Source organism: Cohnella terricola (assembly GCF_007786475.1).
Taxonomy (GTDB): Bacteria; Bacillota; Bacilli; order Paenibacillales; family Paenibacillaceae; genus Cohnella; species Cohnella terricola.
In genome coordinates this window covers 353,415-411,085 of the sequence record NZ_VNJJ01000004.1, presented here as the reverse complement: position 1 = coordinate 411,085, position 57,671 = coordinate 353,415, and the positions used below count along the sequence as shown (strand labels likewise).

Here is a 57,671-nt window from a genome sequence, read left to right as displayed (position 1 = left end):
TCTCCCGGTTCGGGGCGGGCACCGTGCCGTTCGTCGTGTTCAACACGACCGGTTGGGAACGGGACGGGACGGTCGAGGTCGAATTGGATTTGGCGCGGATTTACTTCCGCGAAGGCGTCGCCATGAACGAGATGATTAGCCGGATGCGCGAGTTGGATGTCTCCGGGCGCGCGCTCGTGGACGCGGAAGGCGACTTTATTCCGCATACGATGGAGGATCTGGGGCTGCAATTCGGCTACGATCTGCCGAATGACAAGTTCCGCCAGCCTTACTGGGCACGCAGGGTGAAGCTGACGTTCGAAGCGACCCGCGTGCCGGCACTTGGGTTAAAGGCGTATGCCTCGATCTCCGATGCGGAAGGGACGATAGCCCGCTTGCAAGAGCAGGGCGCCTCGCTTATCGCCGGAGACCGCGTGCTCGAGAACGAGCATCTGCGAGTCGATATCGCGGACGACGGTTCGCTGACGGTGACGAATAAAGCGGACGGAAGCGTCTACCGCGACCTGCTCGTGTACGAGGATACGGGCGATATCGGCAACGAATATATGTATAAGCAGCCGGACGGGGAAGAGCCGCTGACGACCAAAGGCTTGGAAGCGGAAATCTCGGTGCTCGAGGATACGGCGTATCGGGTCGCGATCGAGATCGTCCACTATTGGGCCGTGCCGGCTTCGGCGGACGAACTGTTCGAGATCGAGAAGCAAGAAGCGGTTTATTATCCGCACCGGAAGGCGCAGCGTGTGGAGCACACCGTTCCGCTGACGATCCGTACCGTCGTCAGCCTGGAGCGCGGCGGCAAGGGCGTCGGCGTTCGCGCCGCATTCGACAACCAAGCTAAGGATCATCGCGTTCGCGCGCTGTTCCCGACGGATCTGGCGACGGCGGTTCATCGCGCAGACGCCGTTCTCGAAGTCGCCGTGCGCGACAACGAGCCTTCCGCCGAATGGGAGAACCCGAGCAATGCGCAGCATCAGCAAGCTTTCGCCGACGTCAGCGAAGACGCTCGGGGGCTGACGATCGCGAACAAGGGTCTTAACGAATACGAAGTGCTGCGCGACGGCCGCAACACGATTGCCGTCACGTTGCTGCGTTCGGTGTCCGAGCTCGGCGACTGGGGTGTGTTCCCGACGCCGGAAGCGCAATGCCTGGGCGAGCATACCGTGGAACTGATGATCATTCCCCATCAAGGTGACGGAGCGGCATCGGGCGCGTTCGCGCTTGCTTACCAGTTCCAAGTACCGTGGACGGCGGTTCAAACGGAGATTCGCGAAGGCGCGATCGCCGCGGTACACGCTCCGCTCTACTGGGAAGGCGAAGGCATCGCGTTCTCGTCGATGAAGATCGGCGAAGACTCGGGCGATCTGATGCTCCGCTGGTACAACATGCAGCCGGAATCAGGCGAGCTGCGCGTATTCCCGACGGACGACTACGGCCGTCTCTACAAGAGCGACGTGCTCGAACGCCAAGGCGAAGACGCCACGCCGTCCGATCGCGAGCAACCGCTCGCCGCTCGGCTTGGCAAGTGCGAGATCTACACGCTGGGCGTCGCGGGCGCTTCTAAGTAATGAGAAAAAAAGCTATCCCAAAGGGTCAGAAATGATCCCGAGGGATAGTTTTTTTTTGGTGTCGATTCCCCGCTGCCAACCCCTCGTCCACGTGTGCTGTAACGGTCTCGCAGACCGTTATATCCGCCAAACTCCTGTCCAAGTGCGCTGTAACTGTCCCGCAGACCGCTAAATCCGCCAAATTTCAGCCAATGAGCAGTGAATACCCGCTCTGCCGCTGCCATTGTCGCAAAATGCAGCAATGGCGAGCACACTCCCGCACGATACCCTCTCATTGTCGCAAAATGCAGCAATGGCGAGCACACTCCCGCACGAAACCCTCTCATTGTCGCAAAATGCAGCAATGGCGAGCACACTCCCGCACGTGACCCCCTCATTGTCGCAAAATGCAGCAATGGCGATCATACCCCCGCACTAAACCCCCTCATTGTCGCAAAATGCAGCAATGGCGAGCACGCCCCCGCACGCAACCCTCTCATTGTCGCAAAATGCAGCAATGACGATCACACTCCCGCACGTGACCCTCTCATTGTCGCAAAATGCAGCAATGGCGAGCACACTCCCGCACGAAACCCCCTCATTGTCGCAAAATACAGCAATGACGATCACACTCCCGCACGTGACCCTCTCATTGTCGCAAAATGCAGCAATGGCTGACCTGGCGCATGGCAACTTTCGGACAACCGCCCCACTGCCGTTCACCCCAATGTCCTGCCGTCGCCGTCCCCCCTCATTGCAAAAAAGCGCAATACGAATTAGAATCGGTGCTAACGCCATCATGTGTCGGAGGAATTACGGATGAACTTGTACGCAATCAAACCCGAAAGCTTGGGGATCGACCGAATGAAGGAGTTTCTGAAGGACAATTTTGTTAGCATCGGCTATCCGGGACTTGGAGATCTAGAGAAGACGAGCAAGGAAGAAATCCAAGGTAGACTAGCCGACGTCAGCGAAGTTAAGGGCTACGAGCTCGTCCAAAGCCTGGAAGAGATCGAAATGTTCGTTCATCGCATGCAGGACGGGGATTATGTTCTGGTTCCGGATAGCGAGTTTGTTTACTTAGGCGACGTCGGCGATTATTTTTATGTGGAGAGCTCGGATTCGGATGATGACGGCACATGCCACAGAAGGGGCGTTACGTGGCTGAAGAGCGTTCCTTTATACGAAATGAACGCCTTCGTGCGGGAATGGCTGGCGGGTTCTTTCGGAATCGCGGGTTATCCGTTCTCGACAACGCGTCTGGAAGAATGGATATTGCCGCTTCTCGCCGGAGCGGAGCCCAATGCTGCGGAACCCGCCGCGACGGTCGACCCGGATACGATCCGGGAAGCGCTGGACATTCTAAAACAAGCTCTCCGAAGCGAAGACCCGGACAGAAGGGAAAGAGCAGCCGCGGCTATTTTGCGATACGCGAGACCGTGAACGAATAATTAAGCAAGCAAAGAGCGCCCCCGCGGGCGCTCTTCATTATTTCTCCGTCGAATATTTATCGCTATCCCCCAGAATCTCCCGTACGACGTTGCGAACCATCCGTACCTGGTTGGGCGTCTGGTATCGTAACGTCGACAGAATCTCCTGCAAGTCGGTCTCGGATTCCGTCCGTTTTTCTTCGTCGTCGATGTACGTAAACAGTTGGGACAGGCTGACGTCGAGCGCATCGGCGATTTTGGCCAGATTCAGCAGCGATATGTTTTTCTCGCCTCTCTCGACTTGCCCGATATAGGAATAGTGGAAGCCGCCTTTCTCCCCAAGCTGTTCCTGGGACAGTCCCCGTTCCTTGCGCAAGCTTCGAATGCGTCGGCCCACAAGCTTGAGAATTTCATTGTTCATCGTACACACCTCTTAGTTACAAGTGTAGATAAGCTCTGTAGGCGATAAAAGGCATATAAGAATACAAAAATAAACATCAATAGTATTCAAAAATACTATTTAAAGATACAATCAGGATGAATGATACATCCTGACGATAGGGGGAGAGCGATGCTGCTGTCGCTGTTGAATGGCAGAGGAGAACACCATTTGCTCGACGTGCGGGAGATCGTTTACCTGCAAACCGACGGGAACGGGAATATCACGATTTATTCCTACGACGACGAGTACAAAATGATCAGCACGGTAAAGCAGCTATCCGGTCTGCTTCAACAATCGGGATTGGTTCGCACGGATCGAGGCACGTTGATCAATCCGAATTACTTGGAGACGTTCGACGGCATCTTGGGTATCATTAGGTTGCGAACGGCAATCGGAGAAGTGATCGTCCCCGTCCCCAGAAAAACGCAAAAGCAAATTATGGCCTATCTGAAATCCGTGATAGACGCGGCTTTTGATCATGAATAAATCATCCTGTTGCGCCGCTTTTTCCTCGGCGACCAGGTTTAGCTTTCGCGATAACTGTTCATTCTAGTAATGGGAATCCATTTACTAGATGAGGTGATCGTATGCTTCTGTTGATCATAGCCGGCGTATTCACGTCCATAGCTTGCGCGACTACCGTCGGTACCGGTTATATGTCCGGGTTTGGCAAAGCTTTAGGCGTTGTCGTGACGGCGATCGGAATTACCCTCGGCGTGACCGCGGGCACGATAGCGTCGGGCATCGGGGCGACCATGCCGACCACCGCGTCCGTAGGCATCCTCACCGGTTCACTGGCGATAATCGCGGGAAACGTCGCGGTTCGCCGAATCATTAAGAAGGCGAAAATTCAACGTCATTACTAAACGTGCCTGATGATAAAGAAACCTGCCGACATACGCTTCGGCAGGTTTCTTCGCGCGCTCGTCAGCCAACGAATTCGCGCCTTAAAGTAAACAAATCCTTTAATTCATCCGTAGAAAGTTCGGTAATCCATCCTTCGGAAGACGAGATGACGTTCTCGCTGAGCTGCTGCTTGTTCTCCAGCATCTCGTCGATCCGCTCCTCCAGCGTACCGAGCGAGATGAACTTGTGCACCTGCACGTCTCTGGTTTGGCCCATTCGGTAAGCGCGGTCCGTCGCCTGGTTCTCGACGGCCGGATTCCACCAGCGATCGAAGTGGAATACGTGATTCGCCGCCGTCAGGTTCAGGCCGACGCCGCCAGCTTTCAGCGAGAGAATGAACGCGCCGGGGCCAGGACGATCGGAGCCGGGCGGCGAGGCCGCCTGGAATTGCTCGATCATGTTGTCCCGGGCGGCTTTGGAGGTGCTCCCGTTCAAGTAGAGCACAGGCTCCTGCAGCTCTTGCTCCAGCACCTGCCGCAGCATCTCGCCCATGCCGATATATTGCGTAAAGATCAGGCAGCGCTCGCCTTCCTCGCGCAGTTCCTTCACCATCGCGAGCAGGCGCTCCAGCTTGGCGGACCGGGCGATCAACGCTTCAACGTCAAGTCGGGAATCATCGGTTGCAGCACCGGACGATTCCGGCAAAGCTTCCTTCGTCAACAGAAGCGGATGGTCGCATAACTGCTTTAATCGGGTCAACGTGGCCAATATCGCCCCTTTGCGCTCGATTCCCTCTAGCTTTTGCATTTTTTCCATCAATTCGTTGACGGTTTGCTCATAGAGCGCGCCTTGCTCGGCGGTCAGATTGACGTAGGTTTTCATTTCGTTCTTCTCCGGCAGATCGAGCTGGATGGCCGGATCTTTCTTCTTGCGCCGCAACATGAACGGCTTGATCAGCTTCTGCAAGTCGGTTGTGATCCGTTCGTCCTTGTCTTTCTCGACGGCGGCGGCAAACCGATTGTTGAATTCGCGGGAGCTGCCCAAATAACCGGGATTGATAAAATCGTACAAAGACCATAGCTCGGCCAACCTGTTCTCGATCGGCGTTCCGGTCAGCGCGATGCGGTGCCTAGCGGGAAGGCTGCGAACGGCCGCCGATTGTTTCGTTTGGGCGTTCTTGATATTTTGCGCTTCGTCCAGACTGATCGAGGTCCAGGTCAGTCCTTGCAGCGTCTCTTGGTCAAGCGAACATGTCGCGTAAGAAGTCAGCACGACATCGGCTTGTTTGGCTTCGAGGGCGAAAGCTTCTCCGGCCAAACGTCCGCTTCCGTAATGAAGCATCACCTTCAAAGAAGGAGCGAAGCGGCTGATCTCCTTCTGCCAGTTCCCGAGTACGGAAGTCGGGCAGACGATCAGGGAAGGAAGCTTGCTGCCATCTGCATCCGTCGGAGTTGTCTCCTGGATGCGCAGCAGATAAGCGATGAGCTGGACCGTCTTCCCAAGCCCCATATCGTCCGCAAGGCAAGCTCCCAGACCGAAACGCCGCAGGAATGATAACCAGGCGTAGCCTTCTTGCTGATAGGGGCGAAGCTCCGCCCGAAGCCCCGACGGAACGGGCAGCTTAGGCTGCTCGCTCTGTTGATTGAGCTGGCCGATCAGCTTGACGAGATGCTCGTTCAGTTCGACCTCGAGCCGAATTCGTTCCTCCCGTTCGGCTTCTTGCTCCCCGGAGTCGGGGTCGTTCCCGGCGAAAGAATCGTCTCCGAGCAGATGCATTTGTAGCACGTCTTGAAAGCTCAGTCCTTGCTGCTTGTCGACGGCGGCCATCGCCTTGCGGATCTGCGCAAGCAGGGCGGGATCGAGTTGGATCCACTGGCCGCGAAAGCGTACCAGCCTTGCGTTGCGAGCGACGAGCTCGGCGAACTCCGCTTCCGATAGATCGACGTCGCCGATGGCGATACGCCAATCGAAGTCGATCAGGGCATCGAGGCCGAATAGTGATCCGCCGGCTCGGGTACCCTCTCCGGCTCCTACCTTGGCGCGAAGCCGGGGTTTCTTCCGGCTGGCGGTTTCCCACCAGGCCGGAAGCAGCACATGCCAGCCGGCTTCGAGCAGACGCTGGCTGTCCGCCGTTAAGAACCGCCATGCGGCTTCGTCGCTAAGCGGTTCCGCGAAGACGTCGTCTCGCGACCCGTTAAACCGGTCATCGGGCATGATGGCAAGCAACCGCTCCAGCCAGTTTCCGGAGCGCTGTTGGATATGCGGCGTCCATACGCTCGGCCAAGAGCCGAGCAGTTCACCGCCTGCCGTCATGCGAGCGGGGTAGACCGCCGCTTCTTCCTTCCTATCCTGCAGAACGAGCCTCAGACGCCAGGTTTCATCCGCATCGTCCGGCTCAAGCAGTTGCAGCGCCGGGCGGAAAGGCGCATCATCCGCTTTCCAGCCGATCGCGACGAGCCAGTCCCTTTCGTCCAATCCGGCCACGCCCGCGTCCGTCTTGGAGAATAGCGAGGGGAACTCCCGGCGGAGATCGCTTGCCGCCGCAGCCGTCCCGTAGTGGGCATGAAAGACCGCAGCGGAGAACGCGGCACGAAGCCCGATCATAAATTCCTCATGCTCCGATGCTTCTTTAAACAGCGCTTGCTCTTCACCGGTGAACGTATCATCGTCCCAAGTCCATTGCAGCAGTTTGTCCGATAAGAAAGCCGCATAGCTCGGATAATATTGTTTGTACTCTATCCGGTGATGAAGCATGGGAGCGAGTCGGATCAAACGAGCGGCATCTTCGTCCCACACCCACTCGATATGACGGAGGAGCTTAGGCTCGGCGAAAAATGGTATGACCATCTCGGATGGCAGCACGACCGCTTCGATCTCTTCGAGACGGTGCGCAGCCAGTTCGGTTCCGTAGAAGGACGGCTCATGCCAGGCAAAAAGAGCCTGCTTGAGCCTGACCCCGGTCGCGCTGTTATTTTCGTTAAACCATCCATGTATAAGAGCGTCCCCGTATCCGCCGAGCAGCAGGCGAATATGGAGCGTTTCCGAATAATTACTTATGATCATGGCAGCAGTTTTCCTTTCCGAAGCTCCTCTTGCAATGCACGCAGCCGGTTATGACGTTCCGTGAAGGAGGAGAGGAAGAACTCCCAACGCGATTCCTTCTTCAGTTTTTTGTACAGTTTGGCAAGCCTCTTAAGCAACCTTACCGCCGTTTTGTAGCTGTCTCTGTTTTTAAGCAGGACGTATCGCTCGACGGCTTGATGGTAGAAGGGGAGAAGCACCTCGGGCGCGTTTTTCTCCAACGGGGCCAGATCAGTCACGCGGAAATCCATCGGATCGCTGTCCAGACTCAGGTGGAGATCCATCCAGCGTTCCCAACTGCCGCGAGCCATCAGCATTTCTTCGTAAACCGTCCGCGAATGCGGAAGCAGCGAGACGAGCGCGTTCCACATTTGCGGCTCGGCTTCGGGAACGTGGCGGATCGCGAGCTCCCAGTATTCGGAGTAAGGACGAATGCCGTTGTGTCTCCGACCAGCCAGCAGGGGAGCAACCTGGGTCAGCCAAGCCGCCATGCGGTTCCACTCCTCGGATAGCGCGAGTCGGGACAGGAAGTATAGCAGTAGATCGTGAGGAATATCGAACGAATTCTTCCCATCGTTAAGCTGCTTCCATGCGTCTTCGTCCCGGGCTTGGAACAGGCGCATTCCGACCTGGGCCATCGCCAGCGCGAATCCGGACGAGTCCAGTCCATTGGCGGTTTCTTCAATGCGGAAGAGCTCGCCGTCGCAGAACGATTCCAGACTGCCGACAGGCAAGCCGGGAAGGACCCAACTGCTCCATACGTTGAAATAATGATACATAAAGTAATGGTTTTCGTTCGTTTCCGCGAGCATTTCCCCGCGCAAATAGCCTAAAGTCTGCTCCACTGCATCGGAGCTATCGGGCTCTCGTGCCATCGAAGCCACATTGGCGATGCGCTGCCCGATCTTTTCCTGCAAGTCCGAGGCTGCGTGGTGGGCGTGGAAAGCGAGATAGGAATAAATGTAGCCCGATTGGTCCTGCGGTTGTTTCGTGAGCTTCGACAGAACGAAGAGCTGAGCATGCAGAACGAAGAAGGCATCGATCTTTTGCGGAAGTGCCGGTTTGTATTTATAGATCGAAGCGAGCGCATCGTTGACGAACTGCGTGTTTCGGGAACTTTGCATCAGGCGCTCGGTCGCTAGTCCAAACCACTCATGCCATTCCGATACGTTCATTTCTGGAATCCGCGAAATCTGCTGCCGCAGCTGCGCGTAATTTTCCGCCGCTTTTTGGGCCGCTTCCTGCTTCGCCTGATTGTACGATCTTACTGGAGAAACCGAGGACGTCGATTTAACTGCGGACTTAGCGTTGACAAGCGCGTGCACCGAGCGGTTGTGAATATCGGCATATTTGAGAATCGCCGCGAACATATGCTTGCAGTAGCTGCCGACCGGACAGTCGCAACGGCTGGTCTTAAAGTCGTTCAAATCAAGCGTGACATGATAATACTCGCCGCCCTCGACCATCGCTTTGACGATCCTGTGAGAGGGCATGGTCAGCTTGACCACACGGCCTTGTTTGAAATATTGAAAGCCTCTGTTCAGAATCACTTCGCCGAAATGATCGGCAACGTCTTGGACGAGCTGATTCCATTCATCGTCGTCCAATTCATAGGTCGGTATCATTTGTAAGTCTCCCGAGAGCGATTAATCTAAACGTGATCTCTCCAGTATAACATTTTTCCCGGCGGGGCATTTGCTCCGAAATCGCTCTTCGCGCATCGTTCGCAAGTTCACACAATTGCCCCAAAACCTGGCGAATTTCGCGAATAGGAAACTTTTTCATCTGGTATGATGGTTCCACAGATAAAGTCATTGGAAAAAAATACCTGAATCGCAACGTGGGGGAGAGCAAATATGACCAAAGGCTTATTCAAATTAACGATCCGAAAAAAATTGTTGATTGTATGCTTCTTTCTGCTTATTGTGCCGATCTTCGTGCTCGGAGGGGTGACTTACAAGGTCGCATCCGACGAGACGGGCCAGTTGATCCAGAACGGCTTGAGAAACAACGTGAGAATGGCGAGCGAGATGCTCAATACGCTTGATCGGGCCGTCGAGCACGGCTCGTTGACACGAGAGGAAGCGGAAGAGGAATTACGCGTACTTCTCCTCGGGGAGAAGCAGGCCGACCAAACGAGGCCGATCAACAAAACGATAGATTTGGGAGAAAGCGGGTACTTCTACGTCATAGACGACAAGGGCACCCTGCTGGCCCATCCGAATATGGAAGGTCAGAATATCTGGGACAAGCAATCGTCGGACGGAGCGTATTATATACAGGAAGTCGTAAAGGCAGCGCTTGACGGTGGGGGCATTACCTATTACGATTGGCCGCTCCCCGATTCCTCAAGCACGGCACGCAAAGTTGTATATTCCGAGATGAATCCGAAGTGGGGCTGGATCATCGCGGCAGGCTCGTACATGCAGGACTACAACGGCGGACAACGCGATATTCTGAAAACGATGGCGATCACGCTCGGGGCATGTCTGTTCGTAGGGCTTATCGCCCTCGTTCTATTCGCGGAGCACGTATCTCGCCCGATCAGACGATTGACGCAACAAGCGGAGAAAATTGCGCAGGGAGATTTAACGGACGACGAACTGCGAGTGCGGAATAAGGACGAGATCGGGCAGTTGACCGGCTCGTTTAACCATTTGACCCATAACCTTAGGGAGCTGACAGGCAATCAACTGCTTAGCGCCAACGCTTTGGCCTCGTCCTCGAACCGCCTGGCGACCGTCATCGAAGAATCGGTTCGCGCGTCCCGTCAGACATCCGAATCCATTACGGAGCTCGCGTCAAGCAACGAGACGCAGGCGACGAGCATCGAAGAGACATCCAAAGCGATGGAAGAGATGACGGCGGGGATCGGAAGAATCGCCCATTCGGCGGCGACGACGTTCGAAGCCTCTTCGGCGACATTGGAGGAAGCGGAAGATGGAGAGCGCTTGATCCTTCGGTCATCCGAGCAGATGGGCGCGATCAGCGGCGCGGTAGAAGAATTGGGCGATGTCGTCGGCCGCTTGGAGGAACGTTCGCAGCAGATCGGCGAGATCTCGAATGCGATCCGAGAAATCGCGTCGCAGACGAATCTCCTTGCGTTGAACGCCTCGATCGAGGCGGCACGCGCTGGAGAACACGGCAAAGGCTTCGCTGTCGTCGCCGGAGAAATTCGCAAATTGGCGGAGCGCTCCGACGAATCGGCCGCGCAAGTCGCGGAGCTCATCGATGCCATCGTCGCCGACATCTCCACGGCGGGAGAATCCATGGAGAAGAGCGAGCGAGACGTGAGGGACGGCACGTCGGCTATTCAGCAGACGGGAGAAGCGTTTACGCGCATTCTGCAAGCGACGCGCAGCGTTGCCGAACAAGCCGAGGACGCATCGGCGGCAGCCGAGCAGATGTCCGCCAGCGCGCAGGAAATCGCGGCGTCGTTGCAGCAGATGGAGGGAATATCCGCAACGGCGGCCGACGCGGCCGGATCGATCTCGGCGGCTACGGAGGAACAACTCGCGTCCATGGAGGAAATCTCGACTTCCGCGGGGCAGTTAAACCGGATGTCGGACGAGATGTCGAAGCTGGCAAAACAATTCAAAGTCTAGACGCGAGAGCGACCCGCAGGTCCGGTAGGACTTGCGGGTCGCTCTTCGATTGTATACGGCAGGCGAAGGAGCGGAGTGACGAAACGGGGCTTTATCCTTGGTCGTATAACATGAGATAATAGAGAATAGTTTCGATAGGACATGTAATGGCGAAAGGAAGTTGGATGTGGATAAAAAGAAAAGCAGATCGGCGCTAGCAGGCATTGGCGTATTTCTGCTGGCGAAGTTCAAATGGGCGTTCGCCTTGCTGAAGTGGACGAAATTCGGCGGAACTTTTATTACCATGATGGTCAGCTTAGGGGCATATGCAGCTATATACGGCTGGAAATTCGGCGTAGCGATCGTTTATTTGCTGTTCGTGCATGAAATGGGACATCTGGTCGCAGCGAGGATCAAAGGAGTCAAGACGTCTCCCGCTATCTTTATCCCGTTCATGGGCGCGTTGATTTCGATGAAGGAACGGCCCCAGGATGCGGCTACGGAAGCATTCTTGGCCTATGGCGGACCGCTTGCGGGACTGATTTCGTTCTTGCCTGCCTATGCGCTCTACGAGCAGAACGGGGATCCGTTCTGGGCGTTTGTCGTTTTCCTCGGCGCCATGATCAATCTGTTCAACCTGATCCCTGTCTCGCCGCTTGACGGAGGGCGTATCGTCTCCGTGCTGTCGACGAAAATCTGGCTGGTCGGCTTGGTTTTGCTCGGCATCTATGCTTTTATGACGCATAGTCCCTTAATGGTGTTGATTCTGATCATCGGCGCAGTGAGCTGGTGGAACAGGGCCAGGGAAAATTACCGGGGATCGATTCTCGCATACGAGAAACAAAAGCTGATCGAATTCCGCCAGGAGATCGGACGCTGGCCAGGATTGTTTAGCACTTGGCAATTGAAAGAAACGCTGGCTATACAAGAGGAGACGGCTAAACGAACTGAGGAAGAGGGGAGCCGCCGCCGGCTGATTCCATTCCTGCAAGACGAGGAGAAGCTTGACCGGGAGCGGGCGAGAATGGATCGCGAGTTCGCCGAGAAGGCGAACGCTTTGCTTCGGACATGGGAAGACGAACCGGAACAGTACGAGGATGGAGACTCGGAACGGCCGGTTCCATCCTCCTTGCTCGCAGACGAGGAGCGGAAAGCCAGCGCGAGAATCGGCCAGATCGACGAGGAACTGCACCGTTATCGCACGTACTACACCGCTCCGGCATCCGTAAAGTGGAAGGTGTTGGCCGCCTATCTGATTCTGGCGGGCGTATTGTCTTTGTTCATGCTGTACGGGCACCGCATTATGGAGCTTTACAGGTAGCGCGCGATACGCCCGACTCGGCCTGAAGGAGACGCCAAGCCTGACCGATGTTACAATAGGATTAATCATAAGTCGTAGATAAGGCCAGATTAACAACTTCAGGGTGGGCGAAAAATGGAATTAATGAATTGCGGCAGGTGCGGAAAATTGCAAGTGCAAAAACCGGATACGTTGTGCAAGGACTGCCAGCAGATCTATATTTCCGAAGCCCTCGTCGTCAAGGAATATATCAAGAGCCATCCCGGAGCCACGATAATGGATCTGGTGCAACATACGGGTTACCCCTTGAAAAGGATCAAGGAAATTCTGAAGTAATGTGGCATGGCGCGGTGGGGCTCAAGCTGCATGTTGTGATTTTCACTGTGATAAAAGGTGCTGCAACAAAGTGGGGTGAAACTCCTTTGTTACAGCATCTTTTTTTGTCGATCGTTAATGCATTTTCAGGGAGGGCCAAAAAAGTGCCTTGGTTAGGCGGACCCCGGTACAGTGTGCGAACGAAGGCCAAAAAAGTGCCTTGGTGGGGCGAATCCCGGGACAGTGTGCGAACGAAGGTCAAAAAAGTGCCTTGGTTAGGCGGATCCCAGGACAGTGTGCGAACGAGGGCCAAAAAAGTGCCTTAGTTAGGCGATTTCCGGTACAGTGTGCGAACGAAGGTCAAAAAAGTGCCTTGGTTAGGCGGATCCCGGGACAGTGTGCGATCGAAGGCCAAAAAAGTGCCTTGGTGGGGCGAATCCCGGGACAGTGTGCGAACGAAGGTCAAAAAAGTGCCTTGGTTAGGCGGACCCCGGTACAGTGTGCGATCGAAGGCCAAAAAAGTACCTGGGTGGTGCAGATCCCGGTACAGTGTGCGATCGAAGGCCCAAAAAGTGCCCTGGTCAGGCGGATCCCGGGACAGTGTGCGAACGAGGGCCAAAAAAGTGCCTTAGTAAGGCGATTTCCGGTACAGTGTGCGAACGAAGGTCAAAAAAGTGCCTTGGTGGGGCCAAACACCACCCATCCCGGGCAGTGCGCTGGCATCTCGCCGAACAAAAGTGATACACTTTTCCTAAATATAGGGAGGGGTAACGAATGACGCGAGTATCCGATATTCAGACGTCGAGGGTGTCCAACTTTATCAAGTTCCAGCGGGACCCGCTCGGATTTCTTGTCGACGCGTTGCCGATGGGGGACGTCGTGTCGTTGCGGACGAGCTCCTTCCAACCGACATTTATCGTGAATTCCCCCGATTTCGTACAGGAGATACTGGTTCATCAAGAACGGCATTTCCGCAAAGGACGGAGCTCGGGCGTGCTGCGGCGCACCATAGGCGACGGTTTGCTGACATCAGAGAATGAGACGCACCGCGAACAGAAAAAGTATATGACGCCCGTTTTCTATAAAGAGCGGATTCAAGCATATGCCGAGATCGTGGTCCAGGAAACGGAACGGCTCGGGGCAAAGCTCAAGGAAGGGAGCGCGGTTCCGATTCACGAGGCGATGATGGAGCTGACACTCGGGATTATCGCGCGCAGCTTGTTCAAGAGGGAGCTTGAACAAGACAAGTCGGAGTTGGCCGCTGCCGTCGACGTCACGATCCGGCGTTCCGCGGGCACGATATTCTCGCCGATCATCCTGCCTTTCTCGTGGCCGACGCCCGGCAACGTCCAACATAAGCGGGCGATCCGCACGTTGGAGGAGATGATTTACGAAGCGATCGGCAAAGCGCGAAGAAATCCGAAGGCTTATGAGGATTGTATGCTAGGTCTTCTGCTCGACATGAGGAGCGAGGACGGAGCGGAGTTGCCCGAGCGGGAAATTCGCGACCAGATGATGACGATGCTGCTCGCCGGCCATGAGACGACGGCTAACGCTCTTGTATGGGCTTGGTATGCTTTGGAGCGTTCGCCGAACGTGCTGGCTAATCTTCGCGAGGAACTGGATCGTATTCGTTCCGAAGAGGCGAGTTCCGGTCGGCGCCTGACCGCTTACGAACGGTATCGGGAGATGCCTTACGCCAAGAAGATCATACAGGAAACGTTGCGTCTCTATCCGCCGGCATGGGCGATCCTCCGCGAATCCGAACAGGAAATAGAGCTGCTCGGCGACCGCTTTCCGAACAATAGCAGCTTTCTGATCAGCCCCTATGCCATCCACCGCAACGATGCCGTATTCGGAGACGCGCTCGCCTTTCGGCCGGAACGGTTCGACGACGGTCCTTCCCAATGGCCCAGATTCGCCTATTTTCCGTTCGGAGGAGGGACTCGCGGCTGCATCGGATCGCAATTCGCGATGCTGGAAGCGGTGTTGATCCTGGGGACGCTGGCAGCCGGATTCAGCTTCTCGTCCGTACCCGGGCAAGGCGACGCCGTTCCCGAGCCGCTCGTATCGCTCAGGATAAAGGGGGGCCGCCAAATGATTCCGGAACGCAGGGCATCAAAGCCATGAACGTCAGAACGATCAGGCTAGCACCCGTGCCGTGATCTGAGACCATGTCTCCAGCCTCGCGAAGATGTCTTCCTCAAGCAATTGGCTGATGGAAACCCATTCTCCCGCGAGTTGGTCATTTTCCCTGACTTCGACAGAAGCGCCAGGATCGATATCGAGGATGACGAGGATGCCGATATGGACCTTCCCGACTTCGTTCCCGTCATCGTTAATGAATCCGATCGTCGTCAGGCTGCGGTCTGTCGCATCGATCTTCAGTTCTTCCTCCAATTCGCGGTTCAGATTATCCCAGAGGAGCTCCTCGAACTTGCCGAACTTGGGATCGTCGTTCATATGTCCGCCTGCTCCAATCGAGAGTTTGTCGTGAAGTCTGGCTTCACCGCCACCCGCCAATCTTTTATATAAGAAGATTTTGTCTCCGCGTCTGATTACACAATACGGAATAGGCTGCTTGTATGCGGCGTTTTCTTCCGCATCGCCGCGCCTCATCGTCGTGTAATTCGCTTCAATGTTCGCGAGGATGGAAGCCGTCTTGGCCGGATCGCTCTCGACGCCTTGGAACGCTAACGTCTCGTCGGCAAATGCTTTGGCGCGCGGTACGACGATAATGATTTCATCCATTTTACCCATGTATTCTCTCCGCCTTTTTTTCTGATCTTCGCGGAAGCGAGGTAGCCACTTCCGGTATGTGCAACGCCTGCCGCTCGGAAGCGGCAGGCGTTATTGTTAACTTTTCGAAACGAACATCTCTTTGACCGACCGCCACTCCTCCAAGTGGTTTTCCAGATCGGCAACGAGCGTGTCCACGTCCTTGACGAACTGATCCCGTTCCACGCCGTCGAGCTCGGGGAGATCCCGGGCGGAGAAGCGGCTGGGCGGGGGCAGCGTCGCAAGCAACAGGTTTAGAATGCTCTCCATCACGTTCCCCGGCGACGGATCTTCGTCCTCGTCTTGCTCGAACAGGGTCATAAGACCGGAAGCCGGAGGCCGGGCCGCTTGACTTGGCGATTTTCTCGCCTGATGCGGCGGGTTTTCTTCGGTCTCGCCCGATGCTTGCGGATGAATCCCCTCGTCCCTAGGGCGTTCCGTCTCTGATTCGGCAACGGCGAATTTGGCCGCAGCCGCGGCTTCTTCCTCCGCTTTCGCGCTTTTCGCGCGTTCCTTCCGATTATGCTCGTAAGTCGACCACGTCTCGAGCAGCTGCGGTCCCGTCTTGAACAGCAGCTTGCCCTTCGTGCCCTCCGAAATCTCCTTATCCTTGAATAGGCGGGCGATCCGCTTCACGTCGGTCACCGGCATCTCGTCCGCGGCCATAATGAGCGCCAGAGAATCCCGGTACTCCATCGGCAAGTCTTTTAACGGGATTAACTGATCTTCCGTCAATTGGTCTTTGCGGATTTCCGTGCCGCCGACGATGAGTTTCCGGACCGCCGGGCTGAACTTCAACAAATCCAGCTTGTTTTTGATATAAGCTTCCGGCTTGCCCAGCTTACTAGACAAGTATTTAATAGAGCTGCTGAACTTCGGATCGGTCAACAGCTTGTTGAACGCTTCCGCCTCTTCGATCGGGGAGAAGCCTTGGCGCGTTAGATTCTCCGCGATTTGCTCCAGATAGATCTCCATTTCGTCCGTCGCCGTGGAGACGATGCAAGGGATCGTCGGCAGGTTCAGAGATGTGCAGGCTTTGTAGCGGCGGTTGCCATATATGATCTTGTATCTTCCGTCTCCGGTTGTTCTCACTTTGATCGGCGACAGCAGGCCGATCTCTTCGATGCTGCTAGCCAGCTCCCGAAGGGCTTCTTCGTCGAACTGGTACCGGGGTTGATCTTTGTCCTCATCGATGAGATGAGTCGGAATATGTACGATGTCCATGCTTGGTCTCCTATCGTTGAATTCGCTCAAGGACGAGCCATGGGAACATCTGTATTATATAACAGCCCGCGAATATTGGGAATAAAGGCAATTCATGAAGTCTTGATGCATGAAAACGATTCGTAATATGATAGGGGGATGTAAGGGAGAGAGGTGCGCGGTTTGAGTCGACTTCAGGAACAATTCGCGGTCGGTGCGAAAGAGGCCAGGAGAGCCAATGTAGCTTGGCTCGTCGTAGTATTAGGTTCGTTGTCGGCCTTCGGGCCGTTGTCGATTGATTTGTATTTGCCCGCTTTGCCTAAATTGGCGGAAAATATGAATACGAGTTCTTCGTATGCGCAGCTAAGCTTGACCGCTTGCATGATCGGCTTATCCGTCGGTCAATTGTTCGCTGGCGCTCTCAGCGATTTCCGCGGGCGCCGGGGTCCGCTGATAGTAGGGCTGTTCATCTACGCCATCGCTTCGATTCTGTGCGCGTTGAGCCCTTCGATCGGCGTGCTGGTCGCGCTTCGGTTCGTGCAAGGTTTGGCCGGGTCTGCGGGGATCGTCATCTCGCGGGCGATCGTCAGAGATATGTACTCGGGCCCAGAGTTGACGAAGTTTTTCGCGATGCTGATGCTTGTGAACGGGGCGGCTCCGATTCTATCTCCAGTAGTCGGCGGGCAATTGCTCAAGATCACTTCTTGGGAAGGACTTTTTGTCGTTCTGGCCGGATGGGGCGTACTGACGCTGCTGGCCGTGTTGTTCGGTCTGCCGGAGACGTTGCCCGTCGGCAAGCGTATGACCGGTGGCATTCGCGAAACCTTCTCGACGTTCCGGCGGCTTCTCCGGGATCGGTTGTTTATGGGATACGCGCTAGCGCAAGCTCTGGTTACGGCGGCCATGTTCGCTTACATCTCGGGCTCTCCGTTCGTGCTGCAGAACATTTATGGCGTGTCTCCGCAATTGTTCAGTTTATTTTTCGCGATTAACGGAATAGGCATTATTATCGCGGGACAGGTCACGGGCAGGCTGGCGGCGAAGGTCGGAGAGAGCAGACTGTTTCTGGTTGGGCTTGCCATAGCGGCGGTTAGCGGTATCGTGCTGCTGGCGACGATCGTCACGTCTGCCGGATTGGCGGCGATTCTCGTTCCGTTGTTTTTCGTCGTCGCTAGCGTCGGAATCGTAGGCGCGACGGGGTTTTCCTTGGCCATGCGCAACCACGGACATGCAGCGGGAAGCGCTTCGGCCTTGCTCGGCCTGCTGGCCTTCCTGTTGGGCGGGGCGTTGGCGCCGGTCGTCGGAATCGCCGGGAGCGCGAATGCGCTGCCGATGGGAATTATCATTGCGGCAGCCGATATTGGTGCAATCATCTGTTATTTTGCGATGATCCGGAAGAGAGAAAATGCTGGGAAAGTAAGTTAAACTATATTGGTGTAAGCTGCGAATGTACCGGATTGTCGAGGAGGAGCCATGGAACAGCAAGCTATAGTTGCATTAGCAGTCTTCCTGATTACATATGGGATGATAATCGCGGAGAAGGTGCATCGGACGATCGTCGCCATGCTGGGCGGCTTGATCGTCGTTCTGCTAGGCATCGTGGATGTTCATTCGGCGGTTGCACGGCATATCGATTTCAATACGCTCGGGCTGCTGATCGGGATGATGATTATCGTCAGTCTGACGGCCAAAACCGGCGTATTCAGCTATATCGCGGTCGTTGCGGCGAAGAAGGCGAAAGGCGAGCCCGTGAAAATCATGGTCGCTCTGGCCGTAATCACGGCGGTCGCTTCGGCTTTTCTGGATAATGTGACGACGGTTCTGCTGATCGTGCCCGTAACGTTCGGCATTACCCGCCAACTGCGGGTGCCGCCGTTTCCTTTTCTGTTCTCGCAGATTCTGGCCTCCAACATCGGCGGAACGGCGACTTTAATCGGCGATCCCCCGAACATCATGATCGGAAGCGCGGTTAAAGAATTGACCTTTTTAGCGTTCATCGAGAATCTGGCGCCCATCGTCATCGTGATCATGGCCGTGCAAATTCCTCTGTTCGTTTTGTTCTTCCGTAAGCAGCTTCGTACGTCCGAAGAATACAGGCGGGGCATTATGGAGATGAACGAACGGGAATTGATCACCGATAAGAGGATGCTGATCCGCTGCTTGACGGTCCTCGGGCTGACGATCGTCGGCTTTTTCCTACATCAGGTTTTGCAGGCGGAATCGTCCGTCGTAGCGTTGACGGGAGCATTCCTGCTCTTGCTGCTCTCCGGGGAGCACGCCCTGGAAGAAGCGTTCTCCCGAGTGGAGTGGACGACCATCTTTTTTTTCATTGGTTTGTTTACCCTGGTCGGAGGGCTGGTGGAAACGGGCATTATTAACGATCTTGCGGTAAAAGCGATGGACTTGACCGGCGGCGGGGAGACGGCGACGGCGATGCTGATTCTATGGATGAGCGCGATAGCGTCGGCTTTCATGGACAATATTCCGTTCGTGGCGACGATGATTCCGCTCATTCAGGATATGGGGAATATGGGAATCAGCAATCTGGAGCCGTTATGGTGGAGCCTCGCGCTCGGCGCTTGCCTGGGCGGCAACGGAACGCTGATCGGTGCAAGCGCCAACTTGATTACAGCCGGACTTGCGGCGAAAGAAGGTTATCCGATCACGTTCCTGAAGTTTCTGAAATACGGATTCCCGTTTATGCTGCTGTCCGTCGCGATTTCCTGCCTATATGTATATTTGCGATATTTGCTATAGGGGAACTGGCGGACAGAGCTGCTATTAAGGCACTGACCGCCCTTTTTAGTCACTTTATCCGCCTTGAGCGAATGGGATAAAAGAGGTAAGGTTAAGGATAGTTGTAGCGAACTCATACAACATGAGGAAAGCGAGGGATCGATTCATGACGATACAAAACCAATACGATATCGAGCAATTGTTGAAGATCGGCCGGATTGTCGCGCTGACGATCGAGGAGATGAAGAGAAACGCCAAGCCGGGCGTCACGACCAGGCAACTCGATTGGATCGGAAGAGACGTGCTGGCAAGCCACGGCGCGACTTCCGCCCCAATGAAGGATGCCGGCTTTCCAGCCTATACGTGCATCTGCGTGAACGAAGAGGTGGCGCACGGCATTCCGGGCGATCGTGTGCTGCAAGCGGGAGATCTGGTCAACATCGACGTCTCGGCGGAACTTAACGGCTATTATGCCGATGCAGGCCAATCTTTCCAAATCGCACCGGTCACGACCGAAGTCGACAAACTGTGCAAGCATACTTACGCGACGATGATGAAAGTCATTTCCGGTTTGAAGGCCGGAGTGAAGCTGAACCAGATCGGCAAGATGATGCAGGAGGAAGCAAGGAAAGGCGGCTTCCGCGTGATCGAGAATCTGTGCAGCCACGGAGTCGGCAAAGGATTGCACGAAGAGCCTATCGAGATTTTGCCTTATTACGAGCCAAGGGATCGCAGGGTGTTGAAGGTTGGCCAGGTCATCACGATCGAACCGTTCCTATCGACCGGGGCGACTTACGCCGTTGAGCAGGACGACGGTTGGACGCTGAAGGTTCTCGACGGGAGCCGCGTCGCGCAGCATGAGCATACGATCATCATCACGAACGACAAGCCGATCATTACGACCGCTTGCTAGAAGGCCCGTCCCGAATTCGGGCGAAAGCCGTACGCCAAGAAGCCTTATGCGGGCTTCCTGGCGTTTTTTCGCTTCGGGAGTGTCCTATTGGTGTATGTAAGGGACTGCGAGACCGTTAGAGAGTCGGCGGACGGGGTTTTGGTGTATGTAAGGGACTGCGAGACCGTTAGAGAGTCGGCGGACGGGGTTTTGGTGTATGTAAGGGACTGCGAGACCGTTAGAGAGTCGGCGGACGGGGTTTTGGTGTCTGTAAGGGACTGCGAGACCGTTAGAGAGTCGGCGGACGGGGTTTTGGTGTCTGTAAGGGTCTGCGAGATCGTTAGAGAGTTGGTGGACGGGGTTTTGGTGTCTGTAAGGGTCTGCGAGAACGTTGCATAGGAAAATCGGGCGACGGCGGCGAATATATCATTTGATAAAAATACAGACACGCATGATAATCTTCCGCAATCATGAAAGAGGGATCAGATAGATGGCCAAGCAAAAATATTATGTCGTATGGGTCGGCAGAACACCAGGCGTGTACTCCGACTGGGCGAAGTGCAAGGAGCAGATCGACAAATACGACGAAGCGAAGTACAAATCGTACGAGTCGAAGACCGCGGCGGATCAGGCGTACCGCGAGGGATGGAAGAAGCATTGGGGAAGCGGAAAAAAGGCCGCGTCCGCCAAAGCCGGCGTCGACACGATCTCAGCAGATGTCGACTACGACAGTATCTCCGTCGATGTGGGCACAAGAGGCAATCCGGGGCCGGTTGAATACAAAGGCGTGGACACGAAGACGGGGGAGGTTCTGTTTGCGGTCGGTCCGATCGCGAAAGGAACGAACAACCTCGGGGAGTTCCTTGCAATCGTGCATGCGCTGGCGTATTTGAAGAAGATCGGCAGCGGCAAAACGATCTACAGCGACTCCGTGAACGCGCTGAAGTGGGTCAAGCAGAAGGAAGTATCCACTACTCTCGCACGAGACGAATCGACGCTGGAGATCTGGGATCTGGTGGACCGCGCGGTTCGATGGCTGAAGACGAACAGTTATTCCAATAAAGTGCTCAAATGGCAGACAAAGCAGTGGGGCGAGATCAAGGCCGACTACGGGCGAAAATAATCCGCTGTTACGTCAGTTTGCGGCCTTTGCCATGGGGGATGCAAAGGGGCGTCCCGAATAGGGGATCCGCCGTCACCTGGCACTCCATATCGAATACGTCCCTGATCAGTCCTTCGTTGACGATCGTCTCGGGCGCTCCTTGCGCGTAAATGCGCCCATCCTTGACGGCTACGATATGATGCGCGTAGCGGCAAGCCAGATTGATGTCATGAAGCACCATGACGACGGTTCGGTTTTCTTGTTCGTTTAAGTCGAACAGAAGATCGAGAATCTCGATTTGATGCGTCATATCCAAATAAGTCGTTGGCTCGTCCAACAAGATCGTCGACGTGTTCTGCGCTAGCGTCATCGCGATCCACGCGCGTTGGCGTTGACCGCCAGAGAGCGAGTCGACGGAACGGTCGGCCAACTCTTCGATATGGGTCGCCTCCATCGCTTTCTTCACCATGCGCTCGTCTTCGAGCGACCATTGCTGAAGGAAGCTTTGATAAGGGTAACGCCCCTGCTTCACGAGCTGTTGAACGGTCAGGCCTTCCGGCGCGATCGGTCCTTGAGGCAGAATGGCCAGCCGACGCGCGACTTCCTTCGTCGACAGCTTGGCGATATCGGCTCCGTCTAACACGATTGAACCTTCCTGAGGCTTCAATAAACGGGCGAGAGAACGCAGCAGCGTCGATTTGCCGCAACCGTTGCTACCGATGAACACAGTAATTTGGCCTTCGGGAATCGTCATATCGAGATGGGAGAACACCGGTTTTTTCCCATAGGACAGCGTGAGATTGTTCGCTTGAATCGCAGACACGGGCATCGTTTCCTTTCGCGCTAAGATTTGCGGTGACGGTAGAGCAGATAGACGAAGAACGGCGCCCCGATCGCCGCAGTAAACACCCCCGCGGGAATATCGAGGGGGAGGAACGCGGTTCTCGCGACCAGGTCCGATAACAGTAAGACAAGCGAACCGATCAGCGCCGAGACTGGGATCACTCCTCCGTAGGCCGGACCGACGAGCTTGCGCGCGATATGCGGAGCCATCAGGCCGATAAAGTTAATCGCGCCGCCGATCGCGACCGCGGCTCCCGCAAGCGCAACGCTGACGAATAGCAGAATCGTGCGTTTGACATGCACGGTGCTTCCTACGCTCATCGCGACATCGTCGCCCAACTCCTGCACGTTCAGATGCCTGGCATATACAAAAGAAACGGGCAGCAGGACCGCAAGCCATGGGAGCAAAGTTAGAACGTCCCGTTCCCAGGAGACGCCGTAGATGCTTCCGGTCATAAAGGTAAACGCCTTAACCGCGACCGCGGTCGGCGTGAACGAAGCCGTCAGGATGAGCATATATGTGACCGCGGTGAGGGCGGTGGCCATGCCGATTCCGATCAACACGAGCCGCAGCGGGGTGATTCCTCCGCGATAGGCGAAGAAGTAGATTAATAACGCAGCTGCGAAAGCGCCCGCGATCGAGCTAATGGGCATATATCGAATGCTTAGATGCGAAAAGTACAAGATGAAAACAACCGTGCCCAACGACGCTCCGCCGGAAATCCCGATGATGTCGGGCGACGTAAGCGGATTGCGCACGATGCCTTGCAGAAGCGCTCCCGACACGGCGAGCGCCGCCCCGACCATGATCGCGACCAGCACGCGCGGCATTCTTAGCGAGAAGACGATCATCGAGTGAGAAGGATCTCCAGTTCCGAACAGTGCCCGTATCACGTTGATCGGGCTAATCGTCGTGCTGCCCATGCCGACGCAGACGATGATCGCCGCGACGTTCGCCGCCAGCAGCAGCAAGATGGCCGTTATCGTACGCCGGTGCAGTTGAAAAGAGTGAAATCGGCCGCGTAAAGTTAACCAATTGCCCATTTTATGAGACGCCCCCTCTTCTGGCGATATAGACGAAGAACGGAACGCCGATAATCGCCGTCATGACGCCGACCGGGACTTCCTTCGGAAACGAGATATAACGAGAGCCGATATCGGCGGCCAGCAGCAAGATGCCGCCAAGCAGAGCGCAGTAGGGGATAACCCAACGGTAATCGATTCCGACCAAATGCCTCGTCAGATGCGGGATAATGATGCCGACGAAAGCGATCGGACCGGCCACGGACACCGAACCGCCCGCGAGCAGGACGATAATAACCGCCGCAGCAAGCTTGATCGCGAACGTCTTCTGTCCGAGCCCCGTCGCGACGTCTTCTCCTAGCGTAAACAGATTCATATGCCTGGCAATAATGAAAGCCCCCGCAAGTGCAATCCCCATGTACGGCGCCGCAGTCGTGAAAATGCCCATGTCCCGTCCGGCCACCGAACCGACGAACCAGTACAGCACCTGGTCGAACGTCTGGCCTCCGGTAAGCAGAATGCCCAACGACAAAGAAGAGAAGAAAGCCGTCATGGCCGCGCCCGCAAGCGTGACCTTCAGCGGAGTCAGACCGTCGCTGCCGATCGAGCCTATTACGTATACGAGTAAAGAAGTGAAGGCCGCTCCGACGAACGCCAGCGTCGCGAACGTCGATAAACCGCTCGCTCCGAAGAACGCGCTCCCGGATACGATGAAGAACGCAGCTCCGGCATTAATGCCGAAAAGACTTGGAGAAGCTAGCGGGTTACGCGTAATCCCCTGCATGAGAGAACCCGCAACGGCCAGGCTCGCTCCGGCGATCGCCGCGATGAACGCGCGCGGAACCCTTGCCGTTTGAATAATCAAGTGCTCTTGCGAGCCATCGAAGGCGGTGATCGACTCCACGATCGTCCGCCAACCGATATTCGTTACTCCGAAGGCGATACTGCATATGATTCCGGCGATCAAGACGGCGGAACTCACCGCTAATCCGACGACTTTCTGCGCACGGGTTTTTAGTAACGTGTTCATGACTTCCTCTTTCCTAACTTCCCGAATGTTATCGATTCGAATTTGGTATGTATGATAAGAGAGACGGGTAGGCACTTTACTCATTCTAGGTGAAGGCTCTAAAGGTGTCAATGAAGATGAGAATCATTATCAAACAAACGTTGACTCAGGCGAATTGCCCTGCTATAGTACATAAAGAAATGCAATTGAGAATCATTCGCATCTATAAAGAGGATTGGAAAGGGAGTCAGGATTCATGTTACGGGTTTTTAAAAAGAAATGGGTTTGGTCGGCTTCGGCCTTATCTTTGGCGCTTACGGTCATCTTAACCGGTTGCGGCCAATCGAATACGGGAGGCGCTAAGAACGAGTCTTCTCCGTCGGCACCCGCCTCTGCCTCTACCGAAGTTCATACGGTGACCCACTCGATGGGAACGACCGATATCAAGGGAACGCCTACGCGCGTCGTCGTGCTGACGAACGAAGGAACGGAAGCGCTGCTCGCGCTCGGCGTGAAGCCGGTAGGGGCGGTAAAATCCTGGACGGGCGATCCTTGGTATAAACACATCGCGGCGGATATGGACGGCGTTACGGTCGTCGGCGAAGAAAGCCAGCCGAACCTCGAACTGATCGCCAGCCTGAAGCCCGATCTTATTATCGGCAACAAGCTCCGCCAAGAGAAAGTATACGATCAGTTAAAGGCTATCGCGCCGACCGTCTTCTCGGAGACGCTGCGGGGAGCATGGCAATCCAACTTCCTGCTCTACGCCGAAGCGCTGGGCAAAACCGAAGAAGGCCAGAAAATCATCGCCGACTACGACAGCCGCTCTGCGGATTTCAAGGCCAAGGCAGGAGATAAACTGAACGAGAAAGTATCCGTTGTCCGGTTCATGACCGGCAAAACCCGTATTTATTTAGAGGATACTTTCACGGGGATCGCATTTTCCAAGCTCGGCATTACCCGTCCGGATAATCAGAAGTACACGGATACGTTCGTGGAGGAAATTACGAAAGAACGTCTTCCGGAGGTGGACGCCGACCGGCTCTTCTACTTCACGTATGAGACGGGGGACGGCAAAGCGACCCAGATGGAAGAAGAAATGTTGAAGGATCCTCTTTGGCAAAGCCTTTCCGTCGTAAAGAACAATAAAGCGATCCGCGTCGACGACGCGATCTGGAATACAGCCGGCGGAGTGATCGCGGCCAATCTCATGCTCGACGAGCTGTACAAAATCTACGAGATTTAATCTATTAGCGGTACTAAAAAGGAAGAACAGTCACTTTATGTGAAGGTTCTTCTTTTTTTTGCGTTTTTACAAACGATAGGATTTCGGTTAATTTGACGGAAATAGACTGGTTTTATATTGATAGAGGGCCAAAAACAACAAGACTAAAGAGACACCCCACAAAATGCCACATAGGAGGAAAAGGGAATGTTGAGAAATGGACTAAGGAAAGAGCTTTCCGTAGGTATGGTCCTCGTACTGTTCGCTGTCCTGATCGCTGCATGTGGAGGTGCGAAAAACGACGGTAAAACGTCCGACGCTTCGCAGCTATCGCTCGCCGAGATCGAGGCGAAAGCTAAGGAAGAAGGGTCGGTCGTGAGCGTCGGCATGCCGGATTCGTGGGCGAACTGGAAGGATACTTGGGAAGATATGCAGACGAATTACGGGATTTCCCACTCGGATACGGATATGTCCAGCGCCGAGGAGATCGCCAAGTTCGAAGCGGAGAAAAATAAGCCGACCGCCGATATCGGAGACGTGGGCATCGCGTTCGGTCCGGTTGCTGTGGACAAAGGCGTAACGCAGCCGTATAAAACCTCCTATTGGGACGAGATTCCCGATTGGGCCAAAGATAAAGATGGGCACTGGCTGATCGGTTACCAAGGCACGATCGCGTTCTTGACGAATAAGAAGCTGGTAGCGAACCCGCCAAAAAGCTGGGAAGACCTGAAAAACGGCAATTATAAAATCGTAACGGGCGACGTCACGAAAGCGGCTCAAGCACAGATGGCCGTGCTTGCCGCAGCGATGGCGTTCGGCGGCGACGAGTCGAATATCGAGCCGGGGCTTGCTTACTTCGAGGATCTGGCGAAGAACGGTAAAATCGCCAACGTCGACGCCTCGCTGGCGAACATCGAGAAAGGCGAAGTCGAAGTAACGCTGCTGTGGGATTTTAACGCGCTTAACTACAGCGACCAGCTCGGAAAAGATCAATACGAAGTCACGATTCCGAAAGAAGGCAGCGTCGTGAGCGGTTACGCGACGATCATCAACAAATACGCTCCGCACCCGAATGCGGCCAAATTAGCGAGAGAGTACATTTTGAGCGACGCTGGACAGATCAATCTGGCGAAAGGTTACGCCCGTCCAATCCGTGACAGCGTTAAGCTCCCGGACGACGTGGCTGCTAAGCTCCTGCCGAAGGAAGAGTACGTGAACGCGAAACCGGTCGTAGATTACAAAGTATGGGAAGAGACGGCTAAGAGCATTCCTGAGCAATGGCAAGAACGCGTTCTCGTTCATATCAACTGAGCAGAGCGACACGATGACGGAGCGCCTTCGCCCGCTTGGCGGGGGCGCCCGTTTTATTCCCTCTAGGAGAGTGGAAGAATGAAGCATAACAAACGCTGGATGTTGCTCGGACTGGCTCCTTTCGTCTTCATGGTGCTGGCGTTCCAATTGACGCCGATCTTGACCATGCTGACAGGAAGCGTCAGCAAGTCGGGCGGGGGTTTTACCTTTGGTTATTACGATAAAATTTTTCATAGCGCCTTTTATTTGCAAGCCATAAAGAACAGCCTGCTGATCGCGGTTTATTCCAGTGCGATCGGCTTGATCGTCGGGCTCGTCTGCGCTTACTCGATCACCCGATTCGCGCCGCGGATCCGCGACAGACTGCTGATGTTGTCCAATATGACTTCGAATTTTGCCGGCGTGCCGCTCGCTTTCGCCTATATCATTTTGCTCGGTAATAACGGAGTGTTCACGCTTCTGTTCAAGCAATGGGGTTGGGACGTGTTCGCTGGTTTTAATCTATACAGTTGGAGCGGGCTTGTGCTCGTATACGTATATTTTCAAGTGCCGCTGGCTTTGCTGCTGCTCTACCCGTCGTTCTACGGCATTCGGGACCAGTGGAGGGAAGCGGCCGCGCTGCTCGGCGCAAGGCCATGGCAGTTCTGGAGAACCGTTGGTCTGCCAATGCTGACGCCCGCGATCTTCGGGACGCTCGGCATTCTGTTCGCCAATGCGATGGGAGCTTATGCGACGGCTTACGCTCTTGTCGGCGGCAATTACAATCTGCTGGCGATTCGCATCGGGTCGCTCGTGGCCGGAGACGTCGTGAACCAGCCGGAAATGGGCAGCGCGCTCGCGGTGCTGCTGGCGCTTTCCACGCTGCTCGCAGTTTATTTGAATCATAGAATGTCCAAGCGCTCGGAACGGTTTACAGCTTCGTACGTCTCGGGATCGTCCGAGAAGCGGGGCCGGGGTGGGCGGAAGCGGGCATGGCTCGCGGCGAAAGAGGAGGCGGGAGCATGATGAAGTCGAAAGCGGGATGGACGCACAGATCGCTAATGCTTCTGCTGATGATCTACCTGCTGATTCCGCTTATCGGAACGTTCATGTACGGCTTCGCTAAGCAGTGGCAGACGACGGTGCTTCCCGAGAGCTGGACGCTCGAATGGGTGCTGGAAATGTTCAAGGATCTGCGTTTTCTCGATGCGCTGTGGACCTCTTTCTATCTGTGCGCCGTCAGCGTGGCACTCAGCCTGGCAGTGATGCTGCCCGCCGTCTTCGTCATTACGGTGTATTTGCCGAAATGGGAGACGTTCATGAAAGGGGTCGTCGTATTGCCGTACGCCGTCCCCGGCGTCGTTGCTGCGGTCGGATTGATCAGGACGTATTCTTCCGGTCCGATCGATATTACCGGTACGGCTTACATTTTGGTCGGGGCGTATTTCGTCGTCATCCTACCGTATATGTATCAAGGCATCCGCAACAGCCTGCTTACGGTTTCCGCCCCGGAGCTGCTTAATTCCGCAGAGATGCTTGGGGCGTCCCGGATGAGGGCGTTCGCGACGGTGATCCTGCCCAACATCTGGCCCGGCGTCATGATCTCGACACTGCTCAGCTTCTCCGTGTTATTCGGCGAATTCGTGCTTACAAACATGCTGGTCGGCGGCCATATTCAAACGATACAAGTGTATTTATATCAAAGGGTCAACGAAAGCGGACATCTGGCCAGCGCGATCGCGGTCACTTATTTCTTGTTTATTCTAGTGTTGTCCACGGTGCTGATGAAGCTGGGCAAAAAATTTAACGGGGAGGCGGGCAGATGAACGCATCGTACTTGGAGCTTCAGGGGATCCGAAAAACGTTCGGGGGATCGATCGTACTGGACAACGTAGATCTCTCGATTCAAGAAGGGGAGCTCGTTACGTTGCTGGGGCCGTCGGGCTGTGGCAAAAGCACGCTGCTCCGCTGCATCGCAGGTCTGACCGAGCCGGACGGCGGACGCATTCTGCTTGGACGGAAAGACATCGCCAGCTTGCCTCCGCGCAACCGCGAGGTGGGCATGGTGTTCCAGTCGTATGCCCTGTTTCCGAATCTAACGGTATACGGCAATATTGAATACGGACTGAAAATGCGCGGAGTAGACAAGGCCGAAAGGCAAAGACGGTGCGAGGAGCTGCTTGCGCTCGTGGATTTGGAGGAGAAGCGGGGCGCTTATCCGCAGCAATTGTCCGGCGGTCAGCAGCAACGCGTCGCGCTCGCCAGATCGCTTGCGGTTCAGCCGAAGGTGCTGCTGCTCGACGAGCCGCTCAGCGCGCTCGATGCCAAAATCCGCAAAAACCTGCGATCGGAAATACGCGATATTCAGAAGAAGCTCAACATGACAACGATCTTCGTTACCCACGATCAGGAAGAAGCGCTCACGCTGTCCGATCGCATCTGCATCATGAACAACGGGCATATCGTACAGGACGGCACGCCCGAGACATTATACTCGCGGCCGCGCACCGAATTCGTGGCGCGATTCATGGGCAGCTACAACGTCTTGACCCACGCCGAAGCCGTCCGCCTGTTCGGCGACGACATCGGCCGGGCGGAAAGCTACGCGCTGCGGCCCGAGTCGGTGAGGCTGCTTGCGGGCTTCGGCGAGCATGGGTTCTCCGAGAGCGTCGGCGGTCGTATCGTGGAAGGTACGATCGATTCCGTCAGTGTACTTGGCAACGTCATTCGTTATTCAGTCATGGCGAACGGGGTGCGACTCACGATCGATATGCTGAACGACGGACGCACGTTCCGCACGGAAACAAGCGGCGCCGTCCGCCTGGCTCTCAATCCGTCCCAATTGCTGCAACTGGAGAAAGAAGGGGCTTGACGATGTCCGTATCGTCGGAACAACGCAAACGAATTATTCTCGAACTTCTGAAGTCGGAAGGGCAAGTCAAAGTCCCAGACATCTCGCGGCGCTGCGCCGTATCGGAAGAAACCGTCCGTCGCGATCTTCTTCTGCTGGAACGGGAGGGGCACGCGAAAAGAGTATACGGCGGGGCTGTATCGGCCAAACCGGCCAACTACGAGCCGCCGTATCTGCACCGTCAGCAGGTGAAAGCCGAGGAGAAGGCGCGGATCGGCCGGGAGGCCGCCGAGCTTATCTCCTCGGGGGACACCATCGTCATCGATGTCGGTACGACGGCTCTCGAACTGGCGAAGGCGATCTCCGGCAAGGAACGGATCACGTTGTTGACCAACTCGATCGCCGTCGCTTACCATCTCATGGAATCGTTGAACGAAGGGCGATTCTCGGGGCAAATTATCGTAATCGGAGGCCGGTTGAACCCGGAACAGCAATCGATGACCGGTGCTCCCGGGGAACGCGAGATGGCGCAATTTCGCGTCGACAAGGCGTTTATTTCCATCGGGGGAATATCGCTCAAGCGAGGCATAAGCGATTACGACCTCGACGAAACGATGCTTTCCCGGCGAATGATCGAGGCGGCCGGCCAGACGATCGTGCTCGCGGATGATTCGAAATTCGATAAGGAAGCCTTCGTTGAGATCGCGCCCCTCCGCAAGATCGACGCAATCGTCAGCAATGTCGCGCCGCCCAAAGAGTGGCTTCCGGCACTGAAACAACATCGGATTCAATGGTACGAAGCGAAAGGAGAGGCGTGATAGAATGGATCGTTTGCAGCAACCTTCTCGTTTAATCACGGTCGTATTGGATGGGCTTCGTTATGATGCCGCGCGCAGATGTCTCGGTTACATGGAACATCTCGTCGAGCGGGGCGAAGCGTTCTGTTATCAAGTGAAATCGGAGCTGCCCAGCCTTTCGAGGCCGCTCTATGAAGTTCTGTTAACGGGTACGGCGGCAAGCAAGAACGGCATTACGGCCAATCATATCGTCAGACTAAGCAAGGAACGCAGCGTGTTTCACTTGGCCCGGGAAGCCGGGTTAACGACGGCTGCCGCCGCTTACCACTGGGTCAGCGAACTTTATAACTCCGCGCCGTTTAATCCACTGATCGATCGGCATCAGCACGACGAAGGCAAGCCGATCCAGCACGGAGCTTTTTACTTCGAAGATCACTATCCCGACAGCCATCTGTTCGCGGATGCGGAATATATGCGCCGGTCGCACGATCCTCATTTTCTCTACATTCACTCCATGAATATCGATGACGCCGGGCACAAATTCGGAGGGGACAGCCAAGGCTACGACATGGCCGTTAGAACCGCGGACGGCATTCTCGCAACGCTCGTGCCGTTATGGCTGTCTGAAGGATATCGCATCGTTGTCACCTCGGATCACGGAATGAACGCGCGGGGACACCACGGGGGGACGGCGCCGGAAGAAAGGTTTGTGCCCTTGTATATTATTGGAGAACGGGTAATCGCGAGCGATGCAGAAGAGCCGTTATCGCAGTTGGGCATGGCGCCTCTCTTCTGCCGTTGCCTTGGGCTGAAACCGTCGGCCGAGATGCATCCGGACTGCCTGCCGCTATGATTATATAAGAGGGAGATGAAGCAGATGAAGGTAGATATGCATTTTCACTTGGAAGAAGGCCCTTATTCATTGCGCTGGCTCTCTCGCACATTGCAGGCGCTGGCCGCGACCGGTTCCGCCTTGGATCAGACAATCGGCCATTCCCGCGCCTGGGCGGAAGGCTTGTCGGAGCAGTTGGAAAGCCGGATGTGGAACGGATGCTTCAGCGAGGAATGGCTAGATCGTTACTTGCATACGGGAAGAGCGCGAGGCATCGGCTTGTTCGGAGTCGTCGACCACCTGTACCGCTTTCGGGAATGTCGACCTTACTACGAGAAACATATGCTGCTGGACGACAGCCCGATCGGCCGCCTGCAGGAGGAGTGGCTGAACCAGGTCTGCGTCGCGTCGTTGGATGAGTTCGTGACGTTCGTAACGGAGGCGAAGCAGTCCCGTCCGGACTTGTTGTTGGGAGTGGAAGCGGATTTCTTCGAAGGGGGAGAAGCCGAGCTCGGGCAGATATTGGCGGGTTACGATTGGGATTACGTGATCGGATCGGTTCATTTTATGGACGGCTGGGGTTTCGACAATCCCGACACGCGGTCGAAGTTCGAGCAGATGGACCCGATGCAGGCGTATGGGCGCTATTACGATCTCCTCGGCCAAGCATGCCGGTCGGGACTGTTCGATCTGATCGCCCACCCCGACAACCTGAAAGTATTCGGCTTCCGTCCCGCGGACGAGAAGGAGCTGTTGCCCCTTTATCGCCAAGCGGCGGAAGAGATGGTTTTGGCCGGCGTAGCCACGGAGATCAATACCGGTCTTGCATATCGCTATCCGGTCGCCGAGCATTGCCCGAGCCCGCTGTTCTTGTCCGTGCTTGCGGAGCATCGCGTTCCAATCTCGTTGTCATCGGATTCCCATTTTCCCGACGATATCGGCAATTTATTGGATGAGGCGAGCGCGGCGGCGCTCAAGGTCGGTTATACGGAATGGACCGTGTTCGGCGGGCGCAAAGCGCGCACAGTTCCGATCGCGGAGTAAATCTATTTCAGCTCGGGCTATTTTTCCGGCGAAGGAATTATTATACAATTGTAATGGTTTATACAATTAATAATTCACTTCCGGAGGTACAGTCTTGAGGGCATCGAGAAAAACATTCACTTGTGCGATTTGGTTATTGTCGTTGATCGTCGCATTCGGAGGCGTCGGCGAACCTGCGAAAGCAGCGTCTCCTTCATGGCAATGGAAACAGCAAAGCGGGAAAGAAAGCTCCGATCTTAGGGACATCGTCGTTCTCGATAACGGGACTCGGATCGCGCTCGGCGTTGATACGACGGTGCTCAGAAGCGCGAACGGCGGGAACTGGAATCCGACGGCTTTCCCCGTCAAAGGGAACCTGACCGCGGCGGCGACGGACGGCAAGACGGCAATCGTGGTCGGCGACGGGGGTGTCGTCGCGCTGTCCTCGGACGGTGCCAAATGGACGAAATCCACCGTCAAGAGTACGATTCGGCTGGACCAGTTCAACTCCTATTACAAAAATAAACCGGAAGGCAAGCTGGAGCTTAAGCCGGACGGAATTCGTTGGATGGACGCCATTTGGGACGGCAAGCAATATGTGGCCGTGGCCGAAGGGAGAATTTCAAGCGGAGGTTCCAACTATTCCAATCCCTTGATCGGCGTATCCGCGAACGGGTCGGAGTGGACGCTGACTCCGCTCGTTTCGACCGAGCGCGTGGATCTTTACAATAAGTCGCTCCAACTCGTCAAGTTCAAGAGCAACTGGATTGCCATCGCTAGCGAAGGCGTGTTCTATTCGCGCGACTTGAAGACGTGGAGCTTCAAGAAAGCCGATATCGGAGCGACGATTCATGCGGCAGCGTCGAACGGCGATGTTCTCGTAGCCGTAGGATGGGACGGACGCGCGAGCACGGGCAGAGCTTTGGGCGGCGCCGTATTCACTTCGGAGGACGGCTTGATTTACAAGCGACAGCCGGCTAGCGATTTCTATAACATCTCGCTGAACGCGGTCATCTGGACGGACGGCAAGTTCGTGGCGGCCGGTCATTACGGGACGTTGTTCGAGTCCGCGGACGGCAAGAAGTGGAAAGATAAAACGCAAGAGCACGGAGATCTGATGCATGCGCTCTATTATATGAAGTACGGTGGATTAAAAGGCAATATTTACGGAATTGCGAAAACGTCGGACGGATTCTCTGCCGTCGGAGCGAAAGGGGCGATCCGTTCCGCGAAAGGTCTCGACGAAGAATGGATGCTGGAGGCGTCGGGCGAGAACGGCGATCTCCACGGCATCGTTTATTCCGGAGGTCGCTACGCGATAGCCGGTGGAGGAACGTTCAAGATTTCCGGCGACGGCAGCCGGTGGGAGGACGCGGATCCCGAACGGGTTAACGATATGACGATGCTCTACAACCTTTACGGAACTCAAAGCTCGTTCATGGCTACCGGTTTCCAATTTACGACAAAGTTGAGCGAAGCAAATCTTCTCTATTCCGGCGGAACCGTGACAGACATTAGCTCCGCCTTAGCCGAACCGATCGACGACGTGTCGGCGGCCGGGGGCGAGTTGCGGGTGTTTGGCGGGAAGCTGTCCGCTTCCAGCAAAGACGGAAAGACTTGGACGCCGCTCAAGGGCGTTCAGGCGATTCCGATGGCGACGAACGGGAAGCTGTGGCTAGGGTATCGCGACAGCGACCTCTACCAATCCAAAGACGGGAAGACATGGACCAAACTCAAAGCGACGGTGGACGGTTACGAGATTTATTTCAAGATCAAGCAGACGGTGTGGACGGGAACGAAATTCGTGGCGATCGGCGATGCAGGCCTGATCGAATCGACGGACGGCAAGACGTGGAAGAAGGCACTGTCCATTCGTTCCGAAAACTTCAACGGGCTTGCGGCCAGCAGTTCCGGCGCGGTCGCCGCCGTTGGGGACCGCGGCATGATCTATATGTCCGACGGCAAAACTTGGACCAAGATCGCCTCTCCGACGCTCAAGAAATTGCGCAGCGTCGTCTGGGACGGCAAACGGTTTATCGCTGTCGGCGACGGCGGCGTGATCGTCGTAGGCGAGCGTAAATAGCGGAACGCCAATCATAGAGTCGAAAAAACAAATCCCCCTCGAGAATCACCGCGGCATAGCCGACGGTTCTCTCAAGGGGGATTTGTTAATAAGTTAATAGCAATAGAATTCATCGTTATTGTTCGAAATCGTTACCCAAGCGCAGTCAATAGCGATGCAAAACAACGTAATAAGCGACACAATCGCGGTCGATTAAGAAGTTGTCGACCAACAACGATATCAAACATCGCTATTGCGAAACAAAACCGGGCAGCTAGCGAGATTAGAGATGTTAATCATCGCTATTCGCCAGCCAACCTGCAGCAGCTTACTTCCAAGCAAAATAAACGAGGCAGTAGATCGCCAATGCGGCCATGCAAGCGATGCCGAGGAACGATAGAAACCTGAAAAAGGCCCCATACCGCGCGCTGTGATCCGTCGCATGGTCGGGCGGCATAACGTCTCCGGAATCTTGCCTGAGCTGCAAGTGTTCGCGATTTGTCAATCCGAGCTACTCCTTTCTATGAGATTATTTATCGGGGTCTATTTTGTAGACGACCAGTATCGCGCTTCTTTGTTCGCTTATGTTGTTGAGGTTAGTCTTGCTAATGGAGCTATAACAAATATTGACGACTTGATCGTCTCGGAGCCCGGCGAGAAATTCATTCACCCTTTTCTCTGCCAAAGAACTGTCGGTGTCCAAAAATTCCTTGACACGGATCATGGATAACCTCCCTTTGCGCGGTTGCCGAATATAGAGATAAGCACCCCGCATGTTCCCGCGGAATGCCTATATTGCTCCAACCATACCATTGAAGATATCGGGTGTCAATTCAAATCGATCGCCAATAATAAACGGGTTTGCGTCCCTTACGGACGGCGAACCCGTTTCATGTGTTGATAAGTGTTCCGCTCCCAGAAAACGCCCTCCGAATAGCCTTGAATCGAGGCGTCGCTGTCCGCGAGATGAAGTCGTTTCTCGGTGAGGCAGCAGTAAGTTTCGTCGAGCTCGATGCCGGCGAACCGCCTGTTGAGCTTCTTCGCCACGACGGATGTCGTCCCCGCCCCGCAGAACGGATCGAACACGACGTCATTCTCGTCGGAGCTGGCCAGAATGATCTTGGCGAGCAGCTTCTCCGGCTTCTGCGTCGGGTGATCTGTATTCTCGGGCATCGACCAGAACGGCACCGTCAGATCGGTCCACAGGTTGGAAGGATACGTGAGACGGAATTTGCCGTCGGAGGCGTCGTCCCAATCCTTGGGCGACCCTTCTTTCGTCCGATAGGGGGCGATGACTTTCCGCTTCATCTTCACGCGATCGACGTAAAATTTGTAGTCGCCGGATTTCGTGCAGTGCCAAATATCTTCAGAGGCGTTCTTCCAATTGGATAGGGCGCCGCGTCCTTTTTCCCGCTCCCACGTAATTCGGTTGATGATGTTCAAATACTTGGAGGCTACCTCGAAGATCGAATGGCTTGAGCGCCAATCGCCGCATATATAGACCGTCGCGTCGGGCTTGAGGATGCGGACGATTCTGGAAAACCAGGCGTCGAGCCACTCCGTATACCGCCCGTTGTTCATTTGGTTAAAAGTGTTGCCGTTAAAAGTTTTCGTGAGGTTATAGGGAGGATCGACGAACATCAGGTCGACGAAAGCATCCGGCAAATAATCGATCGCTTCGAACAAGTCCTGGCGAATCGTGCGCCCCAGAATCTCCTCCGCCCGAACGGGGGCCGTCAGCGTCAACAGCCGCGATCCGTATAGGTTTCTCTCGGAATCGTTCAGCGTGATCGTTCTGTTTCTCCCGGATCTGTTGCTCGGGTTGTCTGACAATTGATTTCCACCCACCTAATCGTTTTGCTGCCGTATATTGTTCCTCCATCATATAAAAGGTTGGAAGGGGATTCAATAGAGAAATTTTTCGCATAAACCGGCGAAAACCGCGAACTCTTTCGACAGTTTATGCGTCTATTAGAGGTAAATATTATCCGACAGTGCGGATATCTATTTGATAAAAAGAGAGAGGAAGATAATTAATGAGCGTAGCAGGCATGAAACGGAAACCCGCCAAAGGAATCATCGCCCTGACGGCTGCGGCCGTTTTAACCGTCGGTCCGTTGCTCTACCCCGTTCAACAAGTGAACGCGGCTTCCGCCGGATATAAGATCATCGATCAAGCGATCGACGTGAACGGCGTCCGTTCTACTCTGTCCGCGCTGAATACGGACAACACGACTTATATCGCTATACGCAGCTTAAATAATAGTATCGGACTCACGACGGACTGGAATAAAGCAAAGATGACCGTAACCGTCACCGGCCGCGACCGCGAGCTCGTACTCCATCTGGACGACGGCACGGCGACGCTGAACGATCAGGAAATCTACGGATTGCCGGCGATCGTTCAGAACAGCACGACGTACGTTCCGTTTCGTTTCTTGCTGGAGCGGATGGGTTACGGGGTGAAGTACGATTCGGCGACGAAGGTCATCGGTATCGAATCGATCCGGGAGAACGATCTGAAGATCGCCACAGCGACGGTCAAGGAAGAAGAGAAAAATAAGTCGTTGGTCATTCACTACCCGCAGCTATCGGGCTTCGCCAAAGAGGACGTGCAGAAGAAAATTAACGCGTTCCTGAAGTCGGAAGCGGAACAGAACGCCGATATCGCAAGAGAGTCGCTAAGCAATGCGCTCGGAGATAACGGGGATGATGTCCGGCCCGTCTCCTTCGAAGGAACTTATACAGTTACTTATAACGAGCAAGGCAAGCTTAGCTTATACGTGGATTATTACATTTACACGGGCGGCGCCCATGGAACCACCGCTCGCGTGCCGTATACGTTCGATCTGGCAACGGGCAACCAGTTGAAGCTGAAGGACGTGACCGGCGGCAACGCGAAGTACGTTTCGATCATTAACGCCAAGATCGCCAGCCAGATTAAGGCGCGCGGACTTGCTTTGCTCAATCCGTTTAAGACGATCGAGCCGGACCGGGACTTCTTCCTGAAGCATAACGGCGTCGTGATCTATTTCGGGCAGTACGAATATACGCCTTACGCAGCGGGAATGCCCGAATTCGAAATTCCGTTCGCGGATTTTAAATAAACAAGAAGGAGTCTCCTCTCTTCCGAGGGTGGCTCCTTCTTTTTTTTTTCTTATTTACTTGATCGTCTCTGGTTCCGGAGCGGAGGCGCCGCGGGTGTCCACGGTCACCTTCTTCATGACTTGCGGCGTAAGCGGCTTATCGCTCGCATTCCGGTCAACGGCTACGATCTCGTTCGCGACGTCCAACCCCTCGATCACTTTTCCGAAAGCGGCATACTGGCCGTCCAGGAAAGGCGCGTCCTCGACCATGATGAAAAATTGCGAGCCCGCGCTATTCGGGTTGTTCGTGCGGGCCATGGAGATGACGCCCGGCGTATGTTTTAGATTGTTCTCAAAGCCGTTATTCGCAAACTCTCCTGCGATCGAATAACCGGGACCGCCCGTGCCATTGCCGTCCGGGTCTCCGCCTTGGATCATAAAGCCTGGGATAACGCGGTGAAAGGTTGTCCCGTCGTAAAAACCTTTGTTTACGAGAGAAATGAAGTTATTGACCGTGTTCGGCGCAACTTTCGGATAAAGCTCGATTTTGATCGTTTTGCCGCTGTCCATCTCGATCGTTACGATCGGGTTGTCTCCTGAAGTATCTACTTCGTTCATTGGGGAAGCCTCCTGTGTTTGTTGTGGCGCGCCGTTGACGGAGCTTGGCGTGGGGTCCGGCGATGACTGGTTGTTGTTGCCGTTATTGTTCGGTTTGGCCCCGCATCCCGTCGCGATCAGCAGAAGCGCCATGATCGTCAGCGAGATTAAGGTGATGCGTGATTTCGCGGATTTCATGTCTAGTGTAGTCCCCCTTGTCCACTATGTCCATTTGTTATCATATCACTTGCCTTTAACGGAATCCACCTGATTGACCGCCTAAAGGACCGATGAAGTGCTCCCATTCCGAGGAAATAACAGGTACAATAGAAGGGAGATCATATGTATATGATGACATAAGGGATGCTGAAGCGGACGATATCGTCCGTCGGAGGACAAAAATGAAAGTCGTTTTTCGTACGTTATCGAAGTATGGGGTAGCCGCCACCGTCGCCATTTTACTCATGTTGGTCGAACTTGCGGTCGAATTGATTCAGCCTATGCTGATTTCCAAAATAATCGACGACGGCATCGCGCCGAAAAACGTCGAAGTCGTGCTACTATGGGGTGGAGTTCTGGTCGGGGGCACGATATTGGCATTTGCTGCCGGCATTCTCAGCTCGTTCTATGCGGCGCACGTCAGCCAGGGAGTCGGGTACGATATCCGGGAATCCCTTTACGGCAAAATACAAGCGTATTCCTACGCGGTCTTTAACCGTTTCGCCGCTTCGTCACTGATTACCCGTTTAACGAACGACGTCACTCAAGTTCAAGATACGACGTTCATGGGCCTTCGCTTCATGCTGCGCGTACCGTTAGTCGTCATAGGCAGCATCGTGATGGCCCTGATCGTGCATCCCGGGCTTGGTTTTTTATTGCTGCTCACCGTGCCGATTCTCGTTCTGTTCATTCTATGGGTCGTGAAAAAAGCCGCCGTGCTGTTCAGCAGGGTTCAGCTTCGGCTGGACGCCGTTAACGGAGTTATGCAAGAAAACTTGTCTGGCATGCGGCTGATTCGCGCGTTCGTGCGAAGGGAGCGGGAGGCCGAGCGCTTCGCCCTCCGCAGTGGGGAGTTGATGCAAAGCTCCACATCCGCGCAAAGGTTGACCGAAATCACGCAGCCGTTCATCGTGCTCATTATGAACGCGGGGATTATCGCCGTGTTATGGTTCGGGCAGCTTGAAATCCATGTCGGGAGCGCATCGACGGGCGAAGTGGTCGCTGTCGTAAACTATTCGTTGCGCACCGCGGGCGCACTGTCGGCTTTATCGATGCTCGTCGCGGCGTTCTCCCGAGCGCGGGCTTCCGCTCGGCGCATCGACGAGGCGCTCGTTACGGAGAACGGCTCCGGCGATGGGGGAGCGTCATCCCCCGTGAATACGGACGAGCGCGTAAGCGAAGGCAGCGTTGCCTTCGAGAACGTCACGTTTCATTATCCGGATACGGAGGAGCCCGTACTGAAGGATATTTCTTTCCGTGCGGGAACGGGCGACACGGTAGCCATTCTCGGAGCGACCGGTTCCGGCAAGTCATCGTTGATGCAGCTCATTCTTCGCCTATACGAGGAAGACGGGGGAACGATCTTTATCGACGGGAGGGACGCCCGGGAATGGAATATCCGGGCGCTTCACGGTTCGATCGGTTACGTGCCGCAGGAGGTCGTGCTGTTCACGGGTACGATTCGCGATAATATCGCTTGGGGAGCTCCGGGCGCCAGCGAGGAACAAATCATCGAAGCGGCCAAGTCTGCGCAGATTCACGAGACGATCATCCAGCTTCCGCAGGGCTACGACACGATGCTGGGCCAGCGAGGCGTGAATCTTTCCGGCGGGCAGAAGCAGCGCATCTCCATCGCGCGGGCGCTTGTCCGCAAGCCGGCCATTCTGCTGCTTGACGACAGCACGAGCGCATTGGACGTTCGCACCGAGGCCGCTTTGCTTCGGGCGCTATCCGGCATGGCCTGCACAACGTTTCTCATTACGCAGAAAATCAGTTCCACGTTGAACGCCGATCTCATTCTACTGCTCGACGACGGGCGCCTGATCGCTCAAGGCGATCACGGCGAACTGCTGGCTCAAGATCCGTTATACCGCCGCATCTATGAATCGCAATTCGGGGAGGAGGGTTCCCATGCGGAAGGCGCTAAGTGAACCTCTTCGTTACCCGCGGCCGGAGGGATTGACGGGGGAGCAAGGCATATCGCTGTCCAAGCGACCAAAGCAGAAGGCTAGAAATTGGAAAGCGACGCTGAGGCGGATCTGGAACTATCTCTCGCGCCGCAAGGGCAAACTGGCCCTTGTGCTGCTCATGGTTCTGCTTAGCTCGGGACTCTCCTTGCTTGGGCCTTATATGATCGGCGTCGCGATAGACCGATACTTGGCAGGGCCAGGGGGCGAACCTTGGGCGCTGTTTCTCGCGGGACTCGCGGCGGTGTACGTGCTCGGCTCGATCGCCGGCTGGCTGCAGAACATATGGATGATCGGGATCGCGCAGGAAACGGTATACCGAATGCGGATGGATCTGTTCAAGCAGCTACATCGCCTTCCCATCCCGTTCTTCGCCAAGAGGCAGCGCGGAGAGCTGATGAGCCGGATGACCAACGACATGGATAATGTCAGCTCCACGTTGAACAGTTCCGCGATTCAGATCTTTTCGAGCGTGCTCACTCTCGTCGGGACGGTCGTCGTCATGCTGCTGCTGAGCCCGCTGCTCACCGTGCTTACTTTCCTCGTCGTGCCGCTGATGTCGTCGGGAATGAAGTGGATCACGCGAAGGACCGGCGTGCTGTTCAAGGAACGGCAACGCAACATCGGCGATCTGAACGGGTATATCGAAGAGACGTTATCCGGACAACGCATCGTAAAAGCTTTCTCGCAGGAAGAGCGCGTCATTCGCGAATTCGGCGAGCGCAACGCGCGGATCAGGCAATCGGGCTTCTGGGCGCAATCGATTTCCGGATTTATTCCGAAGCTGATGAACGGCTTGAACAATTTAAGCTATGCCGTCATCGTCGGGGTCGGAGGTTATCTGGCCATTCGCGGAACGATTACGGTCGGGGTCATCGTCGTGTTCGTGGAGTACGCGAGACAGTTCACAAGGCCGCTTAACGATCTCGCGAACCAGTGGAATACGCTGTTATCGGCGATCGCGGGCGCGGAGCGCGTATTCGAGATTCTGGACGAAGACGAGGAAGATCAAGACGAGGGGGAGGCCGGCCCGGTCGAAGCGGTGACGGGCGAAGTCGAATTCACCCAAGTAGGTTTCTCTTACAATGAAGGGGAACCTACGTTGCAGAATATCAGCTTCAAGGCCCGCCCGGGGGAGACGATCGCGATCATCGGACCTACGGGAGCGGGCAAGACGTCGCTGATCCAACTGCTTTCTCGTTTCTACGAGGCGGATTCCGGCAGCATTGCGGTTGACGGACGTGATATCCGGACGATTCGCAGGGAAAGCCTTCGTTCGCATATGGCTTTCGTGCTTCAGGACACCTTCTTGTTCGAAGGAACAATTCGCGATAATATTCGTTACGGCAAGCCGGGCGCGACGGACGAGCAAGTGGTGGAGGCGGCCAAGCTCGCCAACGCGCATTCGTTCATCGCCCGGCTGCCGGGCGGTTACGATAAGGTGCTGCACGGAGACGGCAGCGGGATCAGCCAAGGGCAGAAGCAATTGCTCGCGATCGCGCGGGCGATTCTGGCCGATCCGGCCATCCTCGTGCTTGACGAAGCGACGAGCAGCATCGATACGGTAACGGAGATCAAAATTCAGGAAGGGCTTCAGCGGCTCATGCAAGGGCGCACCAGCTTCGTCATTGCTCACCGGCTGAACACGATCCGCCGAGCCGATCAAATCCTCGTGCTGAAGGATGGCCGATTGGCGGAACGCGGATCTCACGACGAGTTGCTGGCTAAGGGCGGGCTGTACAGCGCGATGCACCAAAGCTACGGACAAGCGGACTAACGGATATAAGGAGCGAAATTCAGGATGGATTATACACCGGACGAGGTTGCGGCATGGATGTTCAATGAACTCAGGCATGCCGGAGTGTTGTATCAGGAGGCGGCCGTCGAGCATATCAGGAAACATTTTGGAGAACGATTCGTATACGCGAACGAGAAGGGGCATGTCTCGATCGACAAGGATGTCAAGAAGGCGTTCAAGAAACTCCATGGCGGTAAAGCCGCCTGGGATCGCGACGCCTTCTATTGGGGCTGGACTTCGGCGATCAAGACACAGGACGACTAGGCCGCCTTTTTAACGATATTGACCGGAGTCGATGTTTTGATTCGATCATAGAGCCAGTGGACGTCTTTGTTATGCATGCGAATGCAGCCGGCGGACACGTATTTGCCTATCGATTTCTCGTTGTTGTTGCCGTGAATCCCGTAGGCATAGGAGGTTTTTCCGTTGATGGTGACCTCTAGGCCGAGCCAGCGGTCTCCGAGCGGGTTTTTGGGGTCGCCGCCTTTGATTTTCTCTTTGTAGTAGGGGCGGTTTTTGACTTTTTCGTGGATCGTGAACAAGCCTTCCGGCGTATAGGAGGGCTTGGCTCCGGTAGCTACGGGGAACGACTTGACCAGCTTCCCTTCCTCGTAGTAATAGAGCTTGTTTGTGGATTTGTCGATCATGATGAACTGCTCGTATTCGGCGAACTTTTTTGCCAATTGGACGGTTTCCGCATGAGCGGTAACGACGGAGGGAACGAGAAACAAAACAGATAAAAGAATAAAGACACGGCATATCTTTGCCAATCTCATGAACGGCAGCCTCCCCGGGAAGTTGTATCTTTTTTATATATGCGGGGTCCCGGGGAATATGGTTCAAATCGCCGTTTTTGGGTGAAAATCGGGCGGAAAGGCGAAGCCGCGTACGCGAACTAACGCTTGCGGAGCTCGAAAAACTCGCACGCCGATCGGCTATGGTATGCCAGATCGCCTACGCCGGATTGGACGACGACGGTCTCGCTGTCATAGCGTACGATGATCCCTCCGGTATCGATAATGTGATCGTCCTTGAAAACCCGCAGGGGTGCTTGGCGCTCCAATGCTTCCTGAAAGTCCTGATCGGTAATCAGGCGAATGTTCAATGCCATATCGGGCGGCTCCTTCCTCTATCTCGTTCGAGACAAGGTAATGGAGTCTATTATAACTCTTTCGCGTCCGCGAGCGTTATAGAATCTGGCTCTGCGTGCGGGAAAGGATATCCGCGATTTTGACCTCGAGCGCATAAATTTTCTGCTGCTGCGTTGCGATCTGGCGGGATAGGGAAACAAGGGACGTAAGCGAGCTTTGCGTGCCCTGAATGTCGGATTTCTTGCCGGCGGACTTGAAATTGGACCACACGGGGGACCTGCTGTCCCGCACCGAGCCGACCGCGTTTCGCTGAGCTTTGATCTGGACCTTGAGCGGATCGACGGCCGCAAGCGAATCGCGGGCGGCTTTGATTTTTTTCGCGGCGGCGGTTTTGGCCGATTTATGGGCGGCCTCCTTTGTCTTAATCTCCTCTCGGGCGAGCTGAACCAGCGGTTTCATGAGATCGGCTTGGGTGCGAAGAGTGGAATTCAGCGTTTTGTTTTTTAACGTCTTGGCGGCAGAGATTTGTTTGTTCAGGGCGGAGTAGGAGTCGAGCAGCGGCTTATAGCGGGCTTTCGCCTGCTGGACCTGAGTCGCCAGCTTGGCGAGCTGGGCGGCGTCGATCTCCCGGATTTGCTTGCGGAGCGCAATCGCGATCTCCTCATTCTTGTAGTGCAGCGCTTTGATCTTCGCTTCTGTGTCATTATCTTCCTTAAGCAGGGCGGCGAGCTCTCCGTACAGCGAATTCAGCTTCTCGGCCGTCGTCTTGTCCGCGGCGGCAACGGTCTTATCGAACGGGACTTTGACGGACGAGGTCAGTTCGATTGTCGCGGCAGCGGATACGCCTCGGGGCAGGACCAGAACGAAAGGGATCAGGAGAGCCAACAGTACGAGCGACAGCGGTTTTCTGAGCGGCATAACGGGATTCCTCCTTTGGATTGGGACGACAAAAAAAGCACCTGCAAGAAGGCTGCTATCAGCCTTGCTTACGGGTGCTTCCGTCGTAAGTGTGGGAAAATATGGTTTGTTCGTCCAATATACCGGACCGCAGCGAGGGTGTCAAGCCAATTCCCAGGCTGCGGCGCGAAACGGCGGGAGTAGCACGAAAAAGTCGGACTATTCCTGGGCAGCGGAGGAGAAGTGCGGGAGTAGCACGAAAAAGTCGAACTATTTCTGGACAGTAGCGGGGTTGCGCTGGAGTAGCACGAAAAAGTCGAACAATTCCTGGGCAGTGGCGGAGTTGCACGGGAGTAGCACGAAAAAGTTGAACAATTCCTGGGCAGCGGAGGAGAAGTGGGGGAGTAGCACGATAAAGTCGAACTATTCCTGGGCAGTGGCGGAGAAGTGCGGGAGTAGCACGAAAAAGTCGAACTATTCCTGGGCAGCGGAGGAGAAGTGGGGGAGTAGCACGATAAAGTCGAACTATTCCTGGGCAGTGGCGGAGAAGTGCGGGAGTAGCACGAAAAAGTCGAACTATTCCTGGACAGCGGAGGAGAAGTGCGGGAGTAGCACGAAAAAGTCGAACTATTCCTGGGCAGCGGCGGAGAAGTGGGGGAGTAGCACGAAAAAGTCGAACAATTCTTTTGCACCAATAGGGACGGCGGAAGAGTTTGTGTTGCGCGCGACGCCGTGCATATTTGGCGGGGTTTAGGTGCATTCTCATGGTTACTTCTTCCTCAAAGCGATGCGGAGAAGAATGCCTGACGAGGTGCGGACGATGCGGGGAAAATGGAAGTCGGTTTTGCTGTGGATCTGCATATCGCTGGTCGGCGCGGTTTCTTTCGCCGCAGTTGCTATAGCGAGGGGCGAGGCGGTTAACGCGGTATGGCTCGTCGCGGCCGCCGTATGCTGGTATGCCGCGGCTTACCGGTTCTACGCCCGCTTTATCGCACGCAAGGCGCTTGCCCTCGATGATCGGCGGATGACGCCTTCCGAGCTTCATAACGACGGCAAAGATTTCGTGCCGACGCATAAAGGAGTGCTGTTCGGACACCATTTTGCCGCGATTGCCGGTGCGGGGCCTCTGGTCGGCCCCATATTGGCCACGCAAATGGGATATTTGCCGGGCACGCTGTGGATTATCGTCGGCGCGGTCTTTGCCGGAGCGGTGCAGGATTTCGTCGTGCTCTTCGCCTCGATGCGCCGGGATGGCAAATCGTTGGGAGAAATGATCAAGGACGAGATGGGACGGACCGCCGGTCTGATCGCGATGATCGGCATTTTCGGGATTATGATCATTCTGCTCGCGGTGCTGGCGCTGATCGTAGTGAAGGCCTTGGCCGGGAGCCCTTGGGGGACGTTCACGATCGCGGCCACCATTCCGATCGCCCTGCTGATGGGCATCTACATGCGTTATATTCGTCCCGGCCGGGTGACCGAAGCCTCGGTGGCCGGGCTTATGCTGCTGATCGCAGCGCTTGTCTACGGACGGGAAATCGCCGATAACTTCTTGCTGGCCCCTCTCTTCACGCTCTCGGGCACGACGATCGCATATCTGCTGATCGGCTACGCCTTCGCGGCCTCCGTTATCCCGGTCTGGCTGCTGCTGGCGCCTCGCGACTATTTGAGTACGTTTCTAAAAATCGGCACGATCGCGGCGCTAGCCGTCGGCATCCTCGTCGTCTCCCCGGATCTCCTGATGCCCGGCATCTCCACGTTCGCGAACGGGACGGGCCCCGTATTCTCGGGCAATATTTTTCCGTTCCTGTTCATCACGATCGCCTGCGGCTCCGTCTCCGGATTTCACGCGCTGATCTCGTCCGGCACCACGCCGAAAATGATCGAGCGCGAATCGCACGCGACGCCGATCGGGTACGGAGCGATGCTGACCGAATCCTTCGTCGCCCTCATGGCGCTGATCGCTGCTTGCATCCTGACCCCGGGGGTCTATTTTGCGATCAACAGCCCCGCCGCCGTAATCGGGACGGATGTCGGCCAAGCGGCCGCGACGATCTCGTCCTGGGGCTATTCCGTTACGCCAGAGCAACTGACGGAGCTTTCCCGCGATATCGGGGAATCGAGCGTTCTGTCGCGCACCGGCGGCGCGCCTACGCTTGCGGTGGGGATGGCGCACGTCTTGTCCGCCGCGATCGGCGGCAAAGCGCTCATGTCGTTCTGGTACCATTTCGCGATTCTTTTCGAAGCATTGTTTATTCTGACGACGGTCGACGCCGGAACAAGGGTGGGGAGGTTCATGGTTCAGGAACTGCTCGGGACGGCAGCCAAACGGTTAGGCGATACGGAATCGTTCGCGGGGAACGCGATCGGCACGGCGATCTGCGTGTTCGCTTGGGGGTATTTTCTCGTTCAGGGGGTCATCGATCCGCTCGGCGGCGTCAATTCGCTGTGGGCGCTGTTCGGAATCGCCAACCAGATGCTGGCCGGCATGGCTTTGCTATTCTGCACGACGATTTTGTTCAAGATGGGCAAGAAAGCTTATGTCTGGGTCACGCTGCTTCCGGCCGCATGGCTGCTCGTCGTCACGATGGCGGCGGGATTCCAGAAGCTGTTCCATGCGCAGCCATCGATCGGGTTCCTGGCGCAGGCGAGGCAGTATCAAGCGGCGCTCGATGAGGGGAGAATCATCGGCGCGGCCGAGGATCTCGGCCAGATGGGGCAAATCGTTCGCAGCAATTACGTGAACGCGGCGATCTGCGGACTCTTCATCCTCGCGGCGCTGACGGTGCTCGTCTCGTCCGCGCGAATCTGGTACGGCGTCTTGGCCGGGCGGACATTCGAGCTTCGGGAGTCTCCTGGCGTCCGGCGCGAACCCGACCCGAAAGGAGCGTAAAGGATCGATGTTTGGAAAAATAGTTGGCGCGTTGAAGTACCGGCGGCAATTTCTCGATCTGTTGGCAGGCGTGCCCCACTACGAAACGTACGTCCTTCATTGCCGAACGCGCCATCCCGGCGAGCCGATCTTGTCGCGGGGGGAATTCGTTCGCCAGGCGCAGGAAGCGCGGTATAACGCCAAAGGCGGCAAAGTTTCCCGCTGCTGCTAAGCCGGCGCGTCAGAATAACGCGAGTTGCTCTTCGATGCACTCCGCCGTATCGTTCTTGACGTTGCCGACGATCGGGGATACCGGGTAAGCGCGCATGGCTTCCGCCGAATAGGGACGCAGCAGAGCCATCAGTCCTCTTACGTCCTCGTTGCCCCGATCCAACCACTCGGCTTCGTCCTCCGGCCGCAAAATGACCGGCATACGATCGTGGATATCGGCCATCAGGCTGTTCGGCGTCGTCGTAATGATGGTGCACGTGCTAATCTTGCGGCCATCCGGCGACAGCCACGTATCGTACAAGGCGGCCATGGAGAAAATTCCGCCGCCTTTCATCGTCATCCGCATCGGCTGCTTGAGATTTCCTTGCTTTTTCCACTCGTAGAAGCCGTCCGCCGGGACGATCGCCCTTTTCCGCCGCACGAGGCTCTTGAACGAGCTTCTCTCCAGCAGCGTTTCCGCGCGGGCGTTGATCATCTTGCTCCCAATCTTGTCGTCTGAAGCCCACGAAGGAACGAGTCCCCATCGCAGCTCGCCGAGCCTATTCTTCTTCCCGTTATGGACGACCGCAAGCACGTTCTGCATAGGGGCGACGTTGTAGCGGGGCATAGGGTAGCTTCCCATCGGCTCTTCGGTTAAATACCGCAGCATCAGTTCCTCTAGAGTGATCGTGATCGTGTATCTTCCGCACATGGTTCGTCCCCTCCTTATTTTCAGTATAAGCGAGACGACGTGAAAAATAAGGGGTTCTTTTGAATAAGAAGTTTTACTTCGCATAGTCCTTCAAAAGTGCGGACATTTCGCTGATATATTTCGTGAGTCGTACACTAATTTCCGACCGCATGACCTCGCGTACCATTCCGAAACGTTCTTCGTACCCACGGCATACATATTGATGATAAACGACTAAATCCGCTTGTTCATCGCTCAGGATCTTGATATTGCGCCGGCTCAGTTCACGCTTCACGCGGGATATGTCCTTCATGACCCGGTTTATGAACAGCTGCGTCAAAGCGGCATACACCTTTTTCAAGACATTCGACGAATTTTGAACTTCCTCCAAGCAGTTCTGCAAAATGGTCAAAAGATGCGGGAGCAGGACGTAATCCCGGATCATCGTCAGTTCTTCCGGCGTTGCGCGGCCTGCAGGCTTTGCATGGCTACGTGATTCATATTGCTCTTGATGCTCGGTCAATAACATTTTCGATTGCCATCGCACGTTGCCCTCGAGTTTGCTCACCGGTAATGACCTCCGATCTGTGCGGCTCTCTCTCTAGCCACGCCTGACTGAAGCAGGGAGGATGCGCGCATGATCGCGGCATCGCCGAACCGGTCTTTGATCGAATCGGCTGTTTTCTCCAGGTTGAACGCCGCCGCGCGGTCCTCAAACAGCGTCAGTTGGTACGTATCGTCGTCGGAAAGTTGGGTAAGCGAAATAAATACACGGCTGATCGGTAACCCACGCCAGTATTCCACGAATAATTTGCGCACCGCGGCGGCCACCTCGTGCGTTAGCGACGTCGCATGCGGCAGCGTCATTTGGCGTCCGAACGACGACGTCCGTTCCCCGTCCGTCTCTACGGCTCCAACGGACACGACCCGGCCTTGCTTGCCCAGACGGCGCGCCCGGCGGCACACTTCGATGACGAGTTCGAGGAGGACCACTTCGATGTCGGCTAATCTACGGTAAAGATTCGCGCGCAGCGCCTTGCCGTGGCTGACCGATTTCAAGGCGCCTCGCACCGACGCGATGACCGGACTCGGATCGATGCCGCGCGCGGTCTGCCAATAGTATTCCGCCTGGATATCCGATTGCTTCCCCATTTCCCACCGCATTCTCCGCTTGAACTCGCCAAGTTCCATTCGCGCGACGTCGCCGATCGTCTGTAACCCCATTCGCCAGAAATGGTGAGTCATTTTGGAGCCGACCATAAACATTTGTTGTACCGGCAACGGCCACAGCTCCTTCTCGATGTTGCTGTCCCCCAGCTTGAAAATGCCGTCTTCACGTTTCTTGGCGAAGTTGTCGGTTGCCATTTTGGCAAGTATTTTCGACGGGCCCACGCCCACCCGCGACCATACGCCCGTAGACAAAAGTACTTTCGTCTGGATCTCGTACGCCAGGTATTCGGGATGGTCTCGATCGGCAAAGGACCCTGTCACGTCGAGAAATTGTTCATCGATCGAGTACGGCTCCACCAGGTCGGTAAACGACTCGTATATTTCCGTGATCAAAAGGGAAATTGTAATATAGGTTTGCATTCGGGGGCGTATGACGATGAGATCCGGACACTTCGCAATCGCTTCGCCCACGCGTTCGGCCGTAGTGACGCCACGCGCTTTAGCGATCGGACAGGCGGCTAGAATAATGCCGGATCTCCTCTCCGGATCTCCAACCGCCACCGGCTTATCGCGGTATTCCGGGTGAGCTGCTTTTTCGACAGAAGCATAAAACGATTGACCGTCAATTAGCATGATCGTGCGCTCTTGTTGTTTACCGGCCATCGCAACCCCTCCAAAACGAACATATGTTCTCTGAGTGATTATTATTATATCCAGAACTGATGTTCGTATTCAAGTGGGAATTTGTGAGTGTCTATGTTAAATAAATAACTAAAATCTGAAGGCCCCGGGCAAGGATGCCGGGGTTTTTGCACAGTATAGATCTTCTTAAGAAATTATTAATGTCCGAAGGCTAATCTAGGATCAAAACAAGTTGAAACAAACTGAGGAGGTTATGCTTCATGCCGGAACAACCACACAAAATGAAAAGTTTACTTAGCAAGGTACCGGAAGTTACGATATATTTCTGGATCATTAAGGTTCTCTGCACTACGGTAGGCGAAACGTTCGCCGATTTTCTAAACTTTAACCTGGGATTCGGTTTAACGAACACGACGATTATTATGGGAGTCGCGTTTTTCATCGTATTTGTCCTTCAATTCAGAGCAACGAAATATGTACCCGGCATCTATTGGCTAACCGTCGTATTGATCAGCGTTTTCGGAACCCTGGTAACCGATAATTTGACGGATGCGATGGGAGTGCCGTTGGAGCAAAGCACGATCGTATTCAGCATCCTGCTGGGTTTGACTTTCCTGGTTTGGTACGCAAGCGAAAAGACGCTCTCCATTCACTCGATCTACACAAGGAAGCGCGAAGTTTATTATTGGCTAACCATTTTATTCACATTCGCCCTTGGAACAGCCGTCGGCGATCTGTATTCCGAACAGCTCGGACTTGGCTACTTTAACACAGGCATCACGGTCGTAATTATCATTGCGATTATGTATTTGGCTTGGAAATGGCTGCGTCTTGATGCGGTATTGGCTTTCTGGGTCGTTTATATTCTGACTCGTCCGCTTGGAGCATCCTTAGGCGACTATTTGTCCCAAACCAAAATGAATGGCGGATTAGGCTTAGGTACAACGATTACGAGCGTCATTTTTCTAATTGCGATTTTGGCTGTCACCATTTTCTTGGCGATTACCAAGATCGATACGGCACCGAAAAGCGATACCGTAGAGTCGGGGCATGCAAAAGAAAGCAAAAGAAACGTTCTCGTTCAAACTGTTGCCGCACTTTGCATTTTCTTAGCTGTCGGCATCGGCGGATATGTTCAGTTGAGCAATAAAATCGCATCGCAAGTCGATTCTTCCGGATCAGCGTCCAATTCAGCTTCATTAGCCGGACAACTGACGGATTTCGTGAATATAGAAAAGGATATGTTGAACGCCGTGAACGCGAAGGACTTTGCTGCCGCGAAGAAGGGCGCTGACAATCTGGAGCATCAATGGGACACGGCAGAGCCCAAGCTTAGAAAAATTGACAGCTCCACGTGGACCCGAATCGATGGAACGATCGACGCGGTATTGACTGCTGTTCGCAATGGAAAACCTGCCAGCCAGTGCGTCTCTTCGCTTAATGACTCGCTTAGTATCTTAAGCGAAGCAAATCAATAATTGGAGTTTGAATGAACCCGATTGCGTTTCGAATCGGGTTCATGTATACTCTGTTTGAACGTTCATTCAAATTTTCGTTCAACCCTACTACGGATGCGCGGGATGTGTGAGCCGATGACAGACGCGGACAAGAGAGAAAGAATTATCGCGGCCGCTTACCAAGTATTGTCGGAGAAAGGCTACGACAAAGCCTCGACCAAAGAAATCGCGAACTCGGCAGGCGTGGCGCAAGGGCTGATCAACTACTATTTTCCGAGCAAGGACCAGCTCTTCGCCGAGGTGTTTCGCAGGGAAACGCGAAAGTATTGCGAAGCGTTAACGCCTTTACTGCCGGGCGAACGGCAGGATTCGCTAACGAGCGACGCGATCGCCAAGCTGCTCGAACTGCCGAAGAGCCGCGCGTTTCAGGAGCCGGATTGGTTCCGGCTGCGTTACGAGCTGTTCGCCATCGGCCTTCGCAACGAGAATGCCGCGGACACGCTTAAGGAAACGCTCGAGATCAAACGCAAGTACATTACCGATTCGATCGAATCGATCAGCGGATTTCCAAGGGAACAGTGCGAGACGATCGCCGCCTTGCTCTATTCCATGATCGAAGGCTTGGGTTTGCAGAGGGTCGCCGATCCCGACTTCAAATACGATGAAGCCTATGACATGGTGGCCGATATGCTGAGCGCGTATTATGACCGATTGATTAAGAAGAAGGAACCGTGAAACGGCTCTTTCTTTTTAACGATTATTGTTTGAACGATCAAACAATAATTGCATAAATTCCGAAACAAGCTGCGTAAAAACAAAATGGGAAAGCGGTGGAGAGAGATGCACGGATGGTTGGGGAATTGGGGAAAAGCGCTGTATAAGATGCGGTGGGGCGTCGTGGCGGTATGGATCGTGCTTGTGTTATTCGGAGGATACGGCTTCGGAAAGCTGACGCCGCTTCTGAGCGGAGGGGGCTGGGAAGTTCCCGGTTCCCAATCGCTGACGGCGGGCAAGCTGCTTGCTTCGGAATTCGGCAGCCGGTCGGAGAGTTCGCTGACGCTCGTTCTGAAGGACCCGCGGCATACCGCAGGCTCTCCGGAATATAACGACAAGCTGAAGCAAATCGTCGACCGGCTACAAACGGAGGAAGGCGTATCCGGCGTATTCAGCATTCTGAACGCGTCGGAGGGAATCGGATCGGGTCTTGTCGGCAAGGATCCCAATCTCAGCATCGCCTTCGTCGATATGAATATGAAACGGGAATTCGCGATCAACAAAATGCCGGATTACGAGAAACGCGTCGTCAAGCAGGCCGAAAGTCTCGACGCGGAAGCTTACCTGGTAGGCTCCGCCGCGTTCTGGGGCGAGAGCAGCGTGCAGAGCCAGCAAGGACTCGCGCGGGCGGAGATGATCGTATTTCCGCTGATCATCATTATTCTTCTGCTCGTATTCCGTTCCTTGATGGCGACGGTTACGCCGCTGATCGTGACGATCGCCTCCGTGCTTGTCGCCATGGGCATCGTCTATCTCGTCGCGCGGGAAGTGGAGCTGTCTGTATTCGTGACGAATTCCGCGATGATGCTCGGGCTCGGAGTCGGAATCGACTACTCTTTGTTTATCGTCAGCCGTTTCAAGGCGGAGCTTGCCGCCGGTCGAGATAAGAGAGAGGCGTTGGCGACGACGCTGCGCACGGCCGGACACACGGTGTTCTTCTCGGCGATCACCGTCATCGCCGCGCTGTCCGCGCTGTTCACCGTCCCGATCGCGGCAATTAAAGCGATCGCCTTCGGGGGCATCGTCGTCGTATTCGTGGCCGGTTTGGCCAGCTTGACGCTGCTTCCGGCGGTGCTCGTCATCTTGGGGGTCCGCATCAACAAAGGCAGCATACCGTTCCTGCGTCCTCGGGCAAGCGCGCGCGAGAGCGGCTGGCAGAGATGGACGAAAGCGATCATGCGCCGTCCGGCGCTGTTCCTGATCGTGACGCTGGCGGTTATGGGAGCGTTCGCAGCGCCGGCGCTCGATATGAAACTCGATTCCCCGGACGTCCGGATGCTGCCGGCGGACACTTCCGTCCGCCAGGGCTTCAAGCTGTTGGAGGATTCGTTCGGCGCCGGATCGGCGAACCAGATCAGCGTCGTGCTGCATAACGAGCAGGCTGACCTGAGCAAGCCCGAAGCGCTTGCGAAAATCGCTTCCTTGCAAACCGAATTAAGCCGGCAGGATCACGTGTCCGGAGTGACGTCGGCCGCATCCTTCTTCCCGGGGATGGAACCCGCCGTCATATCGGGCCTGCTGAACGGAGCAGCCGGCGCGCTGCCCGACGACGTTCAATATATGGTCGATCGCTATGTGAGCGTTGATCGGCATACCGTCCTGCTCGAGGTGAAGTTGGATCAATTCGAGTCGAGCGAAGCCGGCAGGGAAGTCGTCACGCGCCTGCGCGACGTCGTGTTGCCCGGATTCGAATTGCCGGAAGGAACATCTTTCAGCATCGGAGGAGAAACGGCGGTCGGCATGGATACGTCCAAAGCGATCAGCGACAGTCTGCTCCCGGCGCTGGGCGTGATGCTCGTGCTCATTTTCCTAATATTAGTTCTGACCTTCAGAAGTCTGCTCCTGCCGCTTAAAGCGATCGTCCTGAATTTGTTCTCGGTGGCGGCGACGTACGGCATACTCGTCTTCGTGTTCGCTCTCGGCCACGGTTCGGAAATCTTCGACGTGGAAGCGAACGGGTACGTTATCCACTTCGTTCCGGTGCTGCTGCTGGCGCTGCTATTCGGACTCAGCACGGACTACGAGGTGTTCCTCGTGAGCCGCGTCAAGGAAGAATACGAGCGAACCGGCCAACACGAGAACAGCATCGCCGAAGGAATGGAGAAGACCGGTCCGCTGATTACCGGGGCGGCCGTACTGATGGTTGCCGTCTTCGCGGGCTTCTCGTTCTCGGGCGTGCTGCCGATCCAGATGCTTGGCTTCGGCATGGCCGTCGCCATCGCGCTCGATTCGACTGTCGTCCGCATGCTGCTTGTGCCCGTCACGATGAAACTGCTCGGCCGGGCGAGTTGGTGGTTTCCCGGACGCCGCCGGTCGGATAGGTCCCACTCTGCCTCGCAGAACCGGGGCGACAATTCGAACGCGGTCGCGAAACAATAGCGTTTAGCTGCAAAGGAGCTTGCCTTGGGGCGAGCTTCTTTGTTTTAACAGGTGCAACGCCCTAGTGCACCGTCTCCCATTGTCGCGAAAAGCGACAATGACGGGTTGAAACCCACGGATCATGCTCTCATTGCTGTAAAAAGCGACAATAACGTGTTCGAGCCCGGAACAACCTTCACCATTGTCGTAAAAAGCGACAATGGCGCGGATAAGTCCGGAACACCTCTTCCCTTTGTCGCAAAAAGCAACAATGGCGGGATGAAACCAGTGCATCTTCCTCGCATTATCGCGGCAAAGGGCGAAAAGGAATACGGTTTCACAGCTGCTTGTCGGGGGTTACTGTATACGGGTTGCCGTGTCAAACTATGATATACTGTAGCCAAAAAATCGCGAGCGCTGCCGTTAGGCATGAGGAGAGATTTCGGCTATGAGAATTCGCGTTGTTGCGGCGGACGACGATCCGTCGATCAGGGAGCTGCTGCGGCTCGTTCTGAGCAGAGAAGGATACATCGTATTGGAGGCGGAGGACGGGATACAGGCGGCCCGAATATGCGAGAGCGAGCAGGTTCATCTGGCGATTGTCGACGTGATGATGCCGGGGATGGACGGGCTTGAGCTGTGCCGCGAGATCAGGGAGCACTACGACATCCCAGTCATCATGCTGACGGCCAAGGGACAACTCGAAGATAAGGAGCAGGGGTACAACGCAGGAACGGACGATTATTTGGTCAAGCCGTTTGAGCCGAAGGAGCTGCTGTTCAGAATCAAAGCGCTGCTGCGCAGATACAAGCTCGTTTCTTCCGAAGTGATCAAACTGGGCAGCGTAAGCATCGATCGGAAAGGCTACGAGATTCGCGTCGAGGACGAGCCTGTCACGATCCCTCTGCGCGAATTCGAGCTGCTTGCCCAGCTTGCCAGCCAGCCTGGGCGCATCTATACCCGGGAGCAGTTGATACAATTGGTCTGGGGAGCGGACTACGAAGGGGATAGCCGGACGGTCGACGTGCACGTGAAAAGGCTGCGCGAGCGATTCGCCGACAGGCAGGAGGATTTCGTCATTACGACGATTCGCGGGCTCGGCTATAAGCTTGAGGTGAGGGACGAATGAGAACGTTATACGTTCGGATCGTGCTTACGTTCGTAGGGATCGCTTTTGTCAGCGGGATGATCGGCTTGCTGCTGACGAGCTTGTATTATCAGGATCAACTGAAGACGGATAACGAGGAAAAAATATTGAAGATGGGCGAGAGCATCCGCTCGCTCTATGAACAAGAGTCCGAAGTGAAGCTGGATAAGTATCTGGAAGGCGTCGCGGCTCTTGGGTTTCAAATCTATGCGGTCGACGAGAGCCTGACGGGCCGCGTATTCGGGAGGGCGTTCAAGCACGGCGTGCTGAACGAAGCGGAAATCCGGGCGGTCTTGAACGGGGACGTCTATCACGGCATGAGGGAAGAGAACCGCAGGGTGAAAATATTTTCGCTGTTCGAGAACAGCGTCCGCAACACCGTCGGCATTCCTTTGCGGACTAAAGAGGGGAAAGCGGCTCTGTTCGTCCGGCCGGACTTGGAAGCGCAGATCGGGGGAATCCGGGTGATCGTGGCCGTTCTTCTTGGGTTTACGTTCCTGACGAGCCTCGTTCTAATCGCCGTCTCGACCCGGTATGTCGTGAAGCCGCTGAAAGATTTGAAAAAAGCGACGCAGCAAATCGTGAAGGGAGACTTCAACGTCGGGCTGGAGAAATCCCGAAACCGCAAGGACGAGATCGGCGATCTAGCCGACCATTTCGCGATCATGGCGGAGTCGATCGGCAGATTAGATCGGATGAGGCAAGAATTCGTGGCCAACGTGTCGCACGAGTTCCAGTCGCCGCTCACATCGATGCAAGGCTTCGCCAGGGCCGTACTGGACAATCAGGCGACTCCCGAGCAGATCGAGCGTTATATGACCATTATCGAGCGAGAAAGCCGTCGCTTGTCTTCGTTAAGCACGCAATTGCTCAGACTGGCTTCGCTCGATCGGGAGGACCGGCGGCTGCACGTCGAGAGCTTCCGCCTGGACGAGCAGATCCGGCAAGTTCTGATCGCCCTGGAATGGCAGTGGACGGATAAAGCGCTAAATCTCGAACTTGATCTGCCGGAGGCGGAGATCGTTGCCGATGCAGAACTGCTGCACGAGGTGTGGTTGAACCTGATCGCGAACGGCATTCGTTTCTCGAAGTCGGGAGATACGGTCAGCATCGCCATCAGGGAAGAGGATGGCGATGTCATCGCAGTGGACGTCCGGGATACCGGCGCCGGCATTCCCGAAGCGGAGATTCCTTATATTTTCGACCGGTTCCATAAGGCCGATAAGTCCCGAAGTCATTCCGCTTCAGATAGCGGGAGCGGCCTGGGCCTGTCTATCGTTAGCAAGATCGTCTCGCTTCATCAGGGCACGATCGAAGTCGAAAGCCAGCTAGGCGAAGGGACTGTCTTTACCGTGCGGTTGCCGCGATTGTAATGTTCCGTTCATCGTCCGTTCATTTGCCGAAGACATAATTCGGGTGAATGAACGGATAGGAGGACGAAAACATGAACTTACCTGTAATCGCCCGGATCACCGGGTTTTTCAGCAGCCGCAAAGGGGCCAAAATCGGCATCGCGGCGTGGCTGCTGCTTGTTATCGTGCTTGGCGCCGCCGCGCCGGGCGCCAAGGATTATGCCATTAGCGCGGGGGAAGGGAACGTGAACGACAGCAATCCTTCGGCCGAAGCGCAGCGGCTGCTCAGCGAACATTATCCGCAAAGCGAAGGGCTGCCCGCTTTGTTGGTGTTCCATGCGGAAGGAGCGCTGAGCGGCGAGCAGTTGGGGAGGATCGCAAGCTATAGCGAATGGCTAGCATCGGATGGCAAGCCGGAAGACGTGGAAGGAGCTATTCCTTACCACACGCTGTCCGATCCCGAACGCAAGCGGATGATTTCCGCGGACGGGGCGACGTTGCTTCTGAACGTCGAGCTTCGGCAGGGACTGGAGTCCGATCGGGTGCTGGACGTTCTGGACAAGCTGAAAGCGCAGTGGAAGAGCAATGGAGATCCGGGGGTTAAACTGGAGATGACCGGGCCGGCGGCGATCTCTGCGGATACGCTGAGCCTGTTCCGCAATGCGGATTTCGTGCTGATGATCGCGACGGTCGTGCTGATCCTCGTGTTGCTCGTGGCGATCTACCGCTCACCGCTGCTCGCTGTTATTCCATTGGTCGTGGCGGGGCTGGTGTATGCGGTCGTCGATAAGGCGATCGGTTTGGCGGGGCGAGGCGGCTTGTTCACGATCGACAAGCAATCGCTCTCGATTATGATGATTTTGCTGTTCGCCGTCATTACCGATTACTGCTTATTCGTCTTTTCCCGATATCGGGAGCGTCTCGCTGTCGTCGATTCGAAGTATGAGGCTATGGGCCAGGCGATGGCGCATGTATCGGAACCGATTCTGTTCAGCGGCGGGACGGTGCTCGTAGCCATGCTCGCTCTGTTTGCTGCGACCTTCAAGCCGTATCACGGCTTTGCCCCGGTATTATCCATCGCCGTTGCGATCATATTGCTTGCAGGGCTCACACTAATTCCCGCGATTTTCGCGCT

Annotated in this window: 53 protein-coding genes (2 of these 53 cut by a window edge); 35 read left to right on the top strand and 18 right to left on the bottom strand. The window is 55.4% G+C overall.

All coding sequences use genetic code 11. From position 1 onward, the window contains the following. On the top strand, positions 1–1,565 hold the 3' portion of the coding sequence (locus FPZ45_RS09815; protein WP_144700727.1) for an alpha-mannosidase. The gene continues 1,201 nt to the left of window position 1, outside the view; the window shows 1,565 of its 2,766 coding nt (coding positions 1,202–2,766); the start codon falls outside the window, past its left edge; it ends in the stop codon at positions 1,563–1,565. Between the two features lie 798 nt (positions 1,566–2,363). Further along, positions 2,364–2,987 carry a hypothetical protein gene (locus tag FPZ45_RS09810; protein WP_144700725.1) on the top strand — a complete coding sequence of 208 codons (624 nt, stop codon included), beginning with the start codon at positions 2,364–2,366 and terminating at the stop codon, positions 2,985–2,987. Between the two features lie 45 nt (positions 2,988–3,032). On the opposite strand, the gene FPZ45_RS09805 is transcribed toward FPZ45_RS09810, so the two are convergent. Further along, the gene (locus tag FPZ45_RS09805) at positions 3,033–3,395 is read right to left on the bottom strand and encodes a helix-turn-helix domain-containing protein (RefSeq protein ID WP_144700723.1); all 363 of its coding nucleotides are present in this window, start codon (positions 3,393–3,395) and stop codon (positions 3,033–3,035) included. A 150-nt stretch (positions 3,396–3,545) separates the two neighbouring features. On the opposite strand from FPZ45_RS09805, the gene FPZ45_RS09800 reads away from it, so the two are divergent. Together FPZ45_RS09800 and FPZ45_RS09795 are read left to right on the top strand one after the other, a co-directional pair. Then, positions 3,546–3,902 (top strand): LytTR family DNA-binding domain-containing protein, encoded by a 357-nt coding sequence (locus FPZ45_RS09800; protein ID WP_186438327.1) that lies wholly within the window; start codon positions 3,546–3,548, stop codon positions 3,900–3,902. 101 nt (positions 3,903–4,003) lie between these two features. Beyond that, positions 4,004–4,282 (top strand): hypothetical protein, encoded by a 279-nt coding sequence (locus tag FPZ45_RS09795; RefSeq protein ID WP_144700719.1) that lies wholly within the window; start codon positions 4,004–4,006, stop codon positions 4,280–4,282. 61 nt (positions 4,283–4,343) lie between these two features. On the opposite strand, the gene FPZ45_RS09790 is transcribed toward FPZ45_RS09795, so the two are convergent. Further along, on the bottom strand, positions 4,344–7,319 hold the full coding sequence (locus tag FPZ45_RS09790; RefSeq protein WP_144700838.1) for a DEAD/DEAH box helicase: 2,976 nt from the start codon (positions 7,317–7,319) through the stop codon (positions 4,344–4,346). A gap of 2 nt (positions 7,320–7,321) precedes the next feature. Then, positions 7,322–8,968, bottom strand: coding sequence for an SWIM zinc finger family protein (locus tag FPZ45_RS09785; protein ID WP_144700717.1), 1,647 nt, complete (start codon positions 8,966–8,968; stop codon positions 7,322–7,324). Between the two features lie 231 nt (positions 8,969–9,199). Here FPZ45_RS09785 and FPZ45_RS09780 point away from each other — a divergent pair, with 231 nt between their 5' ends. From FPZ45_RS09780 to FPZ45_RS09765, 4 genes are all read left to right on the top strand, one after another. After that, positions 9,200–10,948 carry a methyl-accepting chemotaxis protein gene (locus FPZ45_RS09780; protein ID WP_144700715.1) on the top strand — a complete coding sequence of 583 codons (1,749 nt, stop codon included), beginning with the start codon at positions 9,200–9,202 and terminating at the stop codon, positions 10,946–10,948. Between the two features lie 166 nt (positions 10,949–11,114). Then, positions 11,115–12,248, top strand: a complete 1,134-nt coding sequence (locus FPZ45_RS09775; RefSeq protein ID WP_144700713.1) for a site-2 protease family protein — start codon at positions 11,115–11,117, stop codon at positions 12,246–12,248. A gap of 114 nt (positions 12,249–12,362) precedes the next feature. Continuing rightward, positions 12,363–12,563, top strand: a complete 201-nt coding sequence (locus tag FPZ45_RS09770; RefSeq protein ID WP_144700711.1) for a hypothetical protein — start codon at positions 12,363–12,365, stop codon at positions 12,561–12,563. A 753-nt stretch (positions 12,564–13,316) separates the two neighbouring features. After that, a complete protein-coding gene (locus FPZ45_RS09765) occupies positions 13,317–14,672 on the top strand; it encodes a cytochrome P450 (RefSeq protein WP_144700709.1) in 1,356 nt (451 codons plus the stop codon). Between the two features lie 12 nt (positions 14,673–14,684). On the opposite strand, the gene FPZ45_RS09760 is transcribed toward FPZ45_RS09765, so the two are convergent. Continuing rightward, positions 14,685–15,302 (bottom strand): hypothetical protein, encoded by a 618-nt coding sequence (locus tag FPZ45_RS09760; RefSeq protein WP_144700707.1) that lies wholly within the window; start codon positions 15,300–15,302, stop codon positions 14,685–14,687. 96 nt (positions 15,303–15,398) lie between these two features. Continuing rightward, positions 15,399–16,544, bottom strand: a complete 1,146-nt coding sequence (locus FPZ45_RS09755; RefSeq protein WP_144700705.1) for a ParB/RepB/Spo0J family partition protein — start codon at positions 16,542–16,544, stop codon at positions 15,399–15,401. A 162-nt stretch (positions 16,545–16,706) separates the two neighbouring features. Between FPZ45_RS09755 and FPZ45_RS09750 the strand changes: the two genes are divergently transcribed. The 5 genes from FPZ45_RS09750 (at position 16,707) to rnhA (ending at position 21,274) form a co-directional block, all read left to right on the top strand. After that, positions 16,707–17,948 carry a multidrug effflux MFS transporter gene (locus FPZ45_RS09750; protein ID WP_144700703.1) on the top strand — a complete coding sequence of 414 codons (1,242 nt, stop codon included), beginning with the start codon at positions 16,707–16,709 and terminating at the stop codon, positions 17,946–17,948. A gap of 48 nt (positions 17,949–17,996) precedes the next feature. Further along, positions 17,997–19,280 carry an ArsB/NhaD family transporter gene (locus tag FPZ45_RS09745; RefSeq protein ID WP_144700701.1) on the top strand — a complete coding sequence of 428 codons (1,284 nt, stop codon included), beginning with the start codon at positions 17,997–17,999 and terminating at the stop codon, positions 19,278–19,280. 145 nt (positions 19,281–19,425) lie between these two features. Continuing rightward, entirely contained in the window at positions 19,426–20,172 is a 747-nt protein-coding gene (map, locus tag FPZ45_RS09740) for a type I methionyl aminopeptidase (RefSeq protein ID WP_144700699.1), read from the top strand. 87 nt (positions 20,173–20,259) lie between these two features. Then, positions 20,260–20,550, top strand: coding sequence for a histidine phosphatase family protein (locus FPZ45_RS09735; RefSeq protein ID WP_144700697.1), 291 nt, complete (start codon positions 20,260–20,262; stop codon positions 20,548–20,550). Between the two features lie 91 nt (positions 20,551–20,641). Then, positions 20,642–21,274: a ribonuclease H gene (gene rnhA, locus FPZ45_RS09730; RefSeq protein ID WP_144700695.1), complete on the top strand. Its 633-nt coding sequence runs from the start codon at positions 20,642–20,644 to the stop codon at positions 21,272–21,274. Positions 21,275–21,281: 7 nt separating this feature from the next. On the opposite strand, the gene FPZ45_RS09725 is transcribed toward rnhA, so the two are convergent. Genes FPZ45_RS09725 through FPZ45_RS09715 form a run of 3 tightly spaced genes read right to left on the bottom strand, consistent with a single transcriptional unit; the run spans position 21,282 to position 24,149 of the window. Further along, positions 21,282–22,076: an ABC transporter ATP-binding protein gene (locus tag FPZ45_RS09725; RefSeq protein WP_144700693.1), complete on the bottom strand. Its 795-nt coding sequence runs from the start codon at positions 22,074–22,076 to the stop codon at positions 21,282–21,284. A 20-nt stretch (positions 22,077–22,096) separates the two neighbouring features. Continuing rightward, complete coding sequence (locus FPZ45_RS09720; RefSeq protein ID WP_144700691.1) at positions 22,097–23,140, bottom strand: FecCD family ABC transporter permease; 1,044 nt, start codon at positions 23,138–23,140, stop codon at positions 22,097–22,099. Position 23,141: 1 nt separating this feature from the next. Next, a complete protein-coding gene (locus FPZ45_RS09715; protein WP_144700689.1) occupies positions 23,142–24,149 on the bottom strand; it encodes a FecCD family ABC transporter permease in 1,008 nt (335 codons plus the stop codon). A gap of 235 nt (positions 24,150–24,384) precedes the next feature. On the opposite strand from FPZ45_RS09715, the gene FPZ45_RS09710 reads away from it, so the two are divergent. The 9 genes from FPZ45_RS09710 (at position 24,385) to FPZ45_RS09670 (ending at position 34,229) form a co-directional block, all read left to right on the top strand. Next, a complete protein-coding gene (locus FPZ45_RS09710; protein WP_144700687.1) occupies positions 24,385–25,374 on the top strand; it encodes an ABC transporter substrate-binding protein in 990 nt (329 codons plus the stop codon). Between the two features lie 186 nt (positions 25,375–25,560). Beyond that, entirely contained in the window at positions 25,561–26,664 is a 1,104-nt protein-coding gene (locus FPZ45_RS09705) for an ABC transporter substrate-binding protein (protein ID WP_144700685.1), read from the top strand. 78 nt (positions 26,665–26,742) lie between these two features. Continuing rightward, the gene (locus FPZ45_RS09700) at positions 26,743–27,669 is read left to right on the top strand and encodes an ABC transporter permease (protein ID WP_144700683.1); all 927 of its coding nucleotides are present in this window, start codon (positions 26,743–26,745) and stop codon (positions 27,667–27,669) included. Then, positions 27,666–28,469 carry an ABC transporter permease gene (locus FPZ45_RS09695; protein ID WP_186438325.1) on the top strand — a complete coding sequence of 268 codons (804 nt, stop codon included), beginning with the start codon at positions 27,666–27,668 and terminating at the stop codon, positions 28,467–28,469. Before FPZ45_RS09700 ends, FPZ45_RS09695 begins: the two co-directional genes overlap by 4 nt. After that, positions 28,466–29,515, top strand: coding sequence for an ABC transporter ATP-binding protein (locus FPZ45_RS09690; protein WP_144700681.1), 1,050 nt, complete (start codon positions 28,466–28,468; stop codon positions 29,513–29,515). The genes FPZ45_RS09695 and FPZ45_RS09690 overlap by 4 nt, the downstream gene beginning before the upstream one ends. A gap of 2 nt (positions 29,516–29,517) precedes the next feature. After that, positions 29,518–30,312: a DeoR/GlpR family DNA-binding transcription regulator gene (locus FPZ45_RS09685; protein ID WP_144700679.1), complete on the top strand. Its 795-nt coding sequence runs from the start codon at positions 29,518–29,520 to the stop codon at positions 30,310–30,312. A 4-nt stretch (positions 30,313–30,316) separates the two neighbouring features. Continuing rightward, entirely contained in the window at positions 30,317–31,144 is an 828-nt protein-coding gene (locus FPZ45_RS09680; RefSeq protein WP_144700677.1) for an alkaline phosphatase family protein, read from the top strand. A 24-nt stretch (positions 31,145–31,168) separates the two neighbouring features. Beyond that, positions 31,169–32,167 (top strand): PHP domain-containing protein, encoded by a 999-nt coding sequence (locus tag FPZ45_RS09675; protein WP_144700675.1) that lies wholly within the window; start codon positions 31,169–31,171, stop codon positions 32,165–32,167. A 94-nt stretch (positions 32,168–32,261) separates the two neighbouring features. Beyond that, on the top strand, positions 32,262–34,229 hold the full coding sequence (locus tag FPZ45_RS09670; RefSeq protein WP_144700673.1) for a beta propeller repeat protein: 1,968 nt from the start codon (positions 32,262–32,264) through the stop codon (positions 34,227–34,229). Positions 34,230–34,536: 307 nt separating this feature from the next. On the opposite strand, the gene FPZ45_RS25295 is transcribed toward FPZ45_RS09670, so the two are convergent. The 3 genes from FPZ45_RS25295 to FPZ45_RS09660 all read right to left on the bottom strand — a co-directional run bounded on the left by FPZ45_RS25295 (position 34,537) and on the right by FPZ45_RS09660 (position 36,041). Beyond that, positions 34,537–34,713: a hypothetical protein gene (locus FPZ45_RS25295; RefSeq protein WP_186438324.1), complete on the bottom strand. Its 177-nt coding sequence runs from the start codon at positions 34,711–34,713 to the stop codon at positions 34,537–34,539. Between the two features lie 24 nt (positions 34,714–34,737). Further along, positions 34,738–34,932: a sporulation protein Cse60 gene (locus FPZ45_RS09665; protein ID WP_144700671.1), complete on the bottom strand. Its 195-nt coding sequence runs from the start codon at positions 34,930–34,932 to the stop codon at positions 34,738–34,740. A 146-nt stretch (positions 34,933–35,078) separates the two neighbouring features. Beyond that, complete coding sequence (locus FPZ45_RS09660; protein WP_144700669.1) at positions 35,079–36,041, bottom strand: DNA-methyltransferase; 963 nt, start codon at positions 36,039–36,041, stop codon at positions 35,079–35,081. Between the two features lie 203 nt (positions 36,042–36,244). Between FPZ45_RS09660 and FPZ45_RS09655 the strand changes: the two genes are divergently transcribed. Beyond that, positions 36,245–37,315, top strand: a complete 1,071-nt coding sequence (locus FPZ45_RS09655) for a stalk domain-containing protein (RefSeq protein WP_144700667.1) — start codon at positions 36,245–36,247, stop codon at positions 37,313–37,315. A gap of 54 nt (positions 37,316–37,369) precedes the next feature. Here FPZ45_RS09655 and FPZ45_RS09650 read toward each other — a convergent pair whose 3' ends face one another. Beyond that, a complete protein-coding gene (locus tag FPZ45_RS09650; RefSeq protein ID WP_144700665.1) occupies positions 37,370–38,089 on the bottom strand; it encodes a peptidylprolyl isomerase in 720 nt (239 codons plus the stop codon). Between the two features lie 203 nt (positions 38,090–38,292). Here FPZ45_RS09650 and FPZ45_RS09645 point away from each other — a divergent pair, with 203 nt between their 5' ends. The 3 genes from FPZ45_RS09645 to FPZ45_RS09635 are packed head-to-tail and all read left to right on the top strand — an operon-like array spanning position 38,293 to position 42,139. Continuing rightward, positions 38,293–40,041, top strand: a complete 1,749-nt coding sequence (locus FPZ45_RS09645; protein WP_144700663.1) for an ABC transporter ATP-binding protein — start codon at positions 38,293–38,295, stop codon at positions 40,039–40,041. After that, positions 40,022–41,854 (top strand): ABC transporter ATP-binding protein, encoded by a 1,833-nt coding sequence (locus FPZ45_RS09640; protein WP_144700661.1) that lies wholly within the window; start codon positions 40,022–40,024, stop codon positions 41,852–41,854. The genes FPZ45_RS09645 and FPZ45_RS09640 overlap by 20 nt, the downstream gene beginning before the upstream one ends. A 24-nt stretch (positions 41,855–41,878) precedes the next feature. Further along, positions 41,879–42,139: a DUF6953 family protein gene (locus FPZ45_RS09635; RefSeq protein WP_144700659.1), complete on the top strand. Its 261-nt coding sequence runs from the start codon at positions 41,879–41,881 to the stop codon at positions 42,137–42,139. Here the strand turns inward: FPZ45_RS09635 and FPZ45_RS09630 are convergent. The 3 genes from FPZ45_RS09630 to FPZ45_RS09620 form a co-directional block, all read right to left on the bottom strand. Continuing rightward, a complete protein-coding gene (locus tag FPZ45_RS09630; RefSeq protein ID WP_144700657.1) occupies positions 42,136–42,651 on the bottom strand; it encodes a L,D-transpeptidase in 516 nt (171 codons plus the stop codon). The two genes, FPZ45_RS09635 and FPZ45_RS09630, sit on opposite strands and share 4 nt — an antisense overlap. 119 nt (positions 42,652–42,770) lie before the next feature. Further along, a complete protein-coding gene (locus FPZ45_RS09625; protein WP_144700655.1) occupies positions 42,771–42,986 on the bottom strand; it encodes a hypothetical protein in 216 nt (71 codons plus the stop codon). Between the two features lie 76 nt (positions 42,987–43,062). Beyond that, a complete protein-coding gene (locus FPZ45_RS09620) occupies positions 43,063–43,884 on the bottom strand; it encodes a hypothetical protein (protein ID WP_144700653.1) in 822 nt (273 codons plus the stop codon). 64 nt (positions 43,885–43,948) lie between these two features. On the opposite strand from FPZ45_RS09620, the gene FPZ45_RS09615 reads away from it, so the two are divergent. From FPZ45_RS09615 to FPZ45_RS09605, 3 genes are all read left to right on the top strand, one after another. Beyond that, entirely contained in the window at positions 43,949–44,617 is a 669-nt protein-coding gene (locus FPZ45_RS09615) for a hypothetical protein (RefSeq protein WP_144700651.1), read from the top strand. Between the two features lie 66 nt (positions 44,618–44,683). Continuing rightward, a complete protein-coding gene (locus tag FPZ45_RS09610) occupies positions 44,684–46,756 on the top strand; it encodes a carbon starvation CstA family protein (RefSeq protein ID WP_144700649.1) in 2,073 nt (690 codons plus the stop codon). A 7-nt stretch (positions 46,757–46,763) separates the two neighbouring features. After that, positions 46,764–46,967, top strand: a complete 204-nt coding sequence (locus tag FPZ45_RS09605) for a YbdD/YjiX family protein (protein WP_144700647.1) — start codon at positions 46,764–46,766, stop codon at positions 46,965–46,967. Positions 46,968–46,976: 9 nt separating this feature from the next. Here FPZ45_RS09605 and FPZ45_RS09600 read toward each other — a convergent pair whose 3' ends face one another. From FPZ45_RS09600 to FPZ45_RS09590, 3 genes are all read right to left on the bottom strand, one after another. Beyond that, on the bottom strand, positions 46,977–47,657 hold the full coding sequence (locus FPZ45_RS09600) for an SOS response-associated peptidase (protein WP_144700645.1): 681 nt from the start codon (positions 47,655–47,657) through the stop codon (positions 46,977–46,979). Positions 47,658–47,730: 73 nt separating this feature from the next. Beyond that, positions 47,731–48,204 (bottom strand): YhjD family protein, encoded by a 474-nt coding sequence (locus FPZ45_RS09595; protein WP_144700643.1) that lies wholly within the window; start codon positions 48,202–48,204, stop codon positions 47,731–47,733. Next, entirely contained in the window at positions 48,201–49,469 is a 1,269-nt protein-coding gene (locus FPZ45_RS09590) for a DNA polymerase IV (protein WP_144700641.1), read from the bottom strand. The genes FPZ45_RS09595 and FPZ45_RS09590 overlap by 4 nt, the downstream gene beginning before the upstream one ends. Before the next feature lie 239 nt (positions 49,470–49,708). Here FPZ45_RS09590 and FPZ45_RS09585 point away from each other — a divergent pair, with 239 nt between their 5' ends. The 6 genes from FPZ45_RS09585 to FPZ45_RS09560 all read left to right on the top strand — a co-directional run. Next, on the top strand, positions 49,709–50,926 hold the full coding sequence (locus FPZ45_RS09585) for a COG4705 family protein (RefSeq protein ID WP_144700639.1): 1,218 nt from the start codon (positions 49,709–49,711) through the stop codon (positions 50,924–50,926). Between the two features lie 114 nt (positions 50,927–51,040). Next, positions 51,041–51,640, top strand: coding sequence for a TetR/AcrR family transcriptional regulator (locus tag FPZ45_RS09580; RefSeq protein WP_186438323.1), 600 nt, complete (start codon positions 51,041–51,043; stop codon positions 51,638–51,640). Between the two features lie 105 nt (positions 51,641–51,745). Further along, positions 51,746–54,058, top strand: a complete 2,313-nt coding sequence (locus FPZ45_RS09575; RefSeq protein ID WP_186438322.1) for an MMPL family transporter — start codon at positions 51,746–51,748, stop codon at positions 54,056–54,058. A gap of 427 nt (positions 54,059–54,485) precedes the next feature. Next, positions 54,486–55,166, top strand: a complete 681-nt coding sequence (locus FPZ45_RS09570; protein WP_144700633.1) for a response regulator transcription factor — start codon at positions 54,486–54,488, stop codon at positions 55,164–55,166. After that, positions 55,163–56,557 carry a sensor histidine kinase gene (locus tag FPZ45_RS09565; RefSeq protein WP_144700631.1) on the top strand — a complete coding sequence of 465 codons (1,395 nt, stop codon included), beginning with the start codon at positions 55,163–55,165 and terminating at the stop codon, positions 56,555–56,557. Before FPZ45_RS09570 ends, FPZ45_RS09565 begins: the two co-directional genes overlap by 4 nt. Positions 56,558–56,628: 71 nt before the next feature. Next, on the top strand, positions 56,629–57,671 hold the start of the coding sequence (locus FPZ45_RS09560; RefSeq protein WP_144700629.1) for an MMPL family transporter. Its footprint extends 1,171 nt past the window's final position; 1,043 of the gene's 2,214 nt are visible here — the first part of the coding sequence; it begins with the start codon at positions 56,629–56,631; its stop codon lies off the right edge, out of view.

Bases quoted from the DNA above. Each gene is read 5' to 3' on its own strand.
- FPZ45_RS09810 (WP_144700725.1), top strand. From the start codon at position 2,364: ATGAACTTGTACGCAATCAAACCCGAAAGCTTGGGGATCGACCGAATG.
- FPZ45_RS09805 (WP_144700723.1), bottom strand. From the start codon at position 3,395: ATGAACAATGAAATTCTCAAGCTTGTGGGCCGACGCATTCGAAGCTTG.
- FPZ45_RS09800 (WP_186438327.1), top strand. From the start codon at position 3,546: ATGCTGCTGTCGCTGTTGAATGGCAGAGGAGAACACCATTTGCTCGAC.
- FPZ45_RS09795 (WP_144700719.1), top strand. From the start codon at position 4,004: ATGCTTCTGTTGATCATAGCCGGCGTATTCACGTCCATAGCTTGCGCG.
- FPZ45_RS09785 (WP_144700717.1), bottom strand. From the start codon at position 8,968: ATGATACCGACCTATGAATTGGACGACGATGAATGGAATCAGCTCGTC.
- FPZ45_RS09780 (WP_144700715.1), top strand. From the start codon at position 9,200: ATGACCAAAGGCTTATTCAAATTAACGATCCGAAAAAAATTGTTGATT.
- FPZ45_RS09770 (WP_144700711.1), top strand. From the start codon at position 12,363: ATGGAATTAATGAATTGCGGCAGGTGCGGAAAATTGCAAGTGCAAAAA.
- FPZ45_RS09765 (WP_144700709.1), top strand. From the start codon at position 13,317: ATGACGCGAGTATCCGATATTCAGACGTCGAGGGTGTCCAACTTTATC.
- FPZ45_RS09760 (WP_144700707.1), bottom strand. From the start codon at position 15,302: ATGGGTAAAATGGATGAAATCATTATCGTCGTACCGCGCGCCAAAGCA.
- FPZ45_RS09755 (WP_144700705.1), bottom strand. From the start codon at position 16,544: ATGGACATCGTACATATTCCGACTCATCTCATCGATGAGGACAAAGAT.
- FPZ45_RS09745 (WP_144700701.1), top strand. From the start codon at position 17,997: ATGGAACAGCAAGCTATAGTTGCATTAGCAGTCTTCCTGATTACATAT.
- map (WP_144700699.1), top strand. From the start codon at position 19,426: ATGACGATACAAAACCAATACGATATCGAGCAATTGTTGAAGATCGGC.
- rnhA (WP_144700695.1), top strand. From the start codon at position 20,642: ATGGCCAAGCAAAAATATTATGTCGTATGGGTCGGCAGAACACCAGGC.
- FPZ45_RS09720 (WP_144700691.1), bottom strand. From the start codon at position 23,140: ATGGGCAATTGGTTAACTTTACGCGGCCGATTTCACTCTTTTCAACTG.
- FPZ45_RS09715 (WP_144700689.1), bottom strand. From the start codon at position 24,149: ATGAACACGTTACTAAAAACCCGTGCGCAGAAAGTCGTCGGATTAGCG.
- FPZ45_RS09710 (WP_144700687.1), top strand. From the start codon at position 24,385: ATGTTACGGGTTTTTAAAAAGAAATGGGTTTGGTCGGCTTCGGCCTTA.
- FPZ45_RS09705 (WP_144700685.1), top strand. From the start codon at position 25,561: ATGTTGAGAAATGGACTAAGGAAAGAGCTTTCCGTAGGTATGGTCCTC.
- FPZ45_RS09700 (WP_144700683.1), top strand. From the start codon at position 26,743: ATGAAGCATAACAAACGCTGGATGTTGCTCGGACTGGCTCCTTTCGTC.
- FPZ45_RS09695 (WP_186438325.1), top strand. From the start codon at position 27,666: ATGATGAAGTCGAAAGCGGGATGGACGCACAGATCGCTAATGCTTCTG.
- FPZ45_RS09690 (WP_144700681.1), top strand. From the start codon at position 28,466: ATGAACGCATCGTACTTGGAGCTTCAGGGGATCCGAAAAACGTTCGGG.
- FPZ45_RS09685 (WP_144700679.1), top strand. From the start codon at position 29,518: ATGTCCGTATCGTCGGAACAACGCAAACGAATTATTCTCGAACTTCTG.
- FPZ45_RS09680 (WP_144700677.1), top strand. From the start codon at position 30,317: ATGGATCGTTTGCAGCAACCTTCTCGTTTAATCACGGTCGTATTGGAT.
- FPZ45_RS09675 (WP_144700675.1), top strand. From the start codon at position 31,169: ATGAAGGTAGATATGCATTTTCACTTGGAAGAAGGCCCTTATTCATTG.
- FPZ45_RS09665 (WP_144700671.1), bottom strand. From the start codon at position 34,932: ATGATCCGTGTCAAGGAATTTTTGGACACCGACAGTTCTTTGGCAGAG.
- FPZ45_RS09655 (WP_144700667.1), top strand. From the start codon at position 36,245: ATGAGCGTAGCAGGCATGAAACGGAAACCCGCCAAAGGAATCATCGCC.
- FPZ45_RS09650 (WP_144700665.1), bottom strand. From the start codon at position 38,089: ATGAAATCCGCGAAATCACGCATCACCTTAATCTCGCTGACGATCATG.
- FPZ45_RS09645 (WP_144700663.1), top strand. From the start codon at position 38,293: ATGAAAGTCGTTTTTCGTACGTTATCGAAGTATGGGGTAGCCGCCACC.
- FPZ45_RS09640 (WP_144700661.1), top strand. From the start codon at position 40,022: ATGCGGAAGGCGCTAAGTGAACCTCTTCGTTACCCGCGGCCGGAGGGA.
- FPZ45_RS09635 (WP_144700659.1), top strand. From the start codon at position 41,879: ATGGATTATACACCGGACGAGGTTGCGGCATGGATGTTCAATGAACTC.
- FPZ45_RS09630 (WP_144700657.1), bottom strand. From the start codon at position 42,651: ATGAGATTGGCAAAGATATGCCGTGTCTTTATTCTTTTATCTGTTTTG.
- FPZ45_RS09625 (WP_144700655.1), bottom strand. From the start codon at position 42,986: ATGGCATTGAACATTCGCCTGATTACCGATCAGGACTTTCAGGAAGCA.
- FPZ45_RS09620 (WP_144700653.1), bottom strand. From the start codon at position 43,884: ATGCCGCTCAGAAAACCGCTGTCGCTCGTACTGTTGGCTCTCCTGATC.
- FPZ45_RS09610 (WP_144700649.1), top strand. From the start codon at position 44,684: ATGCGGGGAAAATGGAAGTCGGTTTTGCTGTGGATCTGCATATCGCTG.
- FPZ45_RS09605 (WP_144700647.1), top strand. From the start codon at position 46,764: ATGTTTGGAAAAATAGTTGGCGCGTTGAAGTACCGGCGGCAATTTCTC.
- FPZ45_RS09600 (WP_144700645.1), bottom strand. From the start codon at position 47,657: ATGTGCGGAAGATACACGATCACGATCACTCTAGAGGAACTGATGCTG.
- FPZ45_RS09590 (WP_144700641.1), bottom strand. From the start codon at position 49,469: ATGGCCGGTAAACAACAAGAGCGCACGATCATGCTAATTGACGGTCAA.
- FPZ45_RS09585 (WP_144700639.1), top strand. From the start codon at position 49,709: ATGCCGGAACAACCACACAAAATGAAAAGTTTACTTAGCAAGGTACCG.
- FPZ45_RS09580 (WP_186438323.1), top strand. From the start codon at position 51,041: ATGACAGACGCGGACAAGAGAGAAAGAATTATCGCGGCCGCTTACCAA.
- FPZ45_RS09575 (WP_186438322.1), top strand. From the start codon at position 51,746: ATGCACGGATGGTTGGGGAATTGGGGAAAAGCGCTGTATAAGATGCGG.
- FPZ45_RS09570 (WP_144700633.1), top strand. From the start codon at position 54,486: ATGAGAATTCGCGTTGTTGCGGCGGACGACGATCCGTCGATCAGGGAG.
- FPZ45_RS09565 (WP_144700631.1), top strand. From the start codon at position 55,163: ATGAGAACGTTATACGTTCGGATCGTGCTTACGTTCGTAGGGATCGCT.